The organism is Pseudomonas sp. KU26590, from assembly GCF_026153515.1.
In the GTDB taxonomy this organism is placed as follows: domain Bacteria; phylum Pseudomonadota; class Gammaproteobacteria; order Pseudomonadales; family Pseudomonadaceae; genus Aquipseudomonas.
This window is the reverse complement of the sequence record NZ_CP110644.1, coordinates 5,123,530-5,181,200: the sequence shown is the minus strand read 5'-3', so window position 1 is coordinate 5,181,200 and position 57,671 is coordinate 5,123,530. Positions and strand designations below refer to the sequence as shown.

Genomic DNA, 57,671 nt, shown 5'->3' with positions numbered 1-57,671 from the left:
ACACCATTGCCAGGAGTAGGGCAGTTGTTTTGAATGTATTGTTCTTCATTGTCAATTCCATTTTGTTTTTTGCTAAATCCCAAGCAGCCGTATTCGTCGGAATTTTTTCCATTCAGTCCAATGAATAACTCACTTTGTTGGGTTGCGATGATCAGTTGGTTTTAAACTGATGAAATGACGTAATCAGCTACCTGTAGTCCATGTCAATACCCACGATGTAAAAACATATACATTCTCACTCTGTGGGAGCGTATATGTGCGCGATGCGGCCTATGATTCGATGAAGGCGTTCAGCCTGATGTCCCGCACAATCCGGTTGTACGACGACTGCGTCGCCGATCGCGGGACAAGCCACGCTCCTACGGTCTCGGCATCACTTCGCCAGATACCGCATCCCTTCCTCCAACCCCCTCAGGGTCAGCGGGTACATCTGATCTTCGATCAAGTCCCGCACGATGTTGGTGGAGGTGGTGTAGGCCCAGGCGTCTTTGGGGTACGGATTGATCCAGATGATCTTCTTGAACTTGGCCATGAACCGCTGCATCCAGACGTAGCCCGCTTCTTCATTCCAATGCTCGACGCTGCCGCCCGGTTGGGTGATTTCGTAGGGCGCCATGGCGGCGTCGCCGATGAAGATGACTTTGTAGTCGGCGCCGTATTTATGCAGCAGGTCCTGGGTGGCGGTGCGCTCGGAGGTGCGGCGCTGGTTGTTCTTCCACACCGATTCGTAAACGAAGTTGTGGAAGTAGAAATACTCCATGTGCTTGAACTCGGTCTTACAGGCCGAGAACAGCTCTTCGCAGGTCTTCACGTGGGCGTCCATCGAGCCGCCGATGTCGAACAGCAGCAACAGCTTGATGGTGTTACGGCGTTCGGGGCGCATCTGGATGTTGAGCAGGCCGGCGTCGCGAGCGGTGTGGTCGATCGTGCCGTCGATGTCCAGCTCGTCCGCCGCACCCTGACGCGCGAACTTGCGCAGACGCCGCAGCGCCACTTTGATGTTGCGCGTGCCCAGCTCAACCCCATCATCGAGGTTCTTGTACTCGCGCTGATCCCAGACCTTCACGGCCTTGCCCTGACGCTGGCCGGCGTCGCCCACCCGAATCCCCTCGGGGTTGTAACCGCCTGAGCCGAACGGGCTGGTGCCGCCGGTGCCGATCCATTTATTGCCGCCGGCGTGGCGCTCCTTTTGCTCTTCCAGACGCTTCTTGAACTCTTCGATCAGTTTGTCCAGGCCGCCCAGGGACTGGATCTGCGCGCGCTCTTCAGCCGTCAGCGAGCGCTCGAATTCCTTGCGCAGCCAGTCTTCGGGGATGAGCGCCTGCAAGTGATCGTCGAGCTTTTCCAGGCCGTTGAAGTACGCGCCGAACGCCCGGTCGAACTTGTCGAAATGGCGCTCGTCTTTCACAAGGATCGTGCGCGACAGGTAATAGAACTCGTCCATGTCAGCGAACGTCACGCGCTGCTTCAGCGCGTTGATGAGGTCGAGCAGTTCACGCAACGAAACCGGCACTTTGGCCGCGCGCATTTCGTTGAACAGGTTGAGCAACATAGTCGGCGTCCCGCGCTTGATCTAAATAAGCTTGACCAAAAAAGGCTCAGCGATTGCCGCGACGGCTCATGAACGCCAGGCGTTCAAGCAGATGCACGTCCTGCTCGTTCTTGACCAGCGCACCGGCCAGCGGCGGGATGGCTTTGGTGGGGTCGCGCTCGCGCAGTACTGCTTCGCCGATGTTGTCGGCCATCAGCAATTTGAGCCAGTCCACCAGCTCGGAGGTCGAGGGTTTTTTCTTCAGGCCCGGGACTTTACGCACGTCGAAGAACACGTCCAGCGCCTCGCTGACCAGGTCCTTCTTGATGTTCGGGTAATGCACGTCGACGATCTTCTGCAGGGTGCTGCGATCGGGAAAGGCGATGTAGTGAAAGAAGCAGCGGCGCAGAAAGGCATCCGGCAGTTCTTTTTCGTTGTTGGAGGTAATGATGATGATCGGGCGCTTTTTGGCCTTGATCGTCTCGTCGATCTCGTAAACGTAGAACTCCATTTTGTCGAGTTCTTGCAGAAGGTCATTGGGGAATTCGATGTCCGCCTTGTCGATCTCGTCGATCAACAGAATGACCCGCTCTTCGGATTCAAAGGCTTCCCAGAGCTTGCCCTTCTTCAGGTAGTTGCGCACGTCGTGGACCTTGTCGACGCCCAGTTGCGAGTCGCGCAGGCGGCTGACCGCGTCGTACTCGTAGAGGCCCTGATGCGCCTTGGTGGTCGATTTGATGTGCCAGGTGATCAGCCGCGCGCCGAAAGACTCGGCCAGTTGCTCGGCGAGCATGGTCTTGCCGGTACCGGGCTCGCCCTTGACCAGCAACGGGCGTTCCAGGGTGATGGCGGCATTGACCGCAAGCTTCAGATCGTCGGTGGCGACGTAGGCGTGGGTGCCTTCGAATTTCATCGGGAAAATCCTCGAACAAGGCGGGCAGACCCGTGGCCTGAACCGCGCAAGATAGGGCGCAAAGAATGCAGCGACTATACCGCGCACCTCTTGTGACTGGGAACGCAGACGCTTTATTCAGTATCTGAATGGGGCGTCACGGTCTGACCGGGCAGAAAATTGTAACTGCTGTTGAGGTATCGCCAAAATAGCGATACCTTATTTTCCATGTCGACCAAATACAGATTCAGGGACAAATACAGAATTCAACTGCGGGAAAAGGATCACCTGCCGCCTCACGTGCACCTGACCGGTGGCGGGCTGGATGTGTTGATCTGTCTGCGGTTGGTTGAACCCATGCTCGGCCACGCCCCGGCCGCCGTACTCAGGGAGGCGCTCGAATGGGTAAGGGCCCACCAAACAGAATTGCTGGAGGAATGGAAACGATGGCATCCATGAAACGTCCGCGCCTCAAAACCGTAGAGGCGCTGGCTCATCAAAAATTGGCGCTGACATTCATCAACGACATGAAATACGTCCTCGACCTTAACAGCGACATCGCTGCATTTCCGGGGCTGCAACCGCTCAGGGATCCGAACATTTTCAAGCAGGCGCAGATCGGCGACGACGGCTGGACCGTCGAGTGGGCCGAGGCCGACATCCAGATCGGCGCCGACACCCTTTATCTGGACGCCAAGGCGCAGGCCGCCACCGACGAGAACACGCGGATATTCATCGGCTGGCGCGCGCGCACCGGTTTGCCGCTGGCCCTGGCGGCCGAAGCACTGGGCGTCAGTACGCGCAGCATCACCCGCTACACCAACGGCAGCGAGGCCGCACCGCGCACCTTGGCGCTGGCGTGTCTGGGGTGGGATGCGTTGCAGAATCAGTCAGGCAACGGTGTGTTGCTGGCCGAGAAGCGTGGGGCGTATGGAGTTGACAAAGGGAGCGGCGTCAACAACACGAACGGCGTCGACAACGGGGCAGGCGAAGAGGGCGAGTGAGCTGACTCGCGAGGGAGGCGTGTCAGCGATCAAGGTCATCGCTGACTAAACGCTTCGCGAGCAAGCTCACTCCTACAGGGATGCGCCAGTCAAAACGCTGCGTTTATTTCGCCTCGCTCTTGCCGCTGTCATAGCGCGTATTGAACGCCTTCACGAAAGCATTGCGCAGGATCTGCAAGAACGCTTCGAACGCACTGATGTCCTGTTTGTGAACACTGCCGCTGAGTTCGACACGGGTGGCGAACTGGTTCTTCCCCTGGTTCTTGAGCACCGTTTCGCTGCCGCCAACCACGGCTTCCCAGATCGAGCGGAAGAAGCCTTTGTTCTGGTTCTCGACGTCCTGCTGCCAGTCAAATACATCGACGTTACGCAGCAGGGGCTTGATGTAGCCGCTCAGCTGGCCGTTGGTGGCCTGGGCTTCAATGACCACATCGCCATCGCCCGCGTTGAAGTCGAATTTTCCGTAGGCCGAGGCGAAGTCGTTCAGGCGCTTGAGCTGGATACCGGTCGCGCGCAGTTTGAAGTCGAAATCCTCCAGGCTGAACGGGTCGAACGTTGCTGTGCTTTCCAGTGGTGCGTGCCCCAACAGCATGGCCTTGCCCTCGAAGCGGGCATCGCGCTTGCCCGCTTTATCGTCGACGTTGGTCAGGTTATAGATGCTGGCGTTGATATTGTCGGCATCGATTTTCACTTTCGGCGTCGAGTTGAAGTTGTTAAAGGTGATCTTGCCGTCCTGAATGCGCATCTCGTTAAGGGTTATGGGCAGCAGCTTGTTCAGCTGAGCTCGCCAGTCAGTGCCCGCACCGGTCTGGGACTGGCGCTTGTCCGGGCCACCGTCGACGAAGTTGAGTTCGGGGCTGGCGAACGCGACCTCGGCGACCACGGCATGGTCGTACCAGAGCGAATGCCAACTGACAGCAATGTCGATGACCGGCGCGTTCAGCAGCGGCACCGGCACCTTGCCGTCGACCTTGACGATTTTCAGGCCGTTGATGCGGTAGGCCCCGCGCCACAGGGCTAGGTCCACATCGGTGACCTGACCGCGGTAGTCGCCCATGTCGGCGAGTTTTTCGTTGAGGTAATTGCGCACCACGTAGGGCAGCGCGATGTGGACGGCGATCAGTACCACCACCAAGCCAACAATTGTCCATAACGGCCAGCTGTAACGACGTTTCATGTTTCCACTCTCCAGTGACGTAGTTTTGTTGACTGCTGGCGATGTGATCGGTTCGCTTCGACTGGACGTTGCACCGGCTCAAGGCATAGGCTTTGAGCTTTTCCAAACCTGCACAAGGACCCGGTCATGAGCCGTATTTACGCAGATAACGCCCATTCCATCGGTAACACGCCACTGGTGCAGATCAACCGCATCGCGCCACGCGGGGTCACCATCCTGGCCAAGATCGAGGGGCGTAATCCGGGCTATTCCGTGAAGTGCCGGATCGGCGCGAACATGATCTGGGACGCCGAAAGCAGCGGCAAGCTCAAGCCCGGCATGACCATCGTCGAGCCCACCTCCGGCAATACCGGCATCGGCCTGGCGTTTGTCGCCGCAGCCCGTGGTTACAAGCTGACCCTGACCATGCCGGCCTCAATGAGTATAGAGCGACGCAAGGTGCTCAAGGCCCTCGGCGCCGAATTGGTGCTCACCGAGCCGGCGCTGGGCATGAAAGGCTCCATCGCCAAGGCCGAGGAACTGCTTGCCAGTGATCCCGCCACGTACTTCATGCCGGCGCAGTTCGAGAACCCGGCCAACCCGGCCATTCACGAGAAAACCACCGGCCCGGAAATCTGGAACGACACCGACGGCGCCATCGACGTGCTGGTCGCGGGCGTCGGCACCGGCGGCACGATCACCGGCGTTTCGCGTTACATCAAGCACGCGATGGGCAAGCCGATCATTTCGGTGGCCGTTGAACCCATGGGCTCGCCAATCATCACCCAGGCGATGGCCGGCGAAGAGATCAAACCCAGCCCCCACAAGATTCAGGGCATCGGCGCGGGTTTCATCCCGAAAAACCTCGACCTCTCGATCGTCGACCGCGTCGAACTGGTCAGCGACGAGGAAGCCAAAGCCATGGCGCGGCGGCTGATGCAGGAGGAGGGGATTCTCTGCGGTATTTCCTGCGGCGCCGCCATGCATGCAGCGGTGCGCCTGGCCGAAAAGCCGGAAATGCAGGGCAAGACAATTGTGGTGGTGCTGCCGGATTCGGGTGAGCGCTATCTGTCGAGCATGCTCTTCAGCGATCTGTTTACTGAACGCGAGCTGACGCAATAGTCGTGTCAGCGGCCGCTTCGGCTTTTTACCCGGCGGACTAAGGCTTATGATGGCCGCCATTCGAAACCCGCCGGAAGATTGTCCCAGGTCATCCGGCGGCGGTTTCAGCAGCGTAAGCTTCGGGCCGCGCGGTTCGGCCCTGTTCCAAGGAGAGTTTCATGACCCTTTCTTTTGCTGTCAAAGCGGCGATTCTGCTGCTGTTTGTCGGCAGCACGCTGTACGTGCACCTCCGCGGCAAGGCGCGTTTGCCAGTATTGCGCCAGTTCGTGAATCACTCCGCACTGTTCGCCCCGTATAACGCCTTGATGTACCTGTTCTCCAGCGTGCCGTCCAAGCCGTACCTGGACCGCAGCAAGTTTCCCGAGCTCGATGTGCTGCGCGATAACTGGGAAACCATCCGCGACGAAGCCATGCACCTGTTCGACGAAGGCTATATCCGTGCCGCCGCCAAGGACAACGACGCGGGTTTCGGCTCGTTCTTCAAGAAAGGCTGGAAGCGTTTTTACCTGAAGTGGTACGACAAACCGCTGCCGTCTGCCGAGGCGTTGTGCCCCAAGACCGTGGAACTGGTCAGCCGTATTCCCAACGTCAAAGGTGCGATGTTCGCCCTGTTGCCCGGCGGCAGCCACCTGAACCCGCACCGCGACCCGTTCGCCGGCTCCCTGCGTTATCACTTGGGCCTGTCGACGCCGAACTCCGACGATTGCCGCATCTTCGTCGACGGTCAGGTGTACGCCTGGCGCGACGGTGAGGACGTGATGTTCGATGAAACCTACGTGCACTGGGTCAAGAACGAAACCGACGTCACCCGCGTCATTCTGTTCTGCGACATCGAGCGGCCGCTGAGCAATCGCTTCATGATCGCCGTCAACCGCCGTGTCAGCGCGTTTCTGGGCCGTGCCACCGCGCCGCAGAACACCGATGACGAACGCGTCGGCGGGATCAATCAGGCGTATGCGTTCAGCAAGCGGTTCAGCAACAGCTTCAGCGGCAAGGTCAAGCAGTTCAAACGCGCCAACCCCAAGGCCTATCGCATCTTGCGTCCGGTGCTGGCGGTGATTGTGCTGACGCTGCTGGGCTACTGGCTATTCGGGTAAAAAAACGGTTTTATCGAGCGCCGTTGCACCTTGTGCAGCGGCGCTTTTTTGTTTCTGGCGGACGGCCATTCACGGCTAATAGCACGCCCATTCAATCCCGCGAACCACCCTGCGCCGACCATTGATCGCTCCTGGTTGTCGTCATCACGCCTTTTTGCCAGGAACACTTTGAAGAAGGCAGATCCATGGCAAGCCGAATATCCCTGTTGTCCCTCGCGTTACTCTCGTGCTCTAGCAACCTGATGGCGGGCACTGCCGATGAAGAACATGGTTTTCTCGCCGATACCTCGCTGAATGTGCTGGCGCGCAACTTCTTTCTGGATAACGACTATCGCACAGGGCACTCCGGGCAAAGTTACCGCCAGGAGTGGGCGCAGGGGTTCATCGCCAATCTGCAATCAGGTTTTACCCAAGGCACTGTCGGGTTCGGCGTCGATGCGCATGCGTTCTACGGCCTGAAACTCGACAGCGGAAAGGGGCGGGCCGGAACCGGGCTGTTGCCGCTGGGCGATGACGGGCGAGCTGCCGACGATTATTCCGATGCCGGCGGCGCGCTCAAACTGAGGATTTCAAAGACCACGCTGAAGTTTGGCGAAATGGAAGTGGAAACCCCAGTGCTCGATACCGGCGACAAGCGCCTGCAACCGGAGTACGCCACGGGCTTTTATCTCGACAGCCGCGACATCGATGGACTAAAGCTGGTGGCCGGGCACTTTACCGCCTTCAAGAACCAAAACGCTTCGACAGCCAAAGGCGATTTCGATGGCTACGGTGCCAGCACCCGCGGTTCGTCGCTGAGTCTGATGGGCGTCGAGACCACTGGAGATTCCGCATTCGGCGGCTCGGTGTACGCCTCACAGCTCACTGACACCTGGCGGCAGTACTACACCAATCTGCATCACTTGAGCGTGCTGTCGAACAACCGTTCGTTTTTGCTGGACGGCAATCTCTACCGCACCCTGGATCAGGGCGACGCAAAGGCAGGCGCACTGAATAACACCGCTTACAGCCTGCTGGCGAAGTACAGCGTTGGTCCGCAGGGATTCTCCCTCGGTTGGCAGAAGATCGACGGCGACACGCCGTTCGACTTTGTGGGGGGCGACTCGATCTATCTGGCCAACTCGATCAAATATGCCGACTTCAACGGCGCGCATGAGCAGTCGTGGCAGGCGCGCTACGACCTTTCGTTCGCCGCCGTTGGCATTCCCGGTCTCACGTTCATGACCCGCTATGTGCGGGGCAGCGACATTGATGGTACCCATGCGCCACGGGGCGCGGTGTATCAGCCGTTAGACGACGTCACCGGACGTTATCAGCCGATTCAGGGCAAGAACGGACGTCACTGGGAGCGCGACATCGACCTCAAATATGTCGTTCAGTCGGGACCGGCCAAAAACCTGTCATTCGACGTGGCCCATGTTTCGCACCGGGGTAACGACGCTCAGGGGGGCGACGATATCGACCGCTTGTATATCGTGGTGCAGTATCCGCTGAACCTGCTGGACTGAGTCGTCCGGTCAAATTGGCCGACGTCCAACAACGCTGTTGCGCTAGACCTCGTCGGCTGTTTATAGTCGGCCTCTGTGTTGCAACATGCTGCAACGCTGAGTCATTCCTCCTTGAGAAGACGAGCACGATGCCTGCATCCAACCCACATTTCGCGTTCCGTGCCACAGCCTGTGCTGTCGCTGAACCGCGCGGTTGCATGCAAATCGCCTTCATCACGCGTTACCCGCCACCCCCACCTGTGAACAGCCCTGTCGTGTGCGTCGTTGCACAGCCAGGCGTCGTTGTGCTCGGCTGACCGACCGTTTTATTGCTGTTGGTCCAAGCCTGCAAACGCCCGCAAAACATCCGTGAATCCGGTTCGTGCCGGGTCCGATTTTGTCTGAATCACAGGTGACTCATGTTCGCTAATAAAGCCTTGGCCTCGATGGCCACGACGACGCTTTTCGTCCTGCTCTGGAGCAGCGGCGCGATTGTTTCCAAGTGGGGGCTGACCCACGCCTCGCCGTTTGCGTTTCTGCTGTTCCGTTTTTTGCTGGCGCTCGTGGCGCTGGCGATCCTGATCCCGGCCTTGGGGTACAAGCTTCCCGCCACACGAGCCTCGATGGGCTTCGCGTTGATGACAGGGGCGGTGCTGCTGGGGGCGTATCAGATCTGCTACCTGCTGGCGCTCGACATGAAAGTCGCGCCCGGCGTCATGGCCACGATCATGGGCGTGCAGCCGATTCTCACGGCGGTGCTGGTCGAGCGCAGCCGCTCGGCGTCACGCATGTTCGGCCTGAGTCTGGGGCTGGCCGGCCTGGTGCTGGTGGTCTGGCAAGGCATCGGCGACGGCGGATCCCTCGCCGGCATGGCGTTCGGCGTGCTCGGCATGTTGAGCATGACCGGCGGCTCGATCATGCAGAAACGCATCACCTACAACCCCCTCGGTACGTTGCCGGTGCAGTACCTCGCCGGGACGGTGGTGTGTGCCGTGTTCGTGCCGTTTCAGCCTTTTCACTTCGAGCACAGCATCGGCTTTTACGTGCCTGTGCTTTACATGGGGCTGGTGGTGTCGGTGCTGGCGACGTTTCTGCTCTACCGATTGATCGCCCAGGGCAATCTGGTCAACGTTACCAGCCTGTTTTACCTCGTGCCCGGCGTCACCGCGATCATGGACTACCTGATCTACGGCAACCGCCTCGCCCTGATGAGTTTGCTGGGGATGGTGCTGATTGTGGTGGGGTTGGTGTTTGTGTTCAGGAAGGTTGAGTAGCGCCGTCCACCACTGCTGCGAATTCTTCGGGCACTGCGGATGAAAACTGTAGGAGTGAGCTTGCCCGCGATCTGGCGCGCAGCGGCAGCAGCCGTTGCATGCAGTGTGTCAGGCATTGCCGGGGTGTCAGGTTTACGACTGCTGCGCAGCCGATCGCGGGCAAGCGCGCTCCTACAATGGGTCGTGTTTTGGCGCGGAATTTGGGCACGGTCAGGCACGGTTCGTGGTCTGCGGCGTATTCTCCGGACACTGCGGACACTGCGGACACTGCGGACACTGCGGACACTGCGGATGAAAACTGTAGGAGCGCGCTTGCCCGCGATCTGGCGCGCAGCGGCAGCAGACCGTTGCATGCGGTGTGTCAGGCAAAACCGGGGCGGCGGGTTTGACGACTGCTGCGCAGCCGATCGCGGGCAAGCGCGCTCCTACAATGGGTCGTGTTTTGGCGCGGAATTTGGGCACGGTCAGGCACGGTTCGTGGTCTGCGGCGTATTCTTCGGACACTGCGGACACTTCAAAAACTGTAGGAGCGCGCTTGCCCGCGATCTGGCGCGTAGCGGCAGCAACTCGCTGCATGCGGTGTGTCAGGCATAACCGGGGCATCAGGTTTACGACTGCTGCGCAGCCGATCGCGGGCAAGCGCGCTCCTACAATGGGTCGTGTTTTGGCGCGGAATTTGGGCACGGTCAGGCACGGTTCGTGGTCTGCGGCGTATTCTTCGGACACTGCGGACACTGCGGACACTTCAAAAACTGTAGGAGCGCGCTTGCCCGCGATCTGGCGCGCAGCGGCAGCAGACCGTTGCATGCGGTGTGTCAGGCAAAACCGGGGCGGCGGGTTTGACGACTGCTGCGCAGCCGATCGCGGGCAAGCGCGCTCCTACAGTGGATCGGCGTTCGCATTATGTTGGTGTCCGCCAACCTGACGCTCAACCCAACCGCACATGCCGACTCAACAACGCCCGCAGTGCGGCGGGCTTCACCGGTTTGGCAAGGTACTCCAGGCCGGCGGCGTGTACCTGGGCGATCAGCTCCGGGCGGCCGTCGGCGCTGATGACCACACCGGGGACCGGCTCGCCCAGTTGCGTGCGCAGCCAGGCCATCAGTTCGGTGCCGATTTCGCCGTGGTCCAGGTGGTAATCCACCAACGCCAGGTGCGGGCGAATGCCGTCGTTGAGCAGGGCCTGGCATTCCTCGCGATTGCGCGCGGTCCAGACCTGGCAACCCCAGCGGCTGAGCAGGCTGTTCATGCCGATCAGGATGCTGTCTTCGTTATCAACGCAGAGGATTTGCGTTCCGTTCAGCGGGGCACGCAGAGGTTCGGTCGGCGCAGCGGCCGGCGTCGGCAACGCAGGCGCCAGCGGCACCGTAACGCTGAAGACGCTGCCCTGGCCCGGCCATGAACGCACTTGCAGAGGATGACCGAGCACGCGACACAAGCCGTCAGCAATCGCCAGTCCCAAACCCAGGCCCTTCTCGGCGCGGGTCTGATGGCTGTCCAGCCGCTTGAACTCCTCGAAAATCACCTGCCGTTTGTCCTCGGGAATACCCGGCCCCCGGTCCCAGACCTCGAGGCTCAGCTGCCCGTTACGGCGCCGCACCCCCAGCAGAATAGGCCCTTTGGCGTAGCGAAACGCATTGGTCAGGAAGTTTTGCAACACCCGCCGCAGCAGCTTGGCATCGCTGGCGACGCGCAAATGGCTGCCGCGCACACGGAAGTCCAGCCCCTGCTCCTGGGCCAGGGCCTTGAATTCAGCGCCGAGGGTTTCGAACAGATTGTTCAGCGCGAACGGCGTGATGGTCGGCGTGAACTTGCCGTTCTCCAGGCGCGAAATGTCCAGCAGGTCGCTGATCAGGTCTTCGGCCGAACGCAGCGAGCTGTCCAGATGATGGATCAGCTGTTTCGCTTCCGCCGGCACGTTATCGTCGTTGTGCAGCAGGGCCGCGGAGAACAGTCGCGCGGCGTTCATCGGCTGCATCAGGTCGTGACTGACGGCGGCGAGAAACCGGGTTTTCGACTGATTGGCGGCTTCCGCGTGGGCTTTGGCTTCGCTCAGTGCCGTGTTCAGCTGCGACAGCTCCCGCGTGCGTTCAGCCACGCGCTGTTCGAGGCTTTCATTGGCGCCCTTGAGCGCATGCTCGGCCTCGCGGAACGCGGTGATGTCAGTGAAACTCATGACGAAGCCGCCGCCCGGCATCGGGTTGCCGATCAGCTCGATCACCTGGCCATTGGGAAACAACCGCTCGGACGTATGCGCGCGGCCCTGACGCATCCAGTGCAGGCGCCGGGCGACGTGCACCTCCGCTTCACCAGGCCCGAGCAAACCACGCTCGGCGTTGTAGCGAATGATGTCGGCGATGGGCCGGCCCACGCTGATCAAGCCTTCCGGGTAATTGAACAGCTCCAGATAGCGCGCGTTCCAGGCCACCAGCCGCAGGGATTGATCCACCACGCTGATGCCCTGGGTGATGTTTTCGATGGCGCCTTGCAGCAGCGCGCGGTTGAACTGCAGCACTTCGGAGGCTTCGTCGGCGATACGCACCACATCCTCGAGCTGCATGTCGCGGCCTTCAATCGCCGCCTTGACCACCGCCCGCGTCGACGACGTGCCCAGCACCCCCGCCAGCAAACGTTCGGTGTGGGCGATCCACTCGCCGTTGGCGTTCTGATTGGGGTTGAAGCCTTTGCCCTGGCGGTAGGCGAAGCGGATGAAGCTCTGTTGCGCCCGCTCTTCGCCGACGAATCGAGCCGAGAGCTTGAGCAAATCCTCGATCTGCACCGCCAGCAGCGAACGATTGTTGGGCCGCGCCTGCAATTCCTGACCGATGAAACGGCCCGCCTGCCAGTGTTCCGACACGCGCGTTCGCGACAGCAGCGAGACCCACACAAACAACGCCAGGTTGCCGAGCATCGACAGGACCACGCCCTGGGTCAGCGGGCTGATCGGCAGATTGAAGGGGTTGCTGTGCAGCCACGCCAGCAGCGGGAAACTGCTCAGCGACCACCCCATGCTGTGGGCAATGATCGGCAGCACCAGGGTGTAAAACCAGATGAACACCCCGGCGGCGAGCCCGGCAAACACCCCGCGTCGATTGGCTGGCTTCCAGTACAGCGCCCCAATCATCGCCGGCATCAGCTGCGTGATGGCGGCGAAGGCAATCTGGCCGATGGTCGCCAGGCTCGCGGTCGAGCCAAGTAATCGATAACTGACGTAGGCGAGCAACAGGATGACCACGATGCTGACCCGGCGCACCGAGAGCATCCAGTGGCGGAACACTTCAAACGGGCGCTCGGCGGTTTTGCGCCGCAGCAGCCACGGCAGCAGCATGTCGTTGGAAACCATGGTCGACAGTGCAACGCTGGCGACGATCACCATGCCAGTGGCGGCCGAGGCCCCGCCGATGAACGCCAGCATCGCCAGCGCCGGATGCGCGTGGGCCAATGGCACGCTGATCACGAACGAGTCGGGCAGCACGGAGGCGGGCAGCAGCATCTGCCCGGCCAGCGCAATCGGCACCACGAAAACGGCTGCGAGCAGCAGGTAGGCGGGGAACACCCACTTGGCGAGGCGCAAATCCTGGGGCTCGATGTTCTCCACTACCGTGACGTGAAACTGCCGGGGCAGGCAGATGATCGCCATCATCGCGACGCCGGTCTGCACCACCATCGAGGGCCAGTTCACCGTTTCTTTCCAGTACTCCTCCAGACGCGGTGCGAGCATGGCTTGGTTGAACAGGTCATCCACGCCGTCGTACAGGCCGAAGGTGACGAATGCGCCGACGGCCATGAAGGCGAACAACTTGACCAGAGACTCGAAGGCGATCGCCAGGACCATGCCGCGGTGGTGCTCGGTGGCGTCGAGGTTGCGCGTGCCGAAGACGATGGTGAACAGCGCCAGCACCAGCGACACGATCAGCGCGGTGTCCTGGGCGCGCGTGCCGGTGGCATCGGCGCCGGCACCAATGAGAATGTTGACCCCCAGCACGATGCCTTTGAGTTGCAGCGCGATGTAGGGCAACACGCCGATCAGGCAGATCAGCGCGACCACGACCGCGAGGGTCTGCGACTTGCCGTAGCGGGCGGCGATGAAGTCGGCGATGGAGGTGATGTTTTCCTGTTTGCTGATCAGCACCATTTTTTGCAGCACCCAGGGCGCGAGCAGCATCAGCAGAATCGGCCCGAGGTAGATCGGCAAGAACGACCAGAGTTGTTCGGCGGCCTGGCCGACCGAGCCGAAAAACGTCCAGCTGGTGCAGTAAACCGCCAGCGACAGGCTGTACACCCAAGCGCGCAGGCGCGGCGGCAACGGGGTGCTGCGACGGTCACCGTAAAAGGCGATGGCGAACATGATGGCCATATAGGCCAGGGCGACGGCAGCGATCAACCCGCTGGACAGCGACATGGGAACTCCGGAGACAAGCGGCTAGCGGTTTCAGTGGCGATCCCTCGCCGGCCGGACAGTCTCGCACGCCGCGTGGGGTTCGTCTGTTACGACCAAGGTCTGAGCGGCGCGGTGTCGCAGGAGCGCAGAACGGTGGGTGTCAGCCATATCGGGAAAATCTATGAGGTATAGCTAAATTACCCGCTTAGTCGATATCAGCGCCGGCCCTACTATGGGTACCACCTCACACGAGGACAGGAGCCCGCCATGAACCACGCCATTTTTATCCCCCGCAGACCGCTCAGCCAACTGAGCCATCCCCGGGAAGTCATCCGTCAATTCACCCCCAACTGGTTCGCCGCGACCATGGGCACCGGTATTCTTTCAGCTGTGCTGGTGCAGCTTCCGGTGAACATCCCCGGCCTGTTCCAGGTGGCCGAAGCGTTGTGGATGCTCAACATCGTGTTGTTCCTGACCTTCAGCGCTCTGTATCTCGCCCGCTGGGTGATGTTTTTCGACGAGGCGCGGCGGGTGTTCGGGCATTCCACGGTGTCGATGTTTTTCGGCACGATTCCCATGGGCCTGGCGACCGTCATCAACGGGTTGCTCACCTTCGGCCTGCCGCGTTGGGGCGATACCGTTCTGCCGCTCGCCGAACTCTTGTGGTGGCTGGACGTGGCGATGTCCCTGGCCTGCGGCGTGGTCATCCCGTTTTTGATGTTCACCCGCCAGGAACACCGTATCGACCAGATGACCGCCGTCTGGCTTCTGCCTCTGGTGGCCTGTGAAGTGGCGGCGGTCAGCGGCGGGCTGCTGGCGCCGCATCTGATCGACAGTCACAGCCAGTTCGGCGTGCTCATCACCAGTTACGTGTTGTGGGCGATGTCGGTGCCGGTCGCCTTCAGCATCCTGACCATCCTCCTGCTGCGCATGGCCCTGCACAAACTGCCCCACGAAAGCATGGCTGCGTCGAGCTGGCTCGCCCTCGGACCGATCAGCACCGGCGCATTCGGGCTGATCGTGCTGGGCGGTGATTCGCCGCTCATCTTCGCCGCCAACGGCTTGCCCGGCGTCGGCGAAATCGCCTCGGGCCTTGGCCTGATTGGCGCCGTGATTTTATGGGGTGTCGGCGTGTGGTGGTGCCTGATGGCGCTGCTGATCACCGCGCGTTACCTGCGCAACGGCATCCCGTTCAACCTGGGCTGGTGGGGTTTTACCTTTCCGCTGGGGGTGTTCGCGCTGACCACCCTGAAGTTGGGCGCAGTGCTTCATCTCGGGTTCTTCGCGGTCCTTGGCAGCGTGCTGGTCGCCGCGCTGACAGTGCTGTGGCTGGTGATCATGAAGCGCACCGTGAGCGGCGCCTATAAAGGCGAGCTGTTCGTTTCGCCGTGCATCGCTGCCTCACGGTGAATAGCGCTCGCGCGCGCTAACGGGCTATGCGTTGGAGCGCGTGCTCGACTTTGCCGCCGGTGTCGTCTTCAATGTGGCCCGGAACCGCCGTTCGGCGTTCCCATCCGAAAGCCGACACCGGCGCCACTCAGGACCAGGGAAGATGAGTCAGTCGCAGTTCAGTTTGTTGGGTAAGCGGCGCTTTCTGCCGTTTTTCGTGACCCAGTCCCTCGGGGCGTTCAACGACAATATCTTCAAGCAGTCGCTGATCCTCGCCATTCTCTACAAGCTGAGCATCGACGGCGACCGTTCCATCTACGTCAACCTCTGCGCCTTGCTGTTCATCCTGCCGTTCTTTCTGTTCTCGGCGCTGGCCGGGCAGTTCGGCGAGAAATACCCCAAGGACAAGCTGATCCGCATGATCAAGATCCTGGAGATCGCGATCATGGTCGTGGGGGCCACGGGTTTTCTCTTTAATCACCTGTCACTGATGCTGGCCGCGCTGTTCGCCATGGGCACCCACTCGGCGCTGTTCGGGCCGGTGAAGTACTCGATCCTTCCGCAGCACCTGCACGAAAACGAACTGGTGGGCGGCAACGGCCTGGTGGAAATGGGAACGTTTCTGGCGATCCTCGCGGGCACTATCGGTGCCGGGGTGATGATGTCGGCGACCCATTACGCGCCTCTCGTCGCGGCGGCGATGGTCTCGGTGGCGTGTCTCGGTTATCTCGCCAGCCGGGGCATTCCGCCGGCAGCGGCCGCGTCGCCGGACATGCGCCTGAACTGGAACATCTTCAGCGAATCCTGGGCCACCCTGAAACTCGGCCTTGGGCAAACCAAGGCGGTGTCGCGATCCATCGTCGGCAACTCGTGGTTCTGGTTCGTCGGGGCGATTTATCTGACGCAGATCCCGGCCTACGCCAAGGATTTTCTGTACGGCGATGAAACCGTCGTCACCCTGATTCTGACGGTGTTCTCCATCGGCATCGCCGCAGGTTCCATGCTCTGCGAACGACTGTCCGGGCGCAAAGTGGAGATCGGTCTGGTGCCGTTCGGCTCCATGGGCCTGACCGTGTTCGGCTTGTTGCTGTGGTGGCATTCCGGCGATTTCCCGCAGAACGTGCAGGCCAACAACTGGCTGGCGATTCTGGGTTACGGGCAGGCGTGGTGGGTGTTGCTGGACATCCTCGGCATCGGCGTCTTCGGCGGGTTTTACATCGTGCCGCTGTACGCGCTGATCCAATCGCGAACGTCGGAGAAAGAGCGCTCGCGGGTCATTGCGTCCAACAACATCCTCAATGCGCTGTTCATGGTGGTCTCGGCGATCGTTTCGATCATCCTGCTAAGCGTGGCGAAACTGTCGATTCCGCAGCTGTTCCTCGTCGTCTCGCTGATGAACATCGCGGTCAACACCTACATCTTCAAAATCGTGCCCGAGTTCACCATGCGCTTCATGATCTGGCTGCTCAGCCATTCCATGTACCGCGTGGAGCATCGCGACCTCGACCTGATCCCTGATGAAGGCGCGGCATTGCTGGTCTGCAACCATGTGTCGTTCGTTGATGCGCTGTTGATTGCCGGCTCCGTGCGCCGGCCGATCCGCTTCGTCATGTACTACAAGATCTTCAATCTGCCGGTGCTGAATTTCGTCTTCCGCACGGCGGGGGCGATCCCGATTGCCGGCATCAAGGAGGACAAGGCGGTGTTCGACAAAGCGTTCGAACGCATCGCCCATTACCTGAACGAAGGCGAGCTGGTGTGCATCTTCCCGGAAGGCAAGCTGACCACCGACGGCGAGATCGACACCTTCAAAAGCGGCATGACCCGGATCTTGCAAGAGACCGACGTGCCGGTGATTCCGCTGGCGTTGCAGGGGTTATGGGGCAGCTTCTTCAGCCGCGACCCGAACAAGGGCGTGTTTCGCAGGCTGTGGTCGCGCGTGACCCTGGTGGCCGGGCCGGCGTTGACGGGAGAGGAATCGCAACCGGCGCTGGTGCGCGAAAGGGTGGCGCAGTTGCGGGGTGCGGTGCGTTAGCAGGCGCAACAACCTTCGCGGGATGCGCTGGCTGACGCTTTAATTTGCTCACAATGCGCTGGCTGGCCTTGAACTGTAGGAGCCGGCTTGCTGGCGAAAGCGTGTGTCAGACAGCGTTAATGTCTTTGACAGATCAGGTTCGCCAGCAAGGTGGAGCGCCACCCCGGCGGCTCCTACGGGTCCTGTGTTTTCCATCGGACCGGTGTACAACCGGCACCGATGTTCGTCGCAGAGCCGGGAACTGGTCTGTTCAACCGACAATCGGCTTCTCTTCCGCGACCACCGCATCCGGCTTCATCTTCCGGAAGTACGTCGAAAGCAACGCACCCGAAATGTTGTGCCAGACGCTGAACAGCGCGCTCGGCACCGCCGCCAATGGCGAGAAATGCGCAGCGGCCAGTGCGGCGCCGAGGCCTGAGTTCTGCATGCCGACTTCCAGGGACAGCGATTTGCGCTGGGCCAGCGGCAGCTTGAACAGCTTGCCGGTGAAGTAACCCAGCAGAAAACCGAAGCTGTTGTGCAGGATCACCACGGCCATGATCAACAGGCCCGATTCGGCGATCTTCGCCTGACTCGCTGCCACCACCGCACAGACGATCATCACGATACTCACCACCGATACCAGCGGCAGCACGTCGACGGCAAAACTCACCTTGGCGCCGAGGAGGCGTTGAGCAATGACGCCGAGCACGATCGGCAGCATCACCAGTTGCAGGATCGACCAGAACATCTCCATGAAGGACACCGGCAACCACGCCGACGCCAGCAGCCAGATCAGCGCCGGGGTCAGCAGCGGGGCGAGGAGGGTGGTGACGGCGGCGATGGCCACCGACAGCGCCAGGTCACCCTTCGCCAGCCAGGTCATAACATTGGACGATGTGCCGCTCGGGCAGCAGCCGACCAGAATCACGCCCACGGCGATTTCCGGCGGAAGTTGAAACAGCTGGCAAAGCAGCCACGCCACGCCGGGCATGATCACGAAATGCGCAATCACGCCCAAAGTCACGCGCCAGGGATGGCGCACGACTTCAGAAAAATCATCGAGCTTGAGGGTCAGGCCCATGCCGAACATCACCAGCCCCAGCAAGGGCACGATGTACGACTTGAGGCCGATGAACCAGGACGGGAACAGGAACGCCAGCACGGCAAACAGCAGCACCCAGTACGCGAAGGTATTACCGACAAAACGACTCAACGCAGCCAGGGCACGCATGGCCTGCTCCTTTCTTATTGGTATGAAGTGAACGCGGAAACTGTAGGAGCCGGCTTGCTGGCGAACGCGGTGTATCAGCAACATTTAAGTGATCTGACGTGATGCGTTCGCCAGCAAGCCGGCTCCTACAGAGAGAGGTGAAATCAGATCCCCTGAGGAATCTCTTCGCCGCCCAGTGCTTCCATCAATTGCGGCAGGAACTCGCCGAACGTCAGCATCATCAGGGTGAAGCTGGCGTCCTGCTGACCCAGCGCATCGTCGCCGCCGTTCTGTTCGGCTTCATCCTGCAGCAGGTCTTCGAACTTCAGGCGTTTGATGCCGAGCTTGTCGTCCAGCACGAACGACAGCTTGTCCTGCCATGCCAGCGACAGCTGAGTGACGACTTTGCCGGTGCTCAGGTGCAACTGGATTTCGTCGCTGGTCAGGTCCTGACGTTTGCATTTCACAATGCCGCCGTCTTCGTGGGTGTCGCGCAGTTCGCACTCGTCCAGCACGAAGAAATGCTCGGCGGTCTTGCTGGTCTTGACCCAGTCGGTCATGACCGCGGTTGGCGCGGTCTTGACGGTCACCGGACGCACCGGCAACGAGCCGACCACTTCACGCAGGGTAGACAGCAGATCTTCGGCGCGCTTGGGGCTGGAAGCGTTGACCAGAATCACGCCTTGCTTGGGGGCGATGGCGGCGAAAGTGGCCGAGCGACGGATAAAGGCGCGGGGCAGGAAGGCCTGGATGATTTCATCCTTGAGCTGGTCGCGTTCCTTCTTGTAGACCTTGCGCATCTGCTCGGTCTCGATCTCTTCGACTTTCTCTTTCAATGCATCGTTGACCACGCTGCCGGGCAGGATGCGTTCTTCCTTGCGCGCCGAGATCAGCATGAAATCACCGCTGACGTGCACCAGTGGCGCGTCTTCGCCCTTGCCGAACGGGGCGATGAAACCGTAAGTGGTCAACTCCTGGCTGGCACAGGCACGTGCAGGCTTGGTCGCCAACGCGGTTTCCAGCGCCTCGGCGTCAAATGGCAGGTCCTGGGTCAGGCGATAGACAAGCAGGTTTTTGAACCACATGGGGTACATCTCTCCTTTATACAAAGGGGGGCATTATTCGCTGCTGCGCCCCTGCGGCCAACCCTGATGTAAGCCTTTGGAAGGATTATAAAATTATTTCAAAAAGTGCTTGCCAGCTTTTTGATCGCTCCGTAGAATGCGCGCCACACCGAAGCGAAGGGTGATTAGCTCAGCTGGGAGAGCGTCTGCCTTACAAGCAGAATGTCGGCGGTTCGATCCCGTCATCACCCACCATTCGTTTCAAGTGTTACGCGCAGCGGTAGTTCAGTCGGTTAGAATACCGGCCTGTCACGCCGGGGGTCGCGGGTTCGAGTCCCGTCCGCTGCGCCATATTGAGTTACGAGGCCCTTGAACTCCTCGTAACGACAAAGAGAGCGACCTTACGGTCGCTTTTTTTGTGCCCGGGATTTGGGAATGGGCAGCGCAATCTGCTGTTGATCCTGGCCATAGGCCGTAGGAGCGTGGCTTGTCCCGCGATCGGCTGCGCAGCAGCCGTGGAATCTGACGGCTGTGTTTCACTTGGCACACCGCGTTTATCCATCTTGCTGCCGCTTCGCGCCAGATCGCGGGACAAGCCACGCTCCTACTGTTCTCCACCCTGTAGTGGGCAGATGTTGGGTGCTCATGATTGTTCCACGCTACGCGTGGTAACACCGTCCACGACGCTCCGCGTCGCATCGCCCAGACATGAGTCCGCGTCGCCTGCAGGACGCAGCGCGTCCGGGGCTGCGTTACCACGCGGAGCGTGGGAACGATCGAATGTCAGCGCCTGAACTGGCCTCTTCCCGGCTAAAGCCGGTCCCACTAAAAGCGGCGCGTGCATCCAGCAGGACCGGCGGCGCCCCCGTAGGACCGGCTTCAGCCGGGAAGCCTTAGATCTGCTTAAAAGCGCTTTTGATCTTCCTACCCAAAAAGCCTAAACACCGCAGAACGCGACTTGGGTGCAGGCTGAACGCAGGTCTCGCGCAGTGGGCCGAGCCGCATGGATGCGGCGAGAGCGCCGTTGCGGACATGGATGTCCGTTCGGCGCGGGCCCACGGAGCGAGACCGGAGTGAAGGTACTCCGACGAAGGAGGAGCCCAACCAGGAGCACAAGCCCTTGGTTACTTGGGGCTTTATCAAGTAACTCGCCGAAGGCGAAACAGTCTGCCGTTAGGCAGATGCCCTGGATCTTTCTAAGCCACGCCGCGGATCCAGACTCGCGCGAAACTTATCCGACATCGACCTCGACCACATCCCCCACCAACCGAACCGGCCAAGTCCCCAGTCGCAGGGCCGCATCCTCCAGACACGTGCCATCCACCAGCCGGTAATGCTGCTTATACAAAGGCGAAGCAATCACAAGGTCGCCACCCAAACTGCCAATCAATCCCCGGCCAATCACATTCACCCCAGTGACCGGATCGCGATTGTCCACCGCAAACAACTGCGGCGCGCCACCAATGGACGCCACATAAAACAGCGCCACCTGCGCATTGCCCACCAGCGCCACCACCCCGGAATTCAGCACCAGATCCTCACGGACACAGACCGCGCGCCATACCTGAGTTTTCGGCATCTCCATCACTGCCGCATTCGTTTGGCTCATCGAGCAACCTCCACAGCAGCAATCAGATTCAACTCTTCAGCGCGAGCCGGACGACGCTGGCTGCGCTCCTTGACGAAATGAATGTCCGGGTCAGCGGCCTTGTCGTTGACGAACGTGCGGAAGCGCTTGAGCTTCTCCGGACTCTTCAGCGCGTTCGCCCACTCGCATTCATAACGGTCGACCACTAACTGCATCTGCGCCTCCAGTTCGGCGGCGAGCCCCAGGCTGTCATCGATCACGACGGCTTTCAGAAAATCCAGCCCGCCTTCAAGGGACTCGCGCCAGACCGACGTCCGCTGCAACTTGTCAGCGGTGCGGATGTAAAACATCAGCACGCGGTCGATGTAGCGGATCAGCGTCTCGTCGTCCAGATCGGTGGCGAACAGCTCGGCGTGGCGCGGGCGCATGCCGCCGTTGCCGCACACGTACAGATTCCAGCCGTTCTCCGTGGCGATCACGCCGATGTCCTTGCTCTGGGCCTCAGCGCATTCACGAGTGCAGCCGGACACCGCGAACTTCAGCTTGTGCGGCGAGCGCAGGCCCTTGTAGCGATCCTCGATGTTGAGCGCCATTTGCACGCTGTCCTGAACGCCGTAACGGCACCAGGTGCTGCCGACGCAGGACTTCACCGTCCGCGTCGATTTACCGTAGGCATGGCCGGTCTCGAAACCGGCGGCGATCAGCTCGGCCCAGATGTCCGGCAGCTCATGCAACTGCGCGCCGAACAGGTCGATGCGCTGGCCGCCGGTGATCTTGGTGTACAGGTCGTATTTCTTCGCGACCGCGCCGATGGCGATCAAGCCGTCCGCAGTGATTTCGCCCGCCGGGATGCGCGGCACCACCGAATACGTGCCGTTCTTCTGCATGTTGGCCATGAACGTGTCGTTGGTGTCCTGCAGCGGCACCAGGGTCGGGTCCATGATCGGCCGGTTCCAGCACGAGGCGAGGATCGAGCCGACGGTGGGCTTGCAGATGTCGCAACCCAGATGGCCTTTGCCGTGGCGGGCCAGCATCTCGTCGAAGCTTTCAATGTTTTCCACGCGGGCGAAGGCGTACAACGCCTGACGCGTAAAGGGGAAGTGCTCGCACAGGCTTTTATCGACGGCAACGCCGCGGGCGATCAGCTCATGCTCGAAGACGCTTTTCAGCAGCGTCGCACAACCGCCGCAACCGGTGGCTGCCTTGGTGCAGGCCTTGAGCCCGGCAAGGTCCGTGCAACCGCCGTCGATGGCCGAGCAGATCGAGGCCTTGCTGACGTTGTGGCACGAGCAAATGGTTGCCGTGGCGGGCAGGGCATCGGCGCCAAGGGTTGGCGCGCCGTCGCTGTGGGGCAGGATCAGGCTCGACGGATCGGCGGGCAGCTTTATGCCGTTCTGCACGTATTGCAGCAAGTTGTCGTAATAGCTGTTGTCGCCCACCAGCACCGCGCCAAGGACTTTTTTGCCATCGGCGGACACCACCAAGCGGCGATAACTGCCGCTGGCCTCATCGATGAACCGGTAGCTGCGCGAACCTGTCAGCGCACCATGGGCATCGCCGATGGAGCCGACGTCGACGCCGAGCAATTTGAGTTTGGTCGACATGTCGGCGCCGAAGAACGGCTCGGCGGCCAGGTCGCACAACTGCGCCGCGACGTTGCGGGCCATTTGATAACCCGGTGCGACGAGGCCGAAAACACTGCCGTTCCAGGCGGCGCATTCGCCGATGGCGAAAATATCAGCGTCGCTGGTGCGGCAATGTTCGTCGATGGCGATGCCGCCGCGCGGGCCCAGGGTGAGTTCGCACTGGCGGGCGAGGGCGTCCTGGGGGCGTATGCCGGCGGAGAAGACGATCAGGTCGGTTTCGAGGAATTCATCGCCAGCGAAATTCATCCGGTAGCGGTATTCCTCACCCGCGCTGATGGACTGCGTCGCGCGGGACAGGTGCACGCCCACGCCCAGTGCTTCGATGCGCGCCTTCAGGGCAGCGCCGCCGTGGTCGTCCAGCTGCACCGGCATCAGGCGTGGCGCGAATTCCACGACATGGGCTTCCAGGCCCAGCGACTTCAGCGCGTTGGCCGCTTCCAGTCCCAACAGCCCGCCGCCGACCACCACGCCGCGTTTTGCCTGGCTGGCGGCGGCGCGGATGGTGTCGAGGTCGTCCAGGGTGCGGTAGACCAGCCGCGAGTGACCTTCAGCGCCTTCGATGGGCGGCACGAAAGGGTAGGAGCCTGTGGCCAGCACCAGCTTGTCGTATCCAAAGCAGCCCTTGGCTGTTACCACTTCGCGCCGCGCCCGGTCGATTTCCAGCACCGGCACACCCAGGTGCAGCGCAAGCCCGGTCTGCTCATATAAAGAAGCAGCGCTCATCGCCAGTGACTCGGCGTCGCGCCCGCCGAAGTATTCGGACAAATGCACGCGGTCGTAGGCGCGCTGGCCTTCCTCGCCGAACACATGAATGCGATAGCGCTCAAGGGCACCGGCGGCGATCAGCTGCTCGACGCAGTGGTGACCCACCATGCCGTTGCCGATCACGATCAGGGTTTGGACGTCGTTGAGTGGGGCGACTGTGGTGGTCATATCGAGTCCCGGCCAAGGCCAATCAGGTTTTTTGAAAGCAAAAAAAAGACGCCCGGAACCTCTCGGTTCCAGGCGCCTTTGCCTGTTCTTTTAGGGGTTGCCGCGCGACCACAGTGTCGACGCCAACCTGGTGAGCCCGACGCCGTGAACGGCTGGCGGTCCGCGTTGACCGGCCAGGGCTGCCAACCGCGTGTTCAGGCTGGACTTGATAGAGACGTAGCAATGGCTGTGCCAGCCGGTCATGGGTGAGTAAGTCACGCCCGTGTACGGCGCGTTCTGCGCTTGATTCTGCCCGCCCCGTCGGGCAGAAGCGGGATTCGAGTCAGCCTGACCGGCACGAAAACAGTGCGATTTCCCTCCGACCGCCCCATCGTGAAGCTGAAGCCACCCGCCTGAATTCATCGTGTATCGGCGTCTGATGCGGTCTGCACGTCACCAGCCCGCGCTGGCCTGCCGTTTGCAACATCGTCCGCACAGGCAATCAACGCCGATTGCCATATTCACGACAAAGGCGCCGTGTGCTCTCCGTTTTTCAACGGATGAGAACAGGGCGTCTTTTTTTGCTTTCAGGAAACGGAATATGGCGAGCAGCAGCGTAAAGAGCGTGTGTCCTTATTGTGGTGTCGGCTGCGGCATCGTCATGCAGGTCGAGGGCAACCGGGTCATCAAGGTCGTCGGCGACAAGACACACCCGAGCAATTTCGGCCGACTGTGCACCAAAGGCACCACCTGCGGCCAGGCGATTGCCGAGTCGGGGCGGATGGAGTCCGCCTACATCCGCCATCAGCGCAGCCACGAGCCGGTGCGTGCTGACATGGACGCTGCGATCAGCGAAACCGCCCGACGCTTGCGTGGGATTCTGGATCGCGACGGCCCCGGCGCACTGGCGTTCTACGTCTCGGGGCAGATGTCCCTGGAGGCGCAATACCTGACCAACAAGCTCGCAAAGGGCTTCGTGCGCACGGCCAATATCGAGTCCAACTCGCGGCTGTGCATGGCCAGCGCGGGCAGCGGCTACAAGCTCTCGTTGGGCGCGGACGGCCCGCCGGGGTCCTACGATGACTTCGACAAGGCCGATCTGTTTTTCGTGATTGGCGCCAATATGGCCGACTGTCACCCCATCCTGTTCCTGCGCATGATGGACCGGGTCAAGGCCGGGGCGAAGCTGATCGTCGTCGATCCCCGGCGCAGCGCCACCGCCGACAAGGCCGGGCTGTTCCTGCAAATCAAACCGGGCACCGACCTCGCGCTGCTCAATGGCCTGTTGCACTTGCTGGTGGAGAACGGCGACACCGATGCCGATTTCATCGCCTCGTTCACCCAGGGCTGGGACGTCATGCCCGAATTCCTCGCCGCGTACACGCCCGCTTGCGTCGCGCAGATCACCGGCCTGGCCGAAGCCGACATCCGTCAGGCTGCGCGGATGATCGGCGCGGCGCAGGAGTGGATGAGTTGCTGGACCATGGGCCTGAACCAGAGCACCCACGGCACCTGGAACACCAATGCGCTGTGCAACTTGCATTTGGCGACCGGAGCGATTTGTCGGCCCGGCAGCGGTCCTTTTTCCCTGACCGGCCAGCCGAATGCCATGGGCGGCAGGGAAATGGGCTACATGGGCCCAGGGCTTCCCGGACAGCGCTCGGTACTGGTGGATGCCGACCGCCGCTTCATCGAAGACCTCTGGCGCATCCCCCAGGGCAGCATCCCGCACACGCCCGGCGGCGGCACCATCGACCTGTTCGAGCAGATGCGCGACGGCGTGATCAAGGCTTGCTGGATCATCTGCACCAACCCGGTGGCCAGCGTTGCCAACCGCACCACGGTCATCGACGCGCTGAAGGCCGCCGAGCTGGTCATCACCCAGGACGCCTTCCTCGACACCGAGACTAATCGCTACGCCGACATCCTGTTGCCGGGCGCGCTCTGGGCTGAGGCGGAAGGGGTGATGATCAACTCCGAACGCACCCTCAACCTGACGCAAAAAGCCGTTGATGCGCCGGGCCAGGCGCTGCCGGACTGGCAGATCATCGCCAGGGTCGCCTGTGAAATGGGCTTCGCTGATGCTTTCAGTTACGCCTCGTCACAGGAGGTGTTCGGGGAAATCAAACAGGCGTGGAACCCCGCCACGGGCTACGACATTCGCGGCGCCAGCTATGGGCGGCTGCGGGATCAACCGGTGCAGTGGCCATGCGCGCCCGACGAAGAGCGCACACGCAACCCGATTCGTTACCTCGGCGATATCGACGCACGACCCGTTGAGAAGGGCGCAGCTACACGTCCTGCGATCCTTTTTCCCACCGCAAACGGCAAGGCGGTATTTTTCCCACGCCCGCACATGCCTGCAGCTGAACTGCCCAACGATGCATTTCCCATGGTGCTCAACACCGGCCGCCTCCAACATCAGTGGCACACGCTGACCAAGACCGGGAAAGTCCCGACACTGAACGCGCTGAATGCGCGGCCGTTCGTCGAGCTGCACCCCGACGATGCCCTTGCGCTGGGGATCTGCGAAGGCAATGGCGTGGAGATCCGTTCCGCCCGAGGCCTTGCGGTGCTGCCTGCGGTGATCAGCGACCGCGTGTTGCCGGGCAACTGCTTCGCGCCCTTTCACTGGAACGACGTGTACGGCGAAAAGCTGGCGATCAACGCAGTGACCAACGACGCCGTCGACCCGATCTCTCGCCAGCCTGAATTCAAGTGCTGTGCGGTTGTCTTGCGCAAGGTCGAGCTGATCGGGCATCGCTTCCTTGAATTGCCCCAAGCCGAGACCGAGACGCAGACAGCACCCGACCAGGCGCCGCTGTTGACGCTGCTTTGGGCATCTCAGACCGGGAACGCCGAAGCGTTGGCCAGACAGTTTGGCGACCGGTTGAAGACGGCCGGCGTGCCGGTTCAGGTGGCGGCGATGGACAGTTTTCCCTCCGGGCGTCTGGACCAGCTGCAGAACGTCGCACTGATCAGCAGCACCTTCGGCGACGGCGAAGCGCCAGACAACGGGCAACGATTCTGGCAGTCACTGGCAGCCCGGCAAGAGCGTCTGGAGTCGCTGCGCTACGCCGTTCTGGCGCTGGGTGATTCGAGTTACGACCGCTTTTGCCAGCACGGCAAGAACCTCGACCAGCGCCTGCATCACTTGGGCGCTTCATCGCTGATCGCCCGAGTCGATTGCGACGGCGAATACCAGGTCCACGCAGACAGCTGGTTCACGGGGTTGCAGCAGGCGCTGTCGCTGAATCTTCCTACCCTTTCGGTTGGCGACAACGCCCCGGTTTTTGGGCAGCAGCCTTCACGGACACAGCCCCATCACGCGCGTTTGTCGCTTAATCGGAGACTGAACGCGGACGGTGCCGCCAAGGACACGCGGCAGCTGGCGCTGACCCTTGAGGGATCGGGCATGACCTACGAAGCCGGCGACGCTTTAGGGGTGTGGCCGCGCAATTGCCCTGAGTTGGTGAGCGAGCTGCTCGAGCTCACGGGACTGAATGCCGAGCAGCCGGTGCGCGGCGTGAAGGCGGTCGACGTGCCGCTGCGTCAGGCGCTGGCCGAGCAATTTGAAATCGCGCGACCTGGTGCAGACACCTTGGCATTCATCGCCGAGCGCAACGGCAGCAATGACCTGAAAACCCTGCTGACCGAACCCTTCAAAAGCGAGCTGAAGGATTGGCTGTGGGGGCGGCAGTTGGCGGACGTGCTGCGAGAGTTTCCGATTGCCTGCTCTGCCATGGAATGGCTTGACCATCTCAAGCCGCTGCAACCGCGGCTTTATTCCATCGCGTCGAGCGCCAAGGCGCATCCCGATGAAGTTCACCTGACGGTTTCCGCTGTGCGCTACGGCCCGCGCAAAGGCGTGTCGTCGACCTTCCTGGCGGATCGGGCGGGCGAGTGCGAGGTGCCGATTTTCCTGCAACCCACCCGGCATTTTCGCCCGCCGCTCGATGGCGATGTGCCGATGATCATGATCGGCCCGGGCACCGGCGTGGCGCCGTTTCGGGCTTTTTTACAGGAGCGGCGTGCCCGGGGCGATCGGGGCCGTAACTGGCTGTTCTTCGGCGAACAGCATCAGGCCACTGACTTTTACTACCGGGACGAGCTTCAAGGCATGCACGAAGACGGACTGCTGACCCGGCTGAGCCTGGCGTTTTCCCGGGATCAGGCGGAAAAGATCTACGTTCAGCAGCGCATACAGGAACAGGGTGCCGAACTCTGGCGCTGGCTGGAGGAGGGTGCACACCTGTACATCTGCGGCGATGCTTCGCGGATGGCGCGGGATGTCGATCAGGCCTTGCGTCGGGTCATAAGCGAACAGGGCGGCGTCAGCCTGGAAAAGGCGGCCGAACAGTTGCGCTGTCTGAGCGAGCAAAAGCGCTACGTGCGGGACGTGTATTAGCGCCGTTCGCTCACCCCGTGGCTGGGCGCTGAACCCCAACTGAACGGATTTCCCGATCAAACAAGAAAACCTTTGGATACCTGAACTTATCTGCCTTTTCTCCCTCTCATGCCGGTAGCCATTGATCGCGGCAGCCTGATAAGCTCGCGGCTTTACTCGTTTGCCCTATTGGCGCATGAACAAGGAAACAGAATGAAACAGCATCGGTTGGCAGCGGCGATTGCCCTGGTCGGTCTGGTACTCGCGGGCTGTGACAAGCAAGCCAGCACCGTTGAGCTGAAGACCCCCGCCCAGAAAGCCTCGTACGGCATCGGCCTGAACATGGGCAAAAGCCTGGCTCAGGAAGGCATGGACGATCTGGATTCCAAAGCGGTAGCGCTGGGTATCGAAGACGCCGTTGGCAAGAAAGAGCAGAAGCTCAAAGACGAAGAGTTGGTTGCCGCGTTTGGCGACCTGCAAAAGCGCGCTGAAGAGCGCATGGCCAAGATGAGCGAAGAGTCGGCAGCCGCCGGCAAGAAGTTCCTCGAAGAAAACGGCAAGCGTAAGGAAGTCACCACCACTGCTTCCGGCCTGCAGTACGAAATCATCAAGAAAGCCGACGGTCCAGTACCGAAGCCGACTGATGTCGTGACCGTTCACTACGAAGGCAAGCTGACTGACGGCAAAGTGTTCGACAGCTCTGTTGAGCGCGGCAGCCCGATCGATCTGCCGGTGAGCGGCGTGATCCCGGGTTGGGTTGAAGGTCTGCAGCTGATGCACGTAGGCGAGAAGGTCAAACTCTACATCCCTAGCGAATTGGCCTATGGCGCACAAAGCCCTAGCCCAACGATCCCGGCGAACTCGGTTCTGGTCTTCGACCTGGAACTGCTGGGCATCAAGGACCCTGCAGCAGCAGGCGCCAATGATGCTGCTGCCGGCGCTGATGAAGAAGAAGAGGCTGCCCCGGCAGCTGAACCGGCCAAGCCAGCCGCCAAGAAGTAATCGTTCGTAAGTCCGGTTACCGCTTGAAAGAAATGCCCCGTCTCGACGGGGCATTTTCATTTCCGCCTCTTTTTGATCGAACCGGCCTGGACGGGCAGAGTCCCATGTCGGACGGTTAACGTGCTTTAAGCCGGGATTTGTCGGAGGCTGCAGGGTGTTCATCGGGGTGTTCACTGGGTTGTGGCTAGCGCCACAGGCCCTTTGAGTCAACGGCTTTCGCGAGTTTTTATGTGTGTAAAAAACGCGCGATCTAAGTCCGGACCCGTTAGAACGGGCGTTCCGACCCCGAAAAACGGGTCTGTTCACAAGGTTATCCACAATTTGTGTGGATAACCTTCGGGTGCGGAATCGGCGTATGAGTCAGTAGGCTGCCGCTACATACGCAGTAAGCCAGCAGGTCGATTTTTATCGGTAATCGTGGAGTGGATATGAAAGCACCCTGGAATCTCATTCGTTACCTACCCATGGCCAAGCGCTTGATGGCGGCAGGCCGCTTGCCCGCATTGCTGTTTGCCGTTGCAGGCAAAACGGCCAGTGAGGGCGGTAGGCTGGGTAAGATCAAGGACGATTTGAAACTGCTTCAATCGTTGTGCCTGGCCTACTGGCGCGGGGAATATCGCGCCATCAGCGGTAAGGCGATTCTCTCGATCGTCGCGGGCCTGATGTACTTTCTCAGCCCTCTGGATGCAATCCCTGACTGGATTCCCGGCCTGGGGATGCTGGATGACATCGCCGTGCTGGCATGGGTGATGAAACACCTCGAGGCCGAGCTCAGCGCATTTCGTGCATGGCGCGCGCTGCAGAACCCGGAAAAGCTCGCTGTGGTTGAGCGTTTGCCGGCGACGCCTGTCTTGCTGGAGCACGAGAAAAAGATCTGAAGGCGCGTTTGTGCGGTTTTCGCTGACGCAGCCAGTGCTTCAGTGATTCCACATAAGCAAGTCGTCGCCAACCGCTGTTAAGATGCCGCCCATACTTAGAAAAAGACCACGTAAAGCGTGTTTTTGTCCTACAGGGGTGTTGGTATGGATCTTCAGGTTATTTCGCGCGATGGAGAGCCGGAATATGCCGTGCTGCCATGGGCGCAGTATCAGGCCCTGTTGCGCGCGGCGGGTGTTGCGCGTGGCCCGGCGTCCGGAGCGGCGATCCACACCGAGGCCGAGTCTGAACAGTCCTCGTCCGCTGCCGCTGCAGACCTTCCTTCGTTATCTCAGCTGGGTGCATTGCGCGAGGCCAAGGGCCTGGAAGTGGCGCAACTGGCGCGCACGGTCGGCATCAGCCCTTCTTACCTGGACCTGATTGAAAGCGGCGCCCGTGAGCCGGACGCGGCCATTCGCCGGAGTCTGGCGTGGGAACTGGGCGTTGCGGGCTGGCGGGGTGAAGCATGAGCGTGCGCATCAGTCGCCAGCACTGGGACGGGCTGCTCGCCGAACTGGACCTGGCCCGCCGCCAGCGTCATCTGGTGACGTATCGCGCGCTGCTGGAGCGGTTGCAGTTACCCACCCCCGCCATGCAAACCCTGACCGCGGCCCTTGAACACCTCGCCGCACTCGACGCCCGCGCCGAGCAGCCATTGCGCAGCGCGTTGGTGATCAGCCAAGGCGCCAGTCGCCTGCCACGCACCGGATTCTTTGAGTGCGTCGAACACCTCGGCCGTTTCTCCGGCCCTTCTGACGGCATTGCCGCCGCCTCCTGGCACGCCTCGGAAGTCGCCCGGGTGTTTGAGTTCGAGTATGCGCAGCCGAGCAAACCTGAGTAGTCCTGGATCTTGTCAGATCCAATCCGACCTGGATGCAGGCGCTATCTGAATGCCATGGCGAGTCCACCGCGAGTCCAATGGCTAACACGAATTTGTAGGAGCCGGCTTGCTGGCGAACCGCAATCTGCCAGCCAATATGGATGTGCCTGACCCAACGCATTCGCCAGCAAGCCGGCTCCTACGGATTGAGTTCGCGCCAGCTTTCAACGGTAACGACGCGACACCCATAAGCCGCCGTCGAATATCCCACGCCGGCCGTGCATGCGACGCTGTCCTGGATTCAACATTCGCGCACACCGACGCCGCGATCCAAAACCGAACGTGGATTCACACACGCACGCGCCGACGCCACGAATCCATAGTCGAACGCGGATTTGTAGGAGCCGGCTTGCTGGCGAACCGCAATCTGCCAGCCAATATGGATGTGCCTGACCCAACGCATTCGCCAGCAAGCCGGCTCCTACGGATCGAGGTAGCGCCAGCTGTCATCAGTAATGGCCCGGCCCTCGCAAGCTTGGAGCCAGCACGCAATCAAAATCAGCACGTCAAACCCATATGGCATCCCACAGCGGATAATCCTGCACTCGCCTCACCAGCCCCGCGCGGATGGGGTTTGCAATGATGTAGCGCGCGACGCTCTGCAGGTCTTCTTCGTATCGGATCGCCCGATCGTGAAAGCCCCGCTGCCAGAATCGACCCGACCGGCCGAGGGATTTGTTCACGTTGCGAGCGGTGTGCGATTTCACCACCAACATCAGGTTTTCCAACTCACAGTCGCCCAGCTCCACCAGCCAGTGAAAGTGATCCGGCATCACGACCCACGCCAGCGAGTTCACAAGGCCTTGCGCCTGTGCATCGCGAAACTGCTGCACGAGCAGTCGGCCCGTTCGCCAGTTTCCGAAGAAGCACTGCCGGTGGTGGGTCACCGCCGTGATGAGGTAGATCTGCCCCGACTGGGAATGGCGTCCGGTCCGCAACCGACCTGCGTGATACTTCGTCACGGGATGTAGCCCTGCTGTCTGGCGAAAGTGCCGGAAGGCTAGTGCGGGGCGGTCTCCTGTGCGTTCGGGTTATGGTTCAAAACATGACGTGAGCGTGAGGGACCTCTGCCGGGTGGCTGGTTTTGGTGGGCGCGCGCGTTGTGTCAGTTGATGTATCTGTGACAGCCGCATCCCGTTAGCCAGCAAGCCGGCTCCTACAGGGAGACATCCGTTTGGGCACGCAACCTGAGCCAGGTATGAATCCGTAGCAGCCGGCTTGATGGCGAACCGGATTCAACCGCACCACTCAATGTGCCTGATATGGCGTGTTCGCCAGCAAGCCGGCTCCTACAGTTGACCATGCGCCAGACACACAATTTGCGTCAGACGCAAATCCGTAGGAGCCGGCTTGCTGGCGAACCCCGTCGGTTCACCCCAACACCGCCTGATTCAACGTCGCCATAACCTCCGCCTCCAGCGTATTGATCACATACAAACTCGCACCCATCACTTCTTTGGCGTGGTGTTTGGCCTGGGACGCCAGTTCGGCAAGCTGGCTGGCGTCGAGGGTCGTGCAGACTTCCGGATGCAAGTGCACGACGCCGATGGACAGCGACAGCAGCGGGAATTCCTGGCGGTGGCCTTGTCGGTTGAGCGCCACGAAGCAGCCGGCCTCCAGATGCTCGGCGCGGTAGAAGCGTCGGCACTGGTTCTGGAAGTCCTCGAGCAGCATGTTCAAGCGTTTGCGCCAGTCGTCCGAGCCCAGCACCATCAAGAAATCATCGCCACCGATGTGCCCGACAAAGTCGCGACTCTGATCGATCCGGTCGTTCAGGCATTGCGCCAGACACAGTAGAACCTCGTCGCCGCGCCCGTAGCCATAGATGTCGTTGAAGGGCTTGAAGCTGTCGATGTCCACGTAGCAGATCATTGATTCACGGCCCTGCTGCAACAGCCGGGTCAGGCATTGCTGAATCGGTACGTTGCCCGGCAGCAGCGTCAGAGGGTTGGCATAGCGCGCCTGTTGAATCTTCACCTCGGTAATCAACTTCAGTACATCGATGACCCGGCCCAACCCCAGGTAGGCGCCGTTCTGCATGATGATGAAATCTTCTTCGATGCGTTGCCGCGCGCGACTGGTAATCAGGCGGCTGACTTGCTGCAGGGATTGACTCAGCTCGACGGCAAGAAAGTCATCGCTCATCAGACGACTGATGGGCTTTCGCGCATAGAGTTCGGTGGCGAAGGGCTTCAGCAGCACATCCGACAGCGAGTGGCGGTGGACGATGCCGATCGGCTGATGCTGCTCATCCAGCACCGCCAGCGAGTTGAGGTTGGCCTGCTTGCGAAACGCTTCCAGCACCGTTGCCGTGGGCGTGGTCTGCACCACTGCCGGCTGCTCGTTGAGCAGGGCGCTGAGGTCACTGGTTTCTTCGACCAGGGTCGCGGCGGCAGGGTCGATTTTCGGCAGCAGCGCATGGGCGTCCCGGGGCGGAAACTCTTGTGGTCGGCACAGCAAATAGCCTTGAACCAGCTCGACCCCCATATCGATCAAGACGGCCAGCTCTTCCTGCAGCTCGATGCCTTCAGCGATCACCAGCGCTCGCGACGCCTTGGCCATCTGCAACATCGAGCCGACGAACTCGCGCTTGACCGCGTCCTGATGAATGCCGTCGATGAAATGCCGATCAATCTTTACGTAATCCGGACGCAATTCGGACCACAGCCGCAGGCTTGAATACCCTGCGCCCAAGTCATCGAGGGCGATGGAAAAACCCATGTCGCGGTAGTGATAGAGCGCGTTGTACAGCAGGCCGAAGTCGTCGGTCGGTGTTTGCTCGGTCAGCTCGATGACCACGCGGCTCGGGGGGATACCGTAGCGCTGCAACAGCTGCAAGGTACGCCCCGGCGGGTGCGAGGCTTCAAGCAAGGATTCGGGCGAGATATTGAGGAACAGCTTGCCCTCCAGCTTTTGTTGGCTGAAGCGACGGCAGGCCGACTCGCGACAAGCGAGTTCCAGTTCGCTCAGGCGCCCGGCCTGGCGGGCCACGGCGAACAGGCTGAGAGGGGAATGCAGCGCGCTGTTGGAAGGGCCGCGCGTCAGGGCTTCGTAGCCGAGAATGCGCCGATCTGACAGCGACACAATCGGTTGGAACAGGCTGTGCAAGTCGCCGTGAGTCAGGATCGAACTCAGAGCGCTCAGCTGTTCAGTCACGGTCATGGCAATCTCGGGGCAAGAAAAAGGGGCTGGACGCCTGTGGCGCCGAGCCCCGCTATTTCACGACAGATTCATGACTGTTTGATGACGATTTGCCACCATTTCGTCACGTTTCATGCTGTTTTACTTCTTCGCCACCGTACCGCTCAAGCCCAGGTAGTCGAGCAGGATGCGCCCGGTTTCAGCCAGGTAGGCGTCGTCCTCGGGTTTGGTCTTGTCGTCTTCTGAAGGCAACGCGTCTTCGTCTTCTTTCTTCAGCTCTTTCAGCGGCTCTTCGCCTTTGGCCTTGCGACGCACGTTCTCCATCGCCAGCTGCTTGCTCTCGATGTCGGCGTGTTGCTTGCGGCGCTCGGCTTCGTTGAGGCTGACGGTTTTTTCGCTCATCAGCTTCTTCGCCAGCGCGAGTTTTTCTTCGATGAAGACAAACTCGGCGTCTTTGGCCGAACGCACGTCGTGACGTGATTGCAGCTGGGCGAGGAACGGTTTGAACGGATCCACCGCAGGCTTGATCGCCGGCTTGATGGTGTCGTAAGTCATCGCTTCAGGCAGCGCGCTTTCGCCGATTTCCTTGGTGTCGATGATCGACGGGTAGGCGATGTCCGGCAGCACGCCCTGGTGCTGGGTGCTCTGGCCGGAAACCCGGTAGAACTTCGCCAGCGTCAGTTTCAGTTCGCCATGGTTCAGCGGCTGAATGGTTTGCACGGTGCCTTTACCGAAGGTCTGGCCGCCGATGATCAGCGCGCGGTGATAATCCTGCATGGCGCCGGCGAAAATCTCCGAAGCCGAGGCCGAGAGGCGGTTGACCAGCAACGCCATCGGGCCTTTGTAGAACGCGCCGCTGTTCTCGTCTTCCAGGACATCGACCTTGCCGTCGGCGTTACGTACCAGAACGGTCGGGCCTTTGTCGATGAACAGACTGGTCAGCTCGGTGGCTTCCTGCAACGAACCACCGCCGTTGTTACGCAGGTCGATGACCACGCCGTCGACTTTCTCCGACTGCAATTCGGTCAGCAGCTTCTTGACGTCGCGGGTCGTGCTCTTGTACTCGGGATCGCCGGCGCGGTAGGCCTTGAAGTCCAGGTAGAAAGCAGGGATCTCGATGACGCCCAGTTTGTAATCCTTGCCGTCCTGATTCAGGTGCAGGATCGACTTCTTCGCCGCTTGCTCTTCGAGCTTCACGGCTTCGCGGGTGATCGACACGATCTTGGTGGTCTGGTCGCTCGGCGCATTGCTGGCCGGGACGATTTCCAGACGCACTACCGAGCCCTTCGGACCGCGAATCAGTTTGACCACTTCGTCCAGACGCCAGCCGATCACGTCGACCATCTCTTTGTCGCCCTGGGCGACGCCGATGATCTTGTCGGCGGTTGCCACTTGCTTGGTCTTGGCGGCAGGGCCAGCCGGAACCAGGCGGACGATCTTGACGTTATCGTTGTCGCTTTGCAGGACAGCGCCGATCCCTTCCAGGGAAAGGCTCATGTTGATGTCGAAGTTTTCCGCGCTGTCAGGCGACAGGTAGTTGGTGTGCGGATCGTAGGACATCGCGAAGGTATTCAGGTACGCCTGGAACACGTCCTCGCTGCGAGTCTGGCCCAGACGGGCAAGTTGGTTCTTGTAGCGCTTGGTCAGGGTTTCCTGAATCTTCGCCGGGTCTTTGCCGGCGATCTTCAAGCGCAGAACTTCGTCCTTGACGCGCTTGCGCCAGAGGTCGTCGAGTTCGGCTTCGTTTTTGGCCCAAGGTGCGTCCTTGCGATCAACCAGCAAGGTTTCCTGAGTGTTGAGGTCGATTTTGTCGACGCCCTTGCTCAGCTGCGCCAAGGCGAAATCCAGACGCGACTTGATGCGGTCCAGATAACGCTTGTAGATGGTAAAGCCCGGAGCCAGGTCGCCGCTCTTGAGGAAGTCGTCGAACTGGAAGCGCCACTTGTCGAACTCGGCGATGTCACTGGCGAGGAAGTAGCTGCGCGCAGGATCAAGGAGTTTCAGGTAGCTCTGATAGATGATTTCCGAGCGCTTGTCGTCCAGCGGCGGCTTGCTGTAGTGGTGGCGCTTGAGCAGCTCCACAACATTCAGACTGGCGATGACTTCATCGCGATCAGGTTGAAGATTATCCCAGCTGTTGGCGGCGAACGAACTGGCCGACATTGGCAGGACAGTCAGGCCAATGAGTAATGCAAGGGTGGTGCTGGGTAAAAAATGCTTCATGCTGATTCGACGCGGGGACAATTGATAACGCATATTAGGCCGTCTTTGGAGGTCGCCGGTTCGGTCAGAACACGGTCGCATAATGCAAAAAGCCCAATGGCCGTGAGGCACATCGGGCTCAGTCAAGACTCACTATGGAGGCACTGTGAAAGCATTGCAAGGCGTTGAAGGTCGTGTGGAATGGGTTGAAGCGCCATCGCCGACTCTGGATGTAGGACAAGTCCGCATCAAGGTCGCAGCGGCGGGACTCAATCGTGCTGATTTGCTGCAACGCTCGGGGCATTACCCACCACCGCCAGGTGTGACGGAAATCCTCGGGATGGAATGTTCAGGGGTGATTGCCGAGGTCGGCGCGGGCACCGCCTGGGAAGTCGGCGACCGCGTGTGCGCGCTGGTTGCAGGCGGGGCGATGGCCGAGGAAGTCGTGGTCGACGCCCGGCATGTGCTGCCGGTGCCCGAGGGCATTTCGCTGCACGAAGCCGCGGGGATTCCTGAGGTCTACGCCACCGCCTGGCTGAATCTGTTCCAGCTGGCCGGCCTCAAGCCCGGCGAAAAAGTGTTGCTGCACGCCGGGGCAAGTGGCGTTGGTTCAGCTGCCATTCAGCTGTGCAAGGCCTTCGGCAACCCGGTCTGGGTCACTGTGGGTTCCGCCGAACGGCTGGCGTATTGCGAAGCGCTGGGCGCCCAGGGCGGCGTACTGCGCAACGAGAACCTTGATGCGCTGAACGACTTCGCGCCGTTCCACGTCATTCTTGATCCGGTGGGCGCCAACTATGCCGCGCTGAATCTCAAGGTGCTAGGCGTCGACGGTCGTCTGGTCCTGATAGGCCTGATGGGCGGAAGCAAGTCCGAGCTGGATTTCGCAAAGGTGCTGGGCAAGCGCATCCATATCCTCGGCTCGACCCTGCGCAGCCGCGACGACCAGTTCAAGGCCGACCTGCTCAGCGATCTGGGGCAGCACGTCATGCCGCTGTTCACCGAAGGCCGCCTCAAGCCACAACTGGCGCGCAGCTTTCCGATTAGCGAAGCGGAAGCTGCCTACGCGGAGCTGGCGACCAATCAGGTGTCGGGCAAGGTCGTGCTGGTGATCGACGAAAGCCTGGTGTGACAGCCTGCTGATCCGGAGGGCTTAACCTGTGAGAGCGACCAGGGTGGCGCTCCACCTTGCTCGCGAAGACCCGTGACAGCCGCCGAAAATCTAGCGGATGCACCGGCCTCATCGCGGGCAAGCGCGCTCCTGCAACGAGCGGCTGGATTACTTCCAGTGGTGTATCGGCCATCCGGCTTTTTCCGCTGCTTCCCGCAGCACCGGGTCCGGGTGCACTGCGTGGGGGAAGTCCACCTTGTGCAGCAGCGGCAGGTCATTGCGTGAGTCCGAATAGAAACTCGCACCCTCAAGGTTCTCGCCTTCCTGATCCAGCCACGCCATCAAGCGGGTGATCTTGCCTTCGCGGTAGGTGAGCACGCCGGCGGTCTTGCCGGTGTAAACGCCGTGGGCGACTTCCAGATCGATGGCCAGCACCTCATCAACGCCGATGCGCTCGGCAATCGGTTTGACCAGATGCACGCCCGACGCCGAGATGATCAGAATGCGATCCCCGGCCGCGCGGTGCTCGGCGATGGTTTTAGTGGCATCGCTGAAAATGATCGGCTCGATGTAATCCTCGACCCACGGCCCTACCAGAAAATCCACTTCCTCCGGCGTGCGCCCGACCATCGGGTCCAGGCTGAACGCCATGTAATCTTCCATGGCCAGTTCGCCCTTGCCGTAGGCTTCCATCAGTTCGTGGTCCTTCTTCATGAACCACTCGGGATCGACCCAGCCCAGCCGCCCCATCTGCTCGCTCCACAGGCTTGAACAGTCACCGTGGATCAGGGTTTCGTCCAGATCGAAAATTGCTAAAGCCATTAAAACTGTCCTCTTAAATCATTCACACGCAGATCAACTGTAGGAGCGTGGCTTGTCCCGCGATCTGCCGGGAACCGGCAGCAACCCAGGCCAATGCGGTGTGTCATTCTGACCTTCGTCGCAGGTTTCACGACGGGTTCCCCGCCGATCGCGGGACAAGCCACGCTCCTACAGGGTTGGCGTTGAATTCATGCGACTTCACACAACGCCGACGCTTCGATGTGCAGGGTGACGCGCTGGCCCTTCGGGTGCAAGTCGCTGGCCGAGCGGTTGAGCACGTCGACCACCAGTTCTATGCCCCGGGCCTCGACGCGGTAGCGGATCACGTTGCCCAGCAGGCTGTGGCTGCGCACTTCGCCTTCCAGCGAGCCGGTCAGGCTCAGTTGAATGGCTTCCGGGCGAATCGCCACGCGACTGTTGATCGGGCGCTGCATCAGGCGACTCGCTGCATCGGCTTCCAGCAGGTTGTAGTTGCCGATGAAGCCGGCGGCGAAGGCGTCGACCGGCGCGGTGTAGAGGGTTTCGGCGTCGCCGCTCTGCACGATCCGACCCTGATTCATCAGGAAAATCCGGTCGGACATGGTCAGCGCTTCTTCCTGATCGTGGGTCACGAAAATCGTCGTCAGGCCCAGTTCCTGTTGAATGGCGCGAATCTGCTCGCGGAGGTGTTTGCGGATTCGCGCATCGAGGGCTGAAAGCGGCTCATCGAGCAGCAGCAGGCGAGGGCGGGTCACCAGCGAACGTGCCAATGCCACACGCTGACACTGCCCGCCCGACAGCTGATGCGGGTAGCGCGCGGCGAACTCGTTCAGCTCCACCAGCTTGAGCACCTCGGCCACCCGCTGCTTCATTTCGTCGGTACTGACTTTCTGCATGCGCAGGCCGAACGCGACGTTCTGTCCCACGTTCATGTTGGGAAACAGCGCATAGCTCTGGAACACCATGCCGATGCCGCGTTTCTGCGGCGACACCGGCACTAGGTCTTTGCCATCAAGGAAGATCCTTCCGCTGGTCACCGACGTCAGCCCGGCGATGCAGCGCAGCAGGGTGGACTTGCCGCAACCGGACGGGCCGAGCAGGGTGACGAATTCGCCCTTGTGGATTTCGCAATTGATGTCGCTGAAGACCGCCGTGCTGCCGTAATTCTTCTGCAGGTTTTCGACACTGACGAAGCTCATATCAGTCTTTGTCCTTGTTCAGTCGGTTGGCCGCCCACGTCAGCAGCAGTACGAAAAGGAAGTAGGAAATCACCAGCGCGCTGTTGAAGTGACCGCTGCTGTTGCGCATGTTGTTGAGGTAGACCTGCAGGGTTTCGTAGCGGGTGCCGACCAGCAGATTGGCGAACACGAACTCGCCGAACAGGAACGAGAACGACAGCAGCAGGGCAATCATCAGGCCCTTGCGCAGGTTCGGCAGCACCACCAGAAACGCCGCCTGAAAGGTATTGGCGCCGAGCAGCTGGGCCGCGTCCATCAGGTCAACCAGATTGATCGCCTGCAGGTTGTTGGTGATTGCCCGGTACATGAACGGCAGTGCCACGGTGAAGTAGCAGCCGATGAGGATCCACGGCGTACCGACCATCGCCAGCGGCCCCGAACCGTAGAGTTGCAAGAGGCCCACCGACGACACCACCGGCGGCACCGCGAAGGGCAGCAGGATGAGGATGTTCATCAGCGCGTCGAGCTTGGGGAAGTGGTAATGCACGACGAACAGCAGCGGCAGAATCAGCACCACCGACAGCGCCAGCGCGCCAACGCACACCAGCAGCGACTGGCCGAACGCGCGCAGAAAACGCGGATCGCTCCACAGCGCGACGTACCATTTGTAGGTCAGGCCGTCAGGCAAAATCGTGGCCGACCAACTGGTGGCGATCGAATACACAAAGGTGCCCAGCAGCGGCGCCAGCAGAATCAGAAACAGCAGGTACACCACGACGCGGTGGTAAAGCCCCGGCGGGCGGCGTTCAGCGCGAGACATGGTAGCTCCTCTTCAACAGCCACTGATGCACCACCGTCACCAGTGTCATCATCCCCACCAGAATCATCGCCAGGGCGCTGGCCATGTTCGGGTCCAGCGTGATATCGCCCGCCACCATCGCCGCGATGCGGATCGGCAGCACGTTGAAGTTGCCGGTGGTCAGCGCGTACACGGTGGCATAGGCGCCCAGCGCGTTGGCCAGCAGGATCACGAAGGTGCCGAGCAGCGCCGGGGTCAGCACCGGAATGCCGATGTGCCGCCAGAAATCCCAACTGCTCGCACCCAGCAACGACGCCGACTCGCGCCAGTCTTCACGCAGCGCGTCGAAAGCGGGGTAGAGCAACAGCACGCCCAGGGGGATCTGGAAGTAGGTGTAGAGAATGATCAGGCCGGTTTTCGAGTACAGGTTGAAGTCATCGATGATCCCGGCCTGTTTGAGAATCAGCGTCAGCGCGCCGTTGAAACCGAGCAGGATGATGAAGGCAAACGCCAGCGGGACGCCGGAGAAGTTGCTGGTCATGTTGGCGAACGCACTGACGAAATCCCGCAGGCGCGACGGCACTTTGCGCAGGGAATAACTGCCGAGGATCGCGATGATGATGCCGATCAGGCTCGACCAGAAGCTGATCTCCAGGCTGTACTGCATCGCCTGGCGGTAGAAGCGCGAGTTGAACGCCTTGATGAAGTTGTCGATGCCCCAGCCGGCGTCCGATTGCAGGCTGTTGATCGCCACCCAGGCCAGCGGCGCGATCTGGAACGCGATGAAGAACACCGCAAAAGGCACGAGGCACAACAGCGCCAGCCATTTGCCGCGGCTTTGTGAATTCACTTGAGCACCTCGTTGCACACAGGTTTGTCGTGGGTCACACCGAGCAGCTCGCAGACAGTGCCGCAGATATCGGTCTGTTTCGGTTGTGCGTCGGGTGCGAGGCTGAAGGCGTCACCCAGCACGAACAGCGGGACCTCGCGTTCTTCCGGCAGCACGCCGTTGTGGGAACGGTCGTTGTTCATGCCGTGGTCAGCGGTCACCAGCACTTGATAGCCCGCATCCAGCCAGCGCTGCAGATACTCGGCGAGAATGATGTCGGCGGAGCGTGCGCTGTTGCGGTACTGCGGGGTGTCGAGGCCGTGCTTGTGGCCGGCGTCGTCGATGTTCATCGGGTGGACGAAGAGGAAATTGGGCGCGTGGGCGGTCCGCAGATGCTCGGCGTCGTCGAACAGGTGGGAATCGGGGTAGTGATCGACGTAGTAGAAGTGCCCGTGTTGAATCGGCAATTCGGCGTCGTCGGTGTGGCGGTCGCGTGCGGCAATGAACGGACTGCGGTTGTACAGCTCGCTGACCCAGTGGTAGGCGGCAGCGGCGGTGGTCAGTCCGGCGTCGGTGGCGTAATGAAACACACTGCGCTGGTTGGAAGGTCGGGACACCTGGTTGTGCACGATGCCGCTGTCGATGGGCGCGACGCCGGTCAGGATGCATTCATACAGCGGGCGTGACAGCGACGGCAGTTCGCATTCGAGTTTGTACAACGCCGCGCGGCCTGCGTTTCGGTAAGCCAGCAAATGCCCCATCGCATGTTGCGCCACGCTGTAACTCAGGCCGTCCAGCAGGATGAGGATGACGTTGTGTCTCATGTGTCGCTCCGGAGGGTGGATCCCCAAACATTACTGTAGGAGTGAGCTTGCTTGCGATTGCGGTATGCCTGCGACAGACAGGTTGACTGACACACCGAAATCGCGAGCAAGCTCACTCCTGCAAGGGGCCTGCATCAGCAGTAAAGGATCACTGCATCTCGACGATGACTTGCTCGTTCCACTGTTGTGGCAGGGCTTTCGAGGTTTTTTCCCACGCTGCCGGGTCTTTGATCGGTGTCACGTTCTTGTACTGCTCGTTGGGCAGCAGCTTGGCTTGCACCTCTGGGGGCATCGTCAAGTGCTCGGCGCGGATCGGGCGCGCGTTGCCTTTGGCCAGGTTGATCTGACCGGCGTCGCTGAAGATGTATTCACGGGCCAGCTTGGCGGCGTTCGGGTGCTTGGCGTATTTGTTGATGATTGTGGTGTAGCCCGAGATTACCGAGCCGTCCGACGGGATCAGCACAACGTAGTCGTCAGGATTGGTCATCTTGGCCTTGTAGCTCAGGCCGTTGAAGTCCCAGACCACGCCCACTTCCACTTCGCCTTTTTCCATCGACTGAATCGTTGGGTTGTTGATGCCCAGGCGCTTCTGCTTGGCCAGCTCGGTGAACAACTGCAGCCCCGGCGCGAGGTTGGTTTCATCACCTTTCATGGAGATTGCAGCCGCCAGCACGCCGTTGGCAGCCTGGGCTGCAGTGCTGACATCACCAATGGTGACTTTGTATTTGCCGTTCTTCAGGTCAGCCCATTTGGTCGGTACGTCCGAGCCGTGCAGCAGCTTCTTGTTGACGATGAAAGCGATGGTGCCAGTGTAGGCCAGCGCCCAGTGACCGTCTTTATCCTTGGCCCAATCCGGCACCTGTGCCCAGGTGCTCGGCTTGTAGGGCTGGGTCACGCCTTTGGCGGTAGCGATCGGGCCGAACGCTGCACCCACGTCGCCGATGTCGGCGCTGGCGTTGTCTTTTTCCGCATCGAACTTGGCCACTTCCTGGGCCGAGCTCATGTCGGTGTCCATGTGCACCAGACCGTACTTGGCGGTCAGGTCGGTCCAGGTGCCTTTCCAGTTCGCCCAGTCATCGGGCATGCCCACGCTGTTGATCGCGCCTTCGGCCTTGGCGGCGGCTTCGAGGGTTTTCAGGTCAGTGTCGGCGGCCATGGCCGATGTGCTCAGCGCGATGGCCGAACCCAGGAGTGATGCCAGCAAAAGGTGTTTCATTCGAAGCTCCTTTGTGCACTTCTCGACGGACTCATAGAAGTGTTCGTTGCGGATGGTTGGTCTAGGTCAGCAATACCTGAGCCAAGTTAGGCCACTAACATGACGCTTTCGTGTCTGGACCGACTCTTGCTGGGGCAAGTCGTAGCTCCGGAGATCGCTGTGAAATGAGCGTAGACCATGCTCAACAGCTTGATCTGAAAGGGCTGGAAGATTTGCCGAAAGTATTTGTCTCAGCGGCCTCAAGCTGGAATGTCACGCAACGGTCATCTACGCTGCCTAGGCTCTGGAGCACTGAAACGGGCCATTCAGCAAGCGACACTGCCCTTAAATAGCGCTGGTCTAGTCCAGATAGGTAATGCAATGCGCGAAGAAATGCCCCGAGCGGTGACGACCATCTGCAACGCGCTGCAAGAGCAGATCGAACACGGCCTGTTGCCGCCAGGCAGCAAGTTGCCGGCTGAGCGCAAATTGAGCGAGGTCTTCGATACCACCCGCATCACCTTGCGCGAGGCGTTGGTGCAGCTCGAAGCTCAGGGCTTGATCTACCGTGAGGAGCGCCGCGGCTGGTTCATTTCACCGCCGCGTCTGGCCTATGACCTGATGCGCCGCAGCCACTTTCACGCGATGGTTGAGGCTCAGGGCCGAGTGCCCGCGACCCAGGTGATTGCCGCGCGGCTGCAACCTGCGCCAGCCGTCATCTGCGGGCTGCTGCAATTGCCGGCGCTGTCGAGCGTGATCCAGATCTGCCGCGCCCGCCGCATAGATGAACGGCTGGTGCTCTACGTCGAGCACTACCTCAATCCCGATTACTTCCCGCAGATCCTCGAGCTGGACCTGAACCAGTCGCTGACCGAGCTCTACGCCAGCCACTACGACATTCGCTACGGCCAGGTGCGTTTCGAAATGGTGCCGACGGCGTTACCGGCGGAAGCGGCAGGGGCGCTGAAAGTCTCCATCGGCAGCCCGGGCCTGCGCATCGCCCGGGTCAATCACGACCAGCGCGGTCGGCTGATCGATTGCGACCTGGAATACTGGCGCCATGATGCGATTCATGTGAGTGCGGTGGTGGCGGATATTTAAATCGGCTTACACCGTCGCGTCATCCTTCTTCTCGCGCACTTTGCTCACACGCCCGCCACTGGTGCTGACCTGCACATTCAGGCGCGGCGTCGCCAAGTCCATGCCGGCCTCATCCAGATAACGCTTGAGCGACAGATTGAATGCTCGCGACACTTCCCATTGCTTGATCGGCGCAGTCTTGAAGCGCGCCCGTAGAATGGCGTTGCCCGCATCGAAACTTTCCACCCCTTGAATCTCCAGCGGCGACCAGATGTTGCGGCGCTGCAGCGGGTCGGAGCGCATTTTCTGGCCGACATCGCGGACCATCTTCAGCGCATCGTCGATGTTCATGCTCGCCGGAATCGCGATGCGGAAGATCGCGTAGCCGAACTCCCGCGAGTAGTTCTGGATGCTCTTGATCTCACTGAACGGGATGGTGTGGACGATGCCATCAATGTCGCGCAGCCGCACGGTGCGAATGGTCAAGCCTTCCACGGTGCCCAAGTGCCCGGCGACGTCCACGTAGTCGTCGATGGCCAGCGAGTCTTCGATGATGATGAACAGCCCGGTAATAAGGTCGGCGACAAGCGACTGCGCGCCGAAACCGATTGCGATACCAATCACACCGGCACCGGCCAGCAGCGGTGTTACGTTCATGCCCATGTTCGCCAGCGCGACGATCAGCGCGATGATGAAGATGGTCACGAACAGCACGTTGCGGATCAACGGCATCATCGTCTGCGCGCGGGTATTGGCCAGCCCTTTGCGCGAGCGGGTGAGGGCGTGGTGAATCCCGGTGTCCGCGAGAATCCAGATCAGCCAGGCAAACATCAGCGTGGCCGCCAGGCCGATCAGCCGCAGACTTATGTCGCGGCCGTCGCCTTCGGCAAAGCGGATCAGCGACAGCCCCCAGACCCGCAGGCCCAGTTCGATGAACACCAGCCAGATCAGCATGTGCGCAACGGTATAAAAGAAGTTCTTCAGGCGGTCCGAATACAGTGCATGACGCTTGTGAGCATGGCTTGGCTTGAGTGAATGACGCCGCACCAGGCCGTTGATGACCATGGACAGCACGATCAGCACGGTGCAAATCAGGGCCTGACGCAATGCAGTGCTGGTGTCACCCGCCGAAAAGAACGTGGCAAACAGGGAAACACCCACCAGCACCAGCGCCGGCAGGTACCAGAACGTGCCGAGAACCTCGATGCTGTCGCTCAGGGCGCGGCGGTTGAGGCGACGCGCCAGCGCCTGATTGCGGATCAGATGCGCGATCGGGCGACGGAAACGAATGATGAACAAGCCCGTGGACAGCGCGGCCATGACGTTGGCCAGGGTTGCGGCAGTGTGCGCCAGGTGCACGCCAAGGCTGGCGACCAGACGCGGGTCGCTCAACGCCTCGCCGAACGCGGCAAAGCTGCCGATCCACCACAGCGGCCGAAATGCCTGATGCCGCAGGATGTACAACGCCTGATGGCGATGCGGCCCGTCGAGCAGGGAAAACGCGATGACACAGACCGCCGAAAACAGCGTGCCGACCACCAATGCGTAAGCGAGCACCATCGCCAGATCCCGGCCCAGAGACGGCGGCAGCGAGTAACTGAGGTAAATCGTGATGACCAGCGCCACCAGCCACGGGCCCAGCTTGCGAAGCGCGAAGCGCAGCATGTCCGACAGGCGGGGGTGCTGTGGAAGCTCGGCGGAAAGGCCGAAGCGCAAGCGCACCTTGTGGCCCAGCCAGATCAGCGCCGCCGCGAGCAGCCCCCAGACCGCCAGCACCACGGCAAAGCCCCAGATGATCGGCCACCACTGGTTGGCCGGCAGCATCAGCGCCATCAGCTCATCCTCCGCCATACCCGCCTCATCCGCCCAGCGGCTGAGGGGGCTGTCTGCGCCGGTGAACTGCTTTTCCAGCTCGGCCAACGAACTGCCGATCAGGCCCAGCACGCCTTGCTCCACCGTCGGCTGCGCTTTCTTGGTGGCGTCGCGCAGCTTCTTCAGGTCATCAAGCAATTTGCTGCGCTGCTGATCGTTTTCCAGCGACGTGATGACCTCGTCCAGGGACTGCCCCAATGGCTCCTGAGCCTGTGGCTGCGTCTTGCTGCCACCGCTGAGCAGGCTCGGCAACCCGGCAGCCTGTGTCAGCGCGAACGGGAACATCGCCAGCAGGCAAAGCAAAAACAGGCGGGGCAGAACGGAAAGGCGGGTGGGAGCAATCACCGGGGAACAAACCTCGAATAGACAGGCGCTTGAGCCGCTCGGTGTGGGGCCGTGAGGGTGTCAAGCAGAGGCGCATGAGTTTACGAGTGGAAGGGGGGTGTGGCGAGGGGGAATTTCGCAGATTACCGGCCAAGGCAATGTGTGCAGACAGGGGGCATGTGACGACTTGGCCTCTTGAGTTTCCAAGCCCGCCACATTCAGAAGTGCGCGCGGACGAACGTGCCGTTGTTCGTGAGTTATCTCGCGGGAAGTGTTTTTATATAAAACACGCGTTATATAAAAAGCGCGCCCTCCTTGCCGTTGCTCGGGTGGGCGCGCGAAGGGTCAAGCTCCGCCAAGCGGACCTAACGCAACGACATGGTAAACCTCGGAGGTTAGATCCCCTTTCGGATTCAACGCTTCAAAGAAAGTTTGACGGCCCAGTTCTAGAACGGTCGATGTGTGCCATCCGCTATATTGATCTACTGTCACAGTATCCAGCTTTTCCGATTTACCGCTGTAGCTGTCGAGCATCTTATAGATCTCGACCTGACCATTCGGTTCTCCGGTCCCTACCAAGGTGATCATTGTGTTGCCGTTGGTGGTAGCGGTTGCGCGCTCAATGAAGGCGCCGGTGCCATCCACTACACCTGCGATAGTCGGAACTGTCTTGGTGAATCATTATTGGTTTGAGTACTCATGGTGCAGATCCTTTTGCGTGAGTGAGGGTGCGTCCAAAATATAGTTCGGCCCTGCTTAAACTGTCCATCCGACGATGTGCATCGCCCAGACTGTATTGCTATGAAGATTATTTCGAATCGAAATAAGAAAACACTGATGTCGTTAACGTTTCGACGCGCCCGGGCGCATGAATAATTTGTCAGGGTCGAAGGTGTTGTAAGAAATGAATAGGCAGTGGACAGTCATCGGCGATGCAGCGGTCACTGCGACGCCGATAGTCCTGAAAGTTATGGCAACTCTACACTCGCATAAAAGGCGGACAGTACTTTCACCAAGTGCGCCAGGTCCTGGCTGCCGGCCAGTTCGCGGATCGAGTGCATGGCGAAGGTTGGCAGACCGATGTCGACGGTGCGAACGCCGAGGTGCCCTGCGGTGATCGGGCCAATGGTGGAGCCGCAGGCCATGTCGCTGCGCACGACGAAGCTCTGCACCGGGACTTCTTCGGCCATGCACAGGTGACGGAAGAAACCGGCGGTTTCGCTGTTGGTGGCGTAGCGCTGGTTGCTGTTGACCTTGATCACCGGGCCGGCGTTGAGTTTCGGGCCGTGGTTGGCGTCGTGCTTTTCGGGGTAGTTCGGGTGTACGCCGTGAGCGTTGTCGGCGGAGATCAGCAGGGACTTCTGGATCGTGCGCACGTAGTCGTCGCCTTCCGGGAGCAGGCGTTGCAGCACCTGTTCCAGCATCGGGCCATCGGCGCCGCACGCGGACGTCGAGCCGACTTCTTCGTGGTCGGTGCAGATCAGCAGGCAGGTTTCGTCGCCGTCGGCATTGAGCAGCGCTTGCAAACCGGCGAAGCAGGACAGCAGGTTGTCGAGACGGGCGCCGGCGATGAAGTCGCCGTTGAGGCCGATGACGGCGGCGCTTTGGGTGTCGTAGAAGCTGAGCTCGTAATCGAGCACGACGTCGGCGTTCAAACCGTGCTCGCGGGCCAGTTGATCGGTCAGCAGGGCGCGGAAGTCGGGACGTTCGTCACCGGCGACCTGGGCCAGAATCGGTGGCAGTTCGGTCTGCGGGTTGATCGCCCAGCCTTCGTTGGCGGTGCGATTGAGGTGGATTGCGAGGTTAGGGATGATCGCGATGGGCAGTTTGAAGTCGATCAACTGGCTTTCGACTTTGCCGTCGCGGCGGAAGGTGACGCGGCCGGCGAGGGAGAGGTCGCGGTCAAACCACGGTGCAAGCAGGGCGCCGCCGTAGACTTCGACGCCCAGTTGCCAGAAGCCCTGGCGTTGCAGTTCGGGTTGCGGTTTGACGCGCAGGCACGGGCTGTCGGTGTGGGCGCCGACGAGGCGGATGCCGCCGGTGAGGGGCGACAGGCGACCGAGTTTGAAGGCGACGATGGAGGAGTCGTTGCGGGTGACGTAGTAGCGGCCGCCGGCTTCGGTGTACCAGGGCTCGCGTTCGTCGAGGCGCTGGTAGCCGGCGCCTTCGAGGCGTTGGACGAGGCTTGCGGTGGCATGAAAGGGGGTGGGGGAGGCCTTCAGGAAATCGATAAGGCCCTGATTCAACTCTTCGCGCATAGGTTACTCCAGACAGCAATGTGCGGGAGTTTACAGGCCAAAAGGTGTTTTGATCGAGATCAAGATCAAGATCAAGATCCTTAAGATCAAAAGCGTCTGCCTGGGGGCAGACTGTTTCGCCTTCGGCGAGTTACTTGATAAAGCCCCAAGTAACCAAGGGCTTGTGCTCCTGGTTGGGCTCCTCCTTCGTCGGGGTTCCCTCACTCCGGTCTCGCTCCGTGGGCCCGCCGCCATCCGCCATCCATGGCGGGGGGCGGCTCTCGCCGCATCCATGCGGCTCGGCCCACTCCGCGAGACCTGCGTTCAGCCTGCACTCAAGTCGCGTTTGGCGGTGACTGAGCTTTTTGTGGATGAAGATCAAGATCAAAAGCTTCCCGGCTGAAGCCGGTCCCACAGTCGGGGTCACTGCCTTCCTGCTGGATGCACGCGCTGCTTTTAGTGGGACCGGCTTCAGCCGGGAAGGGGCCGGTCTGGGCGCTGGCAGTTTGGCAGACCGAACTCCCTCCCTGTGGGAGCGAGCTTGCTCGCGAATGCTGTTGCTGTTGCTGTTCCGATCGTTCCCACGCTCCGCGTGGTAATGCCGCCCAGACGCTCCGCGTCCCAGCTGCGCTTTTGACTTTGATCTTTCCCACGCAAGTCCAGACATCGCCAAACGCGACTTGGGTGCAGGCCGAGCGCAGACGATGTGGAGTGGGTCGAGCCGCATGGATGCGGCGAGAGCGCCGTCAGGACATGGATGTCCGTTCGGCGCGGGCCCACGGAGCATCGTCGGAGTGAGGGAATCCCGACGGAGGAGGGACCCAACCGAGAGCAAGCCCCCTTGGTTACTTGGGGGGCTTTTTCCAAGTAACTCGCCGAAGGCGAAATGATCTGACGTTAGGCAGATGCTTTTGATCTTCACGCGGTTCTGACTAACAACATCAAAACGGCGCCGGACACTCAAACCGCAAACGCTCGCCCGTCCCCGGATGCGTAAACGCCAGCATGCTCGCATGCAGACACAACCGCGGATACGCCGCCAGCGCCTCCGGATGCGCATATAAGCCATCGCCCAACAACGGATGCCCGATCGACAACATATGCACCCGCAATTGATGCGACCGCCCGGTGATCGGCGTCAACTCAACCCGACAATGGGTGTCATACCGCTCCAGCACCTTCCAGAACGTCAACGCATGCTTGCCGAACTCATGATCCACCACATGACGCGGCTTGGTCGGCGGGTCGTAGCGCAACGGCAAATCAATACTGCCGCTGTCCAGGTCTGGCTGGCCCCACGCCAGTGCCGTGTAAGCCTTCTCGGTCTCGCGGTCGTGAAACTGCCGGGACAACTCACGGTGCGTGTCCGCATCACGCGCCAGCAAAATGATCCCGGACGTTTCCCAGTCCAGCCGATGGACGATGCGCGCCTCGGGGTAGCCGTTTTCCTGCAGGCGCGTGATCAGACAGTCCTTGTTATCGTCAGCACGACCAGGGACCGAAAGCAGCAGGGTGGGCTTGTTCACCACCAGGACAGCGTCGTCCTGATGGAGGATATGAACGTTGGACAGCGGCATGGAACAGCCTCATAGCTCAAACAGGCGCAACACGATCGCAAGAACCATCGCGGCGCAGAAAACAGGTCTTCAGGAACGCCAACGGCGGCGCGCTTGCCTGATTCCGCAAAGGGAGTCAGGCAACCGGGCCGCCGTGGCGACTGCCTTCTCGATCAACGATCAGGCAGGGTGATATTCAGTTCCAGAATCGAGCAGCTGCCGTCGTTTTCAAGGGCGACATGCACGTCATCGTTACCTATATTGACGTACTTGCGGATCACCTCGACCAACTCCTTCTGCAAGGCGGGCAGGTAATCCGGGGTGCTGCGTTGGCCGCGTTCATGCGCCACGATGATCTGTAGACGCTCTTTCGCTACCGACGCGGTGCTGGGCTTTTTGTTGGCACGAAAGAAGTCAAAAATGCTCATCAGTTACCCCCGAACAGGCGTTCGAAAAATCCTTTTTTCTGTACGTCCAGGAAACGATGCTCTTTTTCCTTGCCCAAAAGACGGTCAACGGCATCGCTGTACGCCTGGCCGGCGTCGCTCTGGTCATCGAGGATCACCGGCACGCCCTGGTTGGAAGCCTTGAGTACCGCCTGGGATTCCGGGATCACGCCCAGCAGGGTGACCGCCAGGATTTCCTTGACGTCTTCAACGCCCAGCATCTCGCCCTTGCTCACGCGCTCAGGGTTGTAGCGGGTCAGGAGCAAGTGCTCCTTGATCGGGTCTTCGCCACGCTCGGCGCGGCGGGACTTGCTGGCCAGCAGGCCGAGCATGCGGTCCGAATCACGAACCGAGGACACTTCCGGGTTGGTCACGACGATGGCTTCGTCGGCGAAATACATCGCCAGGTGAGCGCCCGTTTCGATACCGGCAGGGGAGTCGCAGACGACGTACTCGAAGGTTTCCTTGAGTTCCATCAGGACTTTTTCCACGCCTTCTTTGGTCAGCGCGTCTTTGTCACGGGTCTGGCTGGCGGCGAGGACATAAAGACCTTCGATCTTCTTGTCTTTGATCAGCGCTTGTTGCAGGTTGGCTTCGCCGTTGACTACGTTGACGAAGTCATAAACGACGCGACGCTCGCAACCCATGATCAGGTCGAGGTTACGCAGGCCGACGTCGAAATCGACGATGACCGTTTTGTGGCCGCGCAGTGCGAGACCGGTACCGATGGCGGCGCTGGTGGTGGTCTTGCCCACACCACCCTTGCCGGATGTAACCACGAGAATCTTGGCCAAGGTGTATCACCCCTAGAGGAAAAGGACGTTGAGTCCCTGAAGAGCCCCTCGTGACGGCGCAACTAAAGCGGGCGAGGGCGGTGATCGGAACCCGTGAAGGAGTCCATGTTCGGGAAAACAAAAAAATATCCCGAACGTCCCGGTGCCTTCGCGTCGTTTTCGCGACGAATCAGAGTGGCTTAAAAATGGCGCAGTATCCGTTAAAGACGGGTGATGTTCAACACGTCCCCGGACAGACTGATCTGTACCCCGGCGCCCCATAGTGGATCGCGACGCAGGTCTTCGGACACCTTGTACTGGCCGGCAATCGAGATCAGTTCGGCAACCATTTGCTGGCAGAAAATCCGTGCCTTGGTATCGCCTTTGATCCCCGCCAGCGCGCGGCCGCGCATCGGGCCGTACACGTGAATATTGCCGTCGGCGAGCAGTTCGGCGCCGGGGCTGACCGAGGAGATCACCACCAGATCGGAGCCCTGGGCGTAGATCTGCTGACCACCGCGCACAGGGGCGGTGATGATCTTGGTCGGCTTGATCAACGGCTCGGGCGGCTTCTCGATGATTTCCGGCTTCTTTTTGACTTCGCCTTCCGTCGGATCAAGCGGTCGCTCGCGCGCGCCCGAAGGCGGCAGCACCGGCAGGTCGATGGAAATGGCGGCGGCGATGTCTTCAATCCGGTTGGCACGAATGGCCAGGGTGCGCAAACCGTGCTGGCGGCAGATGCGCATCATTGCCGGCAGATCGATCGCGCCTTCATCCGGCGGCAACTTGTCGAGGGCCAGCACCAGCGGTGTATTGCTGAAGAAATTCGGCGCCTGGGCGACTTTTGCCGCCAGTTGACGATCCAGCGCTTCGAGGTTGTTGCGGGCCAGTTCCAGCACGGTGATGGCCAGCATGCTGCCCTTCAGCTGGAACACGGGGTCCTTGTCTTGCAATTCGATTTGGCTCATGTCGGCATACAGCGGCTTGTCGCTAAAAGTGCCGAGACTTATAACGATAACGCCCGCCAGCCGCAAGGGAGGCGCAACCGACGGGGGCGCGATCCGCGCGAACCGATGTAGAATGCCCGCCTTTGTCCTGACGGAAGCTGTAATGGATCGCCCGCGTTTTCGAGCTCACTTTCTTCATCCCCGCTTCTGGCTGCTGTGGCTGGGGCTGGGCGTGCTCTGGCTGATCGTGCAGTTGCCTTTTCGCGCCTTGCTGGTGATCGGCCGTGGCCTGGGTCGGGTCATGTATTACCAGGCGACCGATCGGCGGGTCATTGCCGCGCGTAACCTCGAACTGTGTTTCCCGCAGTATTCGAAAGCCGAGCGCAAGCGCCTGCTCAAGGCCAACTTCGCCTCCACCGGCATCGCTTTTTTCGAGATGGCCATGAGCTGGTGGTGGAGCAAGCCCCGTCTGGCGCGGCTGGCGCACATCGAAGGCCTTCATCATTTAAAGCAGGCGCAACTGGACGGCCATGGCGTCATCCTCATGGCGCTGCACTTCACGACGCTTGAAATCGGCGCGGCCCTGCTCGGGCAGCAGCACACCATCGACGGCATGTACCGCGAGCACAAGAACGCGCTATTTGATTACATTCAGCGACGCGGCCGCGAGCGGCATAACCAGGATTCAATTGCCGTCGAGCGCGAAGACGTGCGCGGCATGATCAAGCAATTGCGTAAGGGCCGGGCGATCTGGTATGCGCCAGATCAGGACTACGGCGCCAAGCAGAGCCTCTTCGTGCCGTTGTTCGGCATTCAGGCCGCCACCGTGCCGGCCACCAGTAAATTTGCCAAGCTCGGCCACGCGCTGGTCGTGCCGTTCACTCAGGAGCGCCTGGCCGACGGCAGCGGCTACACGCTGGTGATCCATCCGCCGCTGAGCGATTTTCCGGGGGAGAGCGACGAGGCGGACTGCATTCGCATCAATCAATGGGTCGAGCGCGCCGTCACCGCATGCCCCGAGCAGTACCTCTGGGCCCACCGGCGGTTCAAGAGTCGGCCGCCGGGTGAGCCGAAGCTGTACAAGAAGCGTGGCTGAAACCAAGAGCTGAGACCCCATGACGACAAGCACCATAGAACAACAAGCGGTGCGCCACGCCTCAGCCTTGGCTCCCGGCGTCGAGCCCATCACCGGGCTGATCCTGTCCGGCGGCGGTGCCCGCGCGGCGTATCAGGTGGGCGTGCTCGCCGGCATCGCCGATTTGTTGCCGATAGGCGCGAAGAATCCTTTTCCGGTCATCGTCGGCACCTCCGCCGGGGCGATCAATGCGGTGAAGCTGGCCAGCGGCGCCGCGCAATTTCGGACGGCAATCCACGAACTCACTGACTTCTGGCAGGGCTTTCGCAGCCATCAGGTGTTGCGCAGTGACTGGACTGGCGTCATTCGCCAGGCCGCACGGTTCTTCGGCCGCAGCCTGTTGGGCATCGGTCGCCAACAGGTGCCGGTGGCGCTGCTCAACAGTTCGCCGCTGAAAGACCTGCTGACCGCGCGCCTCAACCTCGACGGCATCGACGAAGCCATTGAAGCCAAGCAGCTGCGTGCAGTGGCGATTACGGCGTTTGGTTATGAGTCAGGGCAGGCGGTCACGTTTTATCAGGGCAAGGGCACGATCGAATCCTGGCTGCGGCATCGCAGGATCGGCCTGCCGACACGTTTGACCATCGACCATCTGCTGGCCAGTTCGGCGATCCCCTTGCTGTTTGCGCCCGTGAAGCTGGGCCAGGAATATTTTGGTGACGGCGCGGTGCGGCAGTCGGCGCCGATCAGCCCGGCCCTGCACCTGGGCGCCAACCGCGTGCTGGTGGTGGGCGTCAGCGGCAACCCCCGTGGCCCAGGCGTGAACCCGCCCGTGCCGCGTGCGGTCCGTGGCGTGCAACCGAGTCTTGCGCAGATCGGTGGGCACATGCTCAACAGCACGTTCATTGACAGCCTGGAGAGTGACATCGAACTGCTGGAACGGCTGAATCTGGTCAGCCGCCTGCTGCCGGCGTCTGACATGCCCAGGCCGCAGTCGTCAGAATCGACGCCCATTCAGTCGCTTGCGCCTGTGGAGGTGCTGGTGATTTCGCCCAGCCAGCCCATTGATGAAATCGCCGCCCGTCACCGCCGCGAACTGCCTCCTGCGCTGCGCACGTTTCTGCGCGGCCCGGGTGCGACCAAGACCAGCGGGGCAGGGGTGCTGAGCTATCTGTTGTTCGAGTCGGGTTATTGCAGCGAGCTCATCGAACTGGGCCGCCGCGACGCGATGGCCCAGAAGGAAGAGTTGATGCGGTTCTTGCGGCTGGAGTGAATCTCTGCCCCGAGTGATTCAATGCGGCCCTGCATGAGCTGTCGCAGCTCACTGTAGGCGCGCGCTTGCCCGCGATGGCGGTGTGTCATTCACCCTATCTATTGCAGGCCTACCCCATTCGCGGGCAAGCGCGCTCTTACAAAGGATTTGCCTTGGCCGGTATTCAGCGTCAGGCGCAAAACCTGTGGGAGCCGGCTTGCTGGCGAATGCGCTGTGTCAGGCGCCATCGTTGGCTCAGGCAGATCGCATTCGCGGGCAAGCGCGCTCCTACACTGTAAGTGGCGATCACGCCGTCAGTTTGTCATCCCGGAAATCCCGCAGGGCCTGTTCGATTTCTTCACGGCTGTTCATTACGAACGGGCCGTACTGCACGATCGGTTCGCCCAGTGGCTTGCCAGCGATCAGCAACACGCGTGCGCCCGTTTGGCTGCTTAGCTGAATCTCACCGCTTTCCGACAACCGCGCGAGACGGCTCTGGCTGAGTTTCTGTGGCTGCCCGGCAATCTCGACTTCTCCTTCGTACACATACAGCAGCACGCGATGGCCATCGGCAACGCGCGGGTTGATGTGGCTGCCGGCGGGCATGTGGAAATCGAAATACTGCGGCTCGGTGTCCGGGCGCTGCACGGCGCCTGCCTGGGACGTCTGGCCGTCGTCGAACTGACCTGCGATCACCACAACATCGACGCCGTTCTGCGTGGTGATGCGCGGAATGCGCTCGGGCTGAATGTCGTCGTAACCGGCGTCGCCCATCTTCGATTTGGCCGGCAGGTTGAGCCACAGCTGGAAGCCGCGCATGGCGCCTTCTTCCTGCTCGGGCATCTCGCTGTGAATGACCCCGCGCGCAGCGGTCATCCACTGCACGCCGCCGCCCTGCAGCAGACCGACGTTGCCCATGTGGTCTTCATGACGCATGCGACCTTCGAGCATGTAGGTCACGGTCTCGAACCCGCGATGGGGGTGCGGCGGAAAGCCAGCGATGTACTCGTCGGGGTTCTCGGAACCGAACTCGTCGAGCATCAGGAACGGGTCGAAGGATTCGATGCCTTGACCGCCGAACACACGGGTCAGCTTGACGCCTGCGCCGTCCGAAGTCGGTTGCCCGGCCTGGATCGACAGCACTTTACGAAATTGAGTCATGGGGCTCACTCCGGCAAAAGGGGAATGGCGCCTATGGTAGGCCTGTTGGGGCGATGAATGGGTGACGTTTTTGCGCGGGAATGATCGGGTTTGGCGATGGGTTGCGGGCTTTATTCCCAAGACTCCAGGAGACCCCCCACCATCCGCAAGGAGTGAGGTGGCGCGCCAAACACTGTCCATGTAGGAGTGACCGGGGTGGCGCTCCACCTTGCTCGCGAAGAGGCCCGAAGATCCGACATAACGCCACCGGCCGGACCGTGCACTTGTAGGACTGGCTTTAGCCGGGAAGACGCCGTCATTAACACCACGAATTTGATGGCGTGCCGACGGGCCTCTTCCCGGCTAAAGCCAGTCCTACAGGTTTTGCTGCCAGCAGCGCCGGCAGATTTCAGGTCACGTTACTCGGACACCTGCAGCTTGCGGGCTTCGGTGTACACGTAACGCACTTTCTCGTACTCGAACGGCGAATTCATCTGACCGTAGCGGAAGCTGGTCGTGTAGCGACGGTCGATGGCGCGCAGCAGGTACAGCTCGGGATGGTCTTCGCTGACCTGGGCGACGTTGAGGAAGTTGATCTGCGATTCAGCCGTGAAGTCGAAGACCAGGCCGCCAGTGTCACGCAGGTTCGACGGGCCGAGGATCGGCAGCACCAGGTACGGACCGGCCGGGACGCCATAGAAACCCAGGGTCTGACCGAAGTCTTCGCTCTGTTTCTTCAGGCCCATCATGGTCGCCGGGTCCCACAGCCCGGCAATGCCCAGAGTGGTGTTGACGATCAGGCGGCCGGTGGTTTCCATCGAACGCTTGCCCTTGAACTGCAGCAGACTGTTCAGCAGGTTAGGCACATCGCCCAGGTTGCTGAAGAAGTTGCTGACGCCCGTGCGCACGAAGCTTGGCGTCACGTATTTGTAGCCGTTGACCACCGGCAGGAATACCCACTCGTCGAAGCGATAGTTAAAGTGGTAAACCCGACGGTTCCAGGACTCCAGCGGATCATAGACATTCAGCGCGTTGAGCGACGAACGCTCGAACTCCTGAGCATCCAGACCCGGGTTGAATTTCAGCGACTTCAACGGCTCGGTGAACCCATCCGGGTTGTCGATCCGCTTGACCGGGGCTGCCTGGGAAACGATCGGCGCGTCGGCCGCGTGGACGGCGCCAGCACAGAGGAGGGCAGCGATAAGCAATAGACGTTTAGCCACGGAAAAACTCCAGCATGGCGTCGCTGTTGACGCGATAGTTCATGTTGCCGCAGTGACCGCCGTAAGGGTAAACGGTCAGGCGATCGCCAAATGTCTTGCGCAGGAAACCGAGATCGCCCGGGCCGAGGATCACGTCGTCGGCGTTGTGCATCACAGCGATCTTCTTGCTGCTCGCCAGGTAATCCTTCAGCGCGTACAGGCTGACCTGATCAACCAGTTGCAACAGGCTGCCGCCGTCGGTGCGCGCACGCCACATCGGGATGACCTGCTCGGTTACATAGCAGTCGAAATCGCACTGCAGCGCGCGCTTGAGAAACGGCGTCAGGCTGGTGCCTTCGCTGATCGGGGTCTTCGGCGGGGTAATCAGGCCGCGACGGTTGATCAGGTCGGAGGTGAACGCGATGTCAGCGGCGGAGAAGCGGAACGAGGTGCCGATCAGCATGGCCATCTGTTCATTGGACAGGTGCTGCTTGGACTGCTGGAAGTCAAACAGCAGTGCATCGTTCAGGTCGATGTAGCCTTTTTCGCGGAAGTAGCGGGTCAGCTTCTGCAGCACCAGTTCATAGAACGTCGTGCTGTTGGTGATGCCTTTAACGTCGGTCTGCACCATCTTGTCGAGGTTGGTGATCGACGTGTACAGGTTCACCGGCGGGTTGATCAGCAGCACTTTCTTGAAGTTGAAGCTGCGACGGGTTTCATCAAGTTTGCTGACGAA

General features: G+C 60.9%; 44 protein-coding genes, 2 tRNA genes and 2 pseudogenes (2 of these 48 only partly in view). 20 read left to right on the top strand and 28 right to left on the bottom strand.

The features are described 5' to 3' along the window. From OKW98_RS23010 to OKW98_RS23000, 3 genes are all read right to left on the bottom strand, one after another. Positions 1 to 49: the start of a hypothetical protein gene (locus OKW98_RS23010; RefSeq protein ID WP_265386803.1), read on the bottom strand. Its footprint begins 884 nt before the window's first position; the window shows 49 of its 933 coding nt (coding positions 1-49); it begins with the start codon at positions 47 to 49; its stop codon lies off the left edge, out of view. Between the two features lie 324 nt (positions 50 to 373). Next, entirely contained in the window at positions 374 to 1,552 is a 1,179-nt protein-coding gene (locus OKW98_RS23005) for a vWA domain-containing protein (RefSeq protein ID WP_265386802.1), read from the bottom strand. Positions 1,553 to 1,598: 46 nt separating this feature from the next. Continuing rightward, positions 1,599 to 2,444 carry an AAA family ATPase gene (locus tag OKW98_RS23000; protein ID WP_074890636.1) on the bottom strand — a complete coding sequence of 282 codons (846 nt, stop codon included), beginning with the start codon at positions 2,442 to 2,444 and terminating at the stop codon, positions 1,599 to 1,601. A gap of 207 nt (positions 2,445 to 2,651) precedes the next feature. On the opposite strand from OKW98_RS23000, the gene OKW98_RS22995 reads away from it, so the two are divergent. Beyond that, complete coding sequence (locus OKW98_RS22995) at positions 2,652 to 2,882, top strand: DUF4160 domain-containing protein (RefSeq protein WP_265386801.1); 231 nt, start codon at positions 2,652 to 2,654, stop codon at positions 2,880 to 2,882. Further along, positions 2,879 to 3,427, top strand: a complete 549-nt coding sequence (locus OKW98_RS22990) for a DUF2442 domain-containing protein (protein ID WP_265386800.1) — start codon at positions 2,879 to 2,881, stop codon at positions 3,425 to 3,427. Before OKW98_RS22995 ends, OKW98_RS22990 begins: the two co-directional genes overlap by 4 nt. A 103-nt stretch (positions 3,428 to 3,530) precedes the next feature. Here OKW98_RS22990 and OKW98_RS22985 read toward each other — a convergent pair whose 3' ends face one another. Continuing rightward, positions 3,531 to 4,604 (bottom strand): DUF748 domain-containing protein, encoded by a 1,074-nt coding sequence (locus OKW98_RS22985; RefSeq protein ID WP_265386799.1) that lies wholly within the window; start codon positions 4,602 to 4,604, stop codon positions 3,531 to 3,533. Positions 4,605 to 4,730: 126 nt separating this feature from the next. On the opposite strand from OKW98_RS22985, the gene cysK reads away from it, so the two are divergent. The 4 genes from cysK (at position 4,731) to OKW98_RS22965 (ending at position 9,563) form a co-directional block, all read left to right on the top strand. Then, entirely contained in the window at positions 4,731 to 5,705 is a 975-nt protein-coding gene (gene cysK / locus OKW98_RS22980; RefSeq protein ID WP_265386798.1) for a cysteine synthase A, read from the top strand. Positions 5,706 to 5,863: 158 nt separating this feature from the next. After that, positions 5,864 to 6,802: an aspartyl/asparaginyl beta-hydroxylase domain-containing protein gene (locus OKW98_RS22975; protein ID WP_265386797.1), complete on the top strand. Its 939-nt coding sequence runs from the start codon at positions 5,864 to 5,866 to the stop codon at positions 6,800 to 6,802. Positions 6,803 to 6,987: 185 nt separating this feature from the next. After that, complete coding sequence (locus tag OKW98_RS22970) at positions 6,988 to 8,310, top strand: OprD family porin (RefSeq protein WP_265386796.1); 1,323 nt, start codon at positions 6,988 to 6,990, stop codon at positions 8,308 to 8,310. A 398-nt stretch (positions 8,311 to 8,708) separates the two neighbouring features. Next, positions 8,709 to 9,563: a DMT family transporter gene (locus tag OKW98_RS22965; protein WP_265386795.1), complete on the top strand. Its 855-nt coding sequence runs from the start codon at positions 8,709 to 8,711 to the stop codon at positions 9,561 to 9,563. 928 nt (positions 9,564 to 10,491) lie between these two features. Here the strand turns inward: OKW98_RS22965 and OKW98_RS22960 are convergent. Next, the gene (locus OKW98_RS22960) at positions 10,492 to 13,965 is read right to left on the bottom strand and encodes a hybrid sensor histidine kinase/response regulator (RefSeq protein ID WP_265386794.1); all 3,474 of its coding nucleotides are present in this window, start codon (positions 13,963 to 13,965) and stop codon (positions 10,492 to 10,494) included. A 246-nt stretch (positions 13,966 to 14,211) separates the two neighbouring features. On the opposite strand from OKW98_RS22960, the gene OKW98_RS22955 reads away from it, so the two are divergent. Then, complete coding sequence (locus OKW98_RS22955) at positions 14,212 to 15,354, top strand: TDT family transporter (RefSeq protein ID WP_265386793.1); 1,143 nt, start codon at positions 14,212 to 14,214, stop codon at positions 15,352 to 15,354. Between the two features lie 142 nt (positions 15,355 to 15,496). After that, positions 15,497 to 17,368, top strand: a complete 1,872-nt coding sequence (locus OKW98_RS22950) for an MFS transporter (protein WP_265386792.1) — start codon at positions 15,497 to 15,499, stop codon at positions 17,366 to 17,368. 250 nt (positions 17,369 to 17,618) lie between these two features. Here OKW98_RS22950 and OKW98_RS22945 read toward each other — a convergent pair whose 3' ends face one another. Both OKW98_RS22945 and rdgC read right to left on the bottom strand, forming a co-directional pair. Beyond that, positions 17,619 to 18,581 carry a bile acid:sodium symporter family protein gene (locus OKW98_RS22945; RefSeq protein ID WP_265386791.1) on the bottom strand — a complete coding sequence of 321 codons (963 nt, stop codon included), beginning with the start codon at positions 18,579 to 18,581 and terminating at the stop codon, positions 17,619 to 17,621. Positions 18,582 to 18,724: 143 nt separating this feature from the next. Further along, on the bottom strand, positions 18,725 to 19,645 hold the full coding sequence (rdgC, locus tag OKW98_RS22940) for a recombination-associated protein RdgC (RefSeq protein ID WP_265386790.1): 921 nt from the start codon (positions 19,643 to 19,645) through the stop codon (positions 18,725 to 18,727). Between the two features lie 158 nt (positions 19,646 to 19,803). Between rdgC and OKW98_RS22935 the strand changes: the two genes are divergently transcribed. Both OKW98_RS22935 and OKW98_RS22930 read left to right on the top strand, forming a co-directional pair. Further along, positions 19,804 to 19,879: transfer RNA gene (locus OKW98_RS22935), tRNA-Val, on the top strand. Between the two features lie 19 nt (positions 19,880 to 19,898). Then, a tRNA-Asp gene (locus OKW98_RS22930) sits at positions 19,899 to 19,975 on the top strand. Between the two features lie 880 nt (positions 19,976 to 20,855). Here the strand turns inward: OKW98_RS22930 and nirD are convergent. Beyond that, positions 20,856 to 21,233 carry a nitrite reductase small subunit NirD gene (gene nirD, locus OKW98_RS22925; protein ID WP_265386789.1) on the bottom strand — a complete coding sequence of 126 codons (378 nt, stop codon included), beginning with the start codon at positions 21,231 to 21,233 and terminating at the stop codon, positions 20,856 to 20,858. Further along, positions 21,230 to 23,791, bottom strand: a complete 2,562-nt coding sequence (gene nirB, locus OKW98_RS22920; protein ID WP_265386788.1) for a nitrite reductase large subunit NirB — start codon at positions 23,789 to 23,791, stop codon at positions 21,230 to 21,232. The genes nirD and nirB overlap by 4 nt, the downstream gene beginning before the upstream one ends. Before the next feature lie 580 nt (positions 23,792 to 24,371). Between nirB and OKW98_RS22915 the strand changes: the two genes are divergently transcribed. The 6 genes and pseudogenes from OKW98_RS22915 (at position 24,372) to OKW98_RS22895 (ending at position 30,915) form a co-directional block, all read left to right on the top strand. Continuing rightward, positions 24,372 to 28,178 (top strand): bifunctional nitrate reductase/sulfite reductase flavoprotein subunit alpha, encoded by a 3,807-nt coding sequence (locus OKW98_RS22915; RefSeq protein WP_265386787.1) that lies wholly within the window; start codon positions 24,372 to 24,374, stop codon positions 28,176 to 28,178. A gap of 192 nt (positions 28,179 to 28,370) precedes the next feature. Beyond that, complete coding sequence (locus tag OKW98_RS22910; RefSeq protein WP_037013885.1) at positions 28,371 to 29,159, top strand: FKBP-type peptidyl-prolyl cis-trans isomerase; 789 nt, start codon at positions 28,371 to 28,373, stop codon at positions 29,157 to 29,159. Positions 29,160 to 29,587: 428 nt separating this feature from the next. Next, positions 29,588 to 30,037, top strand: coding sequence for a YkvA family protein (locus OKW98_RS22905; RefSeq protein WP_265386786.1), 450 nt, complete (start codon positions 29,588 to 29,590; stop codon positions 30,035 to 30,037). 144 nt (positions 30,038 to 30,181) lie between these two features. Next, positions 30,182 to 30,275 (top strand): annotated as a pseudogene (locus tag OKW98_RS27695) (transcriptional regulator); the annotation flags it as partial. A 77-nt stretch (positions 30,276 to 30,352) separates the two neighbouring features. Next, a pseudogene (locus tag OKW98_RS27690) lies at positions 30,353 to 30,544 on the top strand (helix-turn-helix domain-containing protein); the annotation flags it as partial. Beyond that, positions 30,541 to 30,915, top strand: a complete 375-nt coding sequence (locus tag OKW98_RS22895; RefSeq protein ID WP_265386784.1) for a hypothetical protein — start codon at positions 30,541 to 30,543, stop codon at positions 30,913 to 30,915. The pseudogene OKW98_RS27690 and the gene OKW98_RS22895, both read left to right, overlap by 4 nt. A 545-nt stretch (positions 30,916 to 31,460) precedes the next feature. Here the strand turns inward: OKW98_RS22895 and OKW98_RS22890 are convergent. From OKW98_RS22890 to OKW98_RS22880, 3 genes are all read right to left on the bottom strand, one after another. Further along, positions 31,461 to 31,916 carry an REP-associated tyrosine transposase gene (locus OKW98_RS22890; RefSeq protein ID WP_265386783.1) on the bottom strand — a complete coding sequence of 152 codons (456 nt, stop codon included), beginning with the start codon at positions 31,914 to 31,916 and terminating at the stop codon, positions 31,461 to 31,463. A gap of 409 nt (positions 31,917 to 32,325) precedes the next feature. Continuing rightward, positions 32,326 to 34,116, bottom strand: coding sequence for a bifunctional diguanylate cyclase/phosphodiesterase (locus OKW98_RS22885; protein ID WP_265386782.1), 1,791 nt, complete (start codon positions 34,114 to 34,116; stop codon positions 32,326 to 32,328). Between the two features lie 120 nt (positions 34,117 to 34,236). Further along, positions 34,237 to 36,318: a carboxy terminal-processing peptidase gene (locus OKW98_RS22880; RefSeq protein ID WP_265386781.1), complete on the bottom strand. Its 2,082-nt coding sequence runs from the start codon at positions 36,316 to 36,318 to the stop codon at positions 34,237 to 34,239. A gap of 145 nt (positions 36,319 to 36,463) precedes the next feature. Here OKW98_RS22880 and OKW98_RS22875 point away from each other — a divergent pair, with 145 nt between their 5' ends. Next, on the top strand, positions 36,464 to 37,426 hold the full coding sequence (locus tag OKW98_RS22875; protein ID WP_265386780.1) for an NAD(P)H-quinone oxidoreductase: 963 nt from the start codon (positions 36,464 to 36,466) through the stop codon (positions 37,424 to 37,426). A 147-nt stretch (positions 37,427 to 37,573) separates the two neighbouring features. Here the strand turns inward: OKW98_RS22875 and OKW98_RS22870 are convergent, their stop codons facing one another. The 6 genes from OKW98_RS22870 to OKW98_RS22845 form a co-directional block, all read right to left on the bottom strand. Further along, positions 37,574 to 38,227, bottom strand: coding sequence for an HAD family hydrolase (locus OKW98_RS22870; protein WP_265386779.1), 654 nt, complete (start codon positions 38,225 to 38,227; stop codon positions 37,574 to 37,576). A gap of 188 nt (positions 38,228 to 38,415) precedes the next feature. Beyond that, a complete protein-coding gene (locus OKW98_RS22865; RefSeq protein WP_265386778.1) occupies positions 38,416 to 39,405 on the bottom strand; it encodes an ABC transporter ATP-binding protein in 990 nt (329 codons plus the stop codon). A 1-nt stretch (position 39,406) separates the two neighbouring features. Beyond that, complete coding sequence (locus OKW98_RS22860; protein WP_265386777.1) at positions 39,407 to 40,204, bottom strand: ABC transporter permease; 798 nt, start codon at positions 40,202 to 40,204, stop codon at positions 39,407 to 39,409. Further along, the gene (locus tag OKW98_RS22855) at positions 40,191 to 41,033 is read right to left on the bottom strand and encodes an ABC transporter permease (RefSeq protein WP_133773127.1); all 843 of its coding nucleotides are present in this window, start codon (positions 41,031 to 41,033) and stop codon (positions 40,191 to 40,193) included. Before OKW98_RS22855 ends, OKW98_RS22860 begins: the two co-directional genes overlap by 14 nt. Continuing rightward, positions 41,030 to 41,836, bottom strand: coding sequence for an alkaline phosphatase family protein (locus tag OKW98_RS22850; RefSeq protein ID WP_265386776.1), 807 nt, complete (start codon positions 41,834 to 41,836; stop codon positions 41,030 to 41,032). The genes OKW98_RS22855 and OKW98_RS22850 overlap by 4 nt, the downstream gene beginning before the upstream one ends. Positions 41,837 to 41,984: 148 nt before the next feature. Then, positions 41,985 to 43,052: an ABC transporter substrate-binding protein gene (locus OKW98_RS22845; RefSeq protein WP_265386775.1), complete on the bottom strand. Its 1,068-nt coding sequence runs from the start codon at positions 43,050 to 43,052 to the stop codon at positions 41,985 to 41,987. Positions 43,053 to 43,412: 360 nt separating this feature from the next. Here OKW98_RS22845 and OKW98_RS22840 point away from each other — a divergent pair, with 360 nt between their 5' ends. Next, positions 43,413 to 44,132 (top strand): UTRA domain-containing protein, encoded by a 720-nt coding sequence (locus tag OKW98_RS22840; protein ID WP_265386774.1) that lies wholly within the window; start codon positions 43,413 to 43,415, stop codon positions 44,130 to 44,132. 6 nt (positions 44,133 to 44,138) lie between these two features. On the opposite strand, the gene OKW98_RS22835 is transcribed toward OKW98_RS22840, so the two are convergent. The 7 genes from OKW98_RS22835 to minC all read right to left on the bottom strand — a co-directional run bounded on the left by OKW98_RS22835 (position 44,139) and on the right by minC (position 52,287). Further along, positions 44,139 to 46,268: a mechanosensitive ion channel family protein gene (locus tag OKW98_RS22835; RefSeq protein ID WP_265389816.1), complete on the bottom strand. Its 2,130-nt coding sequence runs from the start codon at positions 46,266 to 46,268 to the stop codon at positions 44,139 to 44,141. Between the two features lie 384 nt (positions 46,269 to 46,652). Continuing rightward, a complete protein-coding gene (locus tag OKW98_RS22830; protein ID WP_265386773.1) occupies positions 46,653 to 46,952 on the bottom strand; it encodes a hypothetical protein in 300 nt (99 codons plus the stop codon). A 323-nt stretch (positions 46,953 to 47,275) separates the two neighbouring features. Continuing rightward, the gene (locus OKW98_RS22825; RefSeq protein ID WP_265386772.1) at positions 47,276 to 48,565 is read right to left on the bottom strand and encodes a M18 family aminopeptidase; all 1,290 of its coding nucleotides are present in this window, start codon (positions 48,563 to 48,565) and stop codon (positions 47,276 to 47,278) included. A gap of 920 nt (positions 48,566 to 49,485) precedes the next feature. Beyond that, positions 49,486 to 50,121, bottom strand: coding sequence for an RluA family pseudouridine synthase (locus tag OKW98_RS22820; protein WP_133773139.1), 636 nt, complete (start codon positions 50,119 to 50,121; stop codon positions 49,486 to 49,488). A 152-nt stretch (positions 50,122 to 50,273) separates the two neighbouring features. Next, positions 50,274 to 50,528: a cell division topological specificity factor MinE gene (minE, locus tag OKW98_RS22815; RefSeq protein ID WP_037013831.1), complete on the bottom strand. Its 255-nt coding sequence runs from the start codon at positions 50,526 to 50,528 to the stop codon at positions 50,274 to 50,276. Beyond that, positions 50,528 to 51,340 (bottom strand): septum site-determining protein MinD, encoded by an 813-nt coding sequence (gene minD, locus OKW98_RS22810; RefSeq protein WP_237254080.1) that lies wholly within the window; start codon positions 51,338 to 51,340, stop codon positions 50,528 to 50,530. Before minD ends, minE begins: the two co-directional genes overlap by 1 nt. A gap of 200 nt (positions 51,341 to 51,540) precedes the next feature. Then, the gene (minC, locus tag OKW98_RS22805) at positions 51,541 to 52,287 is read right to left on the bottom strand and encodes a septum site-determining protein MinC (RefSeq protein ID WP_074890214.1); all 747 of its coding nucleotides are present in this window, start codon (positions 52,285 to 52,287) and stop codon (positions 51,541 to 51,543) included. A 142-nt stretch (positions 52,288 to 52,429) separates the two neighbouring features. On the opposite strand from minC, the gene OKW98_RS22800 reads away from it, so the two are divergent. Together OKW98_RS22800 and OKW98_RS22795 are read left to right on the top strand one after the other, a co-directional pair. Further along, positions 52,430 to 53,362, top strand: a complete 933-nt coding sequence (locus OKW98_RS22800) for a lipid A biosynthesis lauroyl acyltransferase (RefSeq protein WP_265386771.1) — start codon at positions 52,430 to 52,432, stop codon at positions 53,360 to 53,362. A gap of 19 nt (positions 53,363 to 53,381) precedes the next feature. Beyond that, positions 53,382 to 54,614 (top strand): patatin-like phospholipase family protein, encoded by a 1,233-nt coding sequence (locus OKW98_RS22795; RefSeq protein WP_265386770.1) that lies wholly within the window; start codon positions 53,382 to 53,384, stop codon positions 54,612 to 54,614. Positions 54,615 to 54,899: 285 nt separating this feature from the next. On the opposite strand, the gene OKW98_RS22790 is transcribed toward OKW98_RS22795, so the two are convergent. The 3 genes from OKW98_RS22790 to OKW98_RS22780 form a co-directional block, all read right to left on the bottom strand. Next, positions 54,900 to 55,754, bottom strand: coding sequence for a pirin family protein (locus OKW98_RS22790; RefSeq protein ID WP_265386769.1), 855 nt, complete (start codon positions 55,752 to 55,754; stop codon positions 54,900 to 54,902). Positions 55,755 to 56,152: 398 nt separating this feature from the next. Then, a complete protein-coding gene (locus OKW98_RS22785) occupies positions 56,153 to 56,956 on the bottom strand; it encodes a VacJ family lipoprotein (protein ID WP_265386768.1) in 804 nt (267 codons plus the stop codon). Next, positions 56,949 to 57,671, bottom strand: the 3' portion of a protein-coding gene (locus OKW98_RS22780; RefSeq protein ID WP_265386767.1) for a serine/threonine protein kinase. Its footprint extends 576 nt past the window's final position; only the last 723 of its 1,299 coding nucleotides appear in the window; its start codon lies beyond the right edge, outside the window; it ends in the stop codon at positions 56,949 to 56,951. Before OKW98_RS22780 ends, OKW98_RS22785 begins: the two co-directional genes overlap by 8 nt.

Coding starts and splice junctions, on each gene's coding strand:
- OKW98_RS22960 (WP_265386794.1), bottom strand. CDS start 13,965: ATGTCGCTGTCCAGCGGGTTGATCGCTGCCGTCGCCCTGGCCTATATG.
- OKW98_RS22880 (WP_265386781.1), bottom strand. CDS start 36,318: ATGAAGCATTTTTTACCCAGCACCACCCTTGCATTACTCATTGGCCTG.
- OKW98_RS23005 (WP_265386802.1), bottom strand. CDS start 1,552: ATGTTGCTCAACCTGTTCAACGAAATGCGCGCGGCCAAAGTGCCGGTT.
- minC (WP_074890214.1), bottom strand. CDS start 52,287: ATGAGCCAAATCGAATTGCAAGACAAGGACCCCGTGTTCCAGCTGAAG.
- OKW98_RS22850 (WP_265386776.1), bottom strand. CDS start 41,836: ATGAGACACAACGTCATCCTCATCCTGCTGGACGGCCTGAGTTACAGC.
- OKW98_RS22905 (WP_265386786.1), top strand. CDS start 29,588: ATGAAAGCACCCTGGAATCTCATTCGTTACCTACCCATGGCCAAGCGC.
- OKW98_RS22975 (WP_265386797.1), top strand. CDS start 5,864: ATGACCCTTTCTTTTGCTGTCAAAGCGGCGATTCTGCTGCTGTTTGTC.
- OKW98_RS22840 (WP_265386774.1), top strand. CDS start 43,413: ATGCGCGAAGAAATGCCCCGAGCGGTGACGACCATCTGCAACGCGCTG.
- OKW98_RS22955 (WP_265386793.1), top strand. CDS start 14,212: ATGAACCACGCCATTTTTATCCCCCGCAGACCGCTCAGCCAACTGAGC.
- OKW98_RS22835 (WP_265389816.1), bottom strand. CDS start 46,268: ATGTTCCCGTTCGCGCTGACACAGGCTGCCGGGTTGCCGAGCCTGCTC.
- OKW98_RS22860 (WP_265386777.1), bottom strand. CDS start 40,204: ATGTCTCGCGCTGAACGCCGCCCGCCGGGGCTTTACCACCGCGTCGTG.
- OKW98_RS22915 (WP_265386787.1), top strand. CDS start 24,372: ATGGCGAGCAGCAGCGTAAAGAGCGTGTGTCCTTATTGTGGTGTCGGC.
- OKW98_RS22995 (WP_265386801.1), top strand. CDS start 2,652: ATGTCGACCAAATACAGATTCAGGGACAAATACAGAATTCAACTGCGG.
- OKW98_RS22990 (WP_265386800.1), top strand. CDS start 2,879: ATGAAACGTCCGCGCCTCAAAACCGTAGAGGCGCTGGCTCATCAAAAA.
- OKW98_RS22965 (WP_265386795.1), top strand. CDS start 8,709: ATGTTCGCTAATAAAGCCTTGGCCTCGATGGCCACGACGACGCTTTTC.
- OKW98_RS22970 (WP_265386796.1), top strand. CDS start 6,988: ATGGCAAGCCGAATATCCCTGTTGTCCCTCGCGTTACTCTCGTGCTCT.
- OKW98_RS22950 (WP_265386792.1), top strand. CDS start 15,497: ATGAGTCAGTCGCAGTTCAGTTTGTTGGGTAAGCGGCGCTTTCTGCCG.
- nirD (WP_265386789.1), bottom strand. CDS start 21,233: ATGAGCCAAACGAATGCGGCAGTGATGGAGATGCCGAAAACTCAGGTA.
- OKW98_RS22800 (WP_265386771.1), top strand. CDS start 52,430: ATGGATCGCCCGCGTTTTCGAGCTCACTTTCTTCATCCCCGCTTCTGG.
- OKW98_RS22985 (WP_265386799.1), bottom strand. CDS start 4,604: ATGAAACGTCGTTACAGCTGGCCGTTATGGACAATTGTTGGCTTGGTG.
- OKW98_RS22820 (WP_133773139.1), bottom strand. CDS start 50,121: ATGCCGCTGTCCAACGTTCATATCCTCCATCAGGACGACGCTGTCCTG.
- OKW98_RS22790 (WP_265386769.1), bottom strand. CDS start 55,754: ATGACTCAATTTCGTAAAGTGCTGTCGATCCAGGCCGGGCAACCGACT.
- OKW98_RS22825 (WP_265386772.1), bottom strand. CDS start 48,565: ATGCGCGAAGAGTTGAATCAGGGCCTTATCGATTTCCTGAAGGCCTCC.
- OKW98_RS22895 (WP_265386784.1), top strand. CDS start 30,541: ATGAGCGTGCGCATCAGTCGCCAGCACTGGGACGGGCTGCTCGCCGAA.
- OKW98_RS23000 (WP_074890636.1), bottom strand. CDS start 2,444: ATGAAATTCGAAGGCACCCACGCCTACGTCGCCACCGACGATCTGAAG.
- OKW98_RS22945 (WP_265386791.1), bottom strand. CDS start 18,581: ATGCGTGCCCTGGCTGCGTTGAGTCGTTTTGTCGGTAATACCTTCGCG.
- minE (WP_037013831.1), bottom strand. CDS start 50,528: ATGAGCATTTTTGACTTCTTTCGTGCCAACAAAAAGCCCAGCACCGCG.
- OKW98_RS22865 (WP_265386778.1), bottom strand. CDS start 39,405: ATGAGCTTCGTCAGTGTCGAAAACCTGCAGAAGAATTACGGCAGCACG.
- OKW98_RS22910 (WP_037013885.1), top strand. CDS start 28,371: ATGAAACAGCATCGGTTGGCAGCGGCGATTGCCCTGGTCGGTCTGGTA.
- OKW98_RS22870 (WP_265386779.1), bottom strand. CDS start 38,227: ATGGCTTTAGCAATTTTCGATCTGGACGAAACCCTGATCCACGGTGAC.
- nirB (WP_265386788.1), bottom strand. CDS start 23,791: ATGACCACCACAGTCGCCCCACTCAACGACGTCCAAACCCTGATCGTG.
- OKW98_RS22885 (WP_265386782.1), bottom strand. CDS start 34,116: ATGACCGTGACTGAACAGCTGAGCGCTCTGAGTTCGATCCTGACTCAC.
- rdgC (WP_265386790.1), bottom strand. CDS start 19,645: ATGTGGTTCAAAAACCTGCTTGTCTATCGCCTGACCCAGGACCTGCCA.
- OKW98_RS22845 (WP_265386775.1), bottom strand. CDS start 43,052: ATGAAACACCTTTTGCTGGCATCACTCCTGGGTTCGGCCATCGCGCTG.
- cysK (WP_265386798.1), top strand. CDS start 4,731: ATGAGCCGTATTTACGCAGATAACGCCCATTCCATCGGTAACACGCCA.
- OKW98_RS22795 (WP_265386770.1), top strand. CDS start 53,382: ATGACGACAAGCACCATAGAACAACAAGCGGTGCGCCACGCCTCAGCC.